The organism is Hymenobacter terrestris (genome assembly GCF_013377905.1).
Lineage (GTDB): Bacteria > Bacteroidota > Bacteroidia > Cytophagales > Hymenobacteraceae > Hymenobacter > Hymenobacter terrestris.
Window position 1 is genome coordinate 1 of sequence record NZ_JABKAV010000008.1, and the last position, 57082, is coordinate 57082.

At 60.0% G+C, this 57082-nt stretch carries 50 protein-coding genes and 1 tRNA gene (1 of these 51 cut by a window edge); 35 read left to right on the forward strand and 16 right to left on the reverse strand.

All coding sequences use genetic code 11. The features are described 5' to 3' along the window. Positions 1–67 precede the first annotated feature (67 nt). The 5 genes from HW556_RS04430 to HW556_RS04450 all read left to right on the forward strand — a co-directional run bounded on the left by HW556_RS04430 (position 68) and on the right by HW556_RS04450 (position 5950). Entirely contained in the window at positions 68–463 is a 396-nt protein-coding gene (locus HW556_RS04430) for a hypothetical protein (RefSeq protein ID WP_176898349.1), read from the forward strand. A 69-nt stretch (positions 464–532) separates the two neighbouring features. Further along, complete coding sequence (locus HW556_RS04435) at positions 533–1489, forward strand: pseudouridine synthase (protein WP_176898351.1); 957 nt, start codon at positions 533–535, stop codon at positions 1487–1489. Beyond that, positions 1489–2433, forward strand: a complete 945-nt coding sequence (locus HW556_RS04440) for an alpha/beta hydrolase (protein WP_176898354.1) — start codon at positions 1489–1491, stop codon at positions 2431–2433. The genes HW556_RS04435 and HW556_RS04440 overlap by 1 nt, the downstream gene beginning before the upstream one ends. A gap of 228 nt (positions 2434–2661) precedes the next feature. After that, positions 2662–4614, forward strand: a complete 1953-nt coding sequence (gene dnaK / locus HW556_RS04445) for a molecular chaperone DnaK (RefSeq protein WP_176898356.1) — start codon at positions 2662–2664, stop codon at positions 4612–4614. Positions 4615–4777: 163 nt separating this feature from the next. Next, positions 4778–5950 (forward strand): FAD-dependent monooxygenase, encoded by a 1173-nt coding sequence (locus HW556_RS04450; RefSeq protein WP_176898358.1) that lies wholly within the window; start codon positions 4778–4780, stop codon positions 5948–5950. Between the two features lie 93 nt (positions 5951–6043). Here the strand turns inward: HW556_RS04450 and HW556_RS04455 are convergent, their stop codons facing one another. Continuing rightward, complete coding sequence (locus tag HW556_RS04455) at positions 6044–6841, reverse strand: hypothetical protein (protein WP_176898360.1); 798 nt, start codon at positions 6839–6841, stop codon at positions 6044–6046. A gap of 293 nt (positions 6842–7134) precedes the next feature. After that, entirely contained in the window at positions 7135–7797 is a 663-nt protein-coding gene (locus HW556_RS04460; protein ID WP_176898362.1) for an ABC transporter ATP-binding protein, read from the reverse strand. Between the two features lie 114 nt (positions 7798–7911). Between HW556_RS04460 and HW556_RS04465 the strand changes: the two genes are divergently transcribed. The 3 genes from HW556_RS04465 (at position 7912) to HW556_RS04475 (ending at position 11555) form a co-directional block, all read left to right on the forward strand. After that, on the forward strand, positions 7912–9048 hold the full coding sequence (locus HW556_RS04465) for a glycoside hydrolase family 113 (protein WP_176898364.1): 1137 nt from the start codon (positions 7912–7914) through the stop codon (positions 9046–9048). Between the two features lie 284 nt (positions 9049–9332). Continuing rightward, the gene (sucC, locus tag HW556_RS04470) at positions 9333–10526 is read left to right on the forward strand and encodes an ADP-forming succinate--CoA ligase subunit beta (RefSeq protein ID WP_176898366.1); all 1194 of its coding nucleotides are present in this window, start codon (positions 9333–9335) and stop codon (positions 10524–10526) included. A gap of 324 nt (positions 10527–10850) precedes the next feature. Further along, on the forward strand, positions 10851–11555 hold the full coding sequence (locus HW556_RS04475; protein ID WP_176898368.1) for a transglutaminase-like domain-containing protein: 705 nt from the start codon (positions 10851–10853) through the stop codon (positions 11553–11555). A gap of 97 nt (positions 11556–11652) precedes the next feature. Here the strand turns inward: HW556_RS04475 and HW556_RS04480 are convergent, their stop codons facing one another. Next, entirely contained in the window at positions 11653–12135 is a 483-nt protein-coding gene (locus HW556_RS04480) for an Ohr family peroxiredoxin (protein ID WP_176898370.1), read from the reverse strand. Between the two features lie 151 nt (positions 12136–12286). On the opposite strand from HW556_RS04480, the gene HW556_RS04485 reads away from it, so the two are divergent. The 3 genes from HW556_RS04485 (at position 12287) to HW556_RS04495 (ending at position 15739) form a co-directional block, all read left to right on the forward strand. After that, positions 12287–12358: transfer RNA gene (locus HW556_RS04485), tRNA-Arg, on the forward strand. A 377-nt stretch (positions 12359–12735) separates the two neighbouring features. Beyond that, positions 12736–13227 carry a fasciclin domain-containing protein gene (locus tag HW556_RS04490; protein WP_246289523.1) on the forward strand — a complete coding sequence of 164 codons (492 nt, stop codon included), beginning with the start codon at positions 12736–12738 and terminating at the stop codon, positions 13225–13227. A 181-nt stretch (positions 13228–13408) separates the two neighbouring features. Beyond that, the gene (locus tag HW556_RS04495) at positions 13409–15739 is read left to right on the forward strand and encodes an endonuclease (RefSeq protein ID WP_176898372.1); all 2331 of its coding nucleotides are present in this window, start codon (positions 13409–13411) and stop codon (positions 15737–15739) included. A 93-nt stretch (positions 15740–15832) separates the two neighbouring features. Here the strand turns inward: HW556_RS04495 and HW556_RS04500 are convergent, their stop codons facing one another. Next, positions 15833–16117 carry a GNAT family N-acetyltransferase gene (locus tag HW556_RS04500; protein WP_176898374.1) on the reverse strand — a complete coding sequence of 95 codons (285 nt, stop codon included), beginning with the start codon at positions 16115–16117 and terminating at the stop codon, positions 15833–15835. A gap of 151 nt (positions 16118–16268) precedes the next feature. Between HW556_RS04500 and HW556_RS04505 the strand changes: the two genes are divergently transcribed. The 3 genes from HW556_RS04505 (at position 16269) to HW556_RS04515 (ending at position 18180) form a co-directional block, all read left to right on the forward strand. Then, entirely contained in the window at positions 16269–16730 is a 462-nt protein-coding gene (locus HW556_RS04505) for a hypothetical protein (protein ID WP_176898376.1), read from the forward strand. A gap of 40 nt (positions 16731–16770) precedes the next feature. Further along, positions 16771–17064: a hypothetical protein gene (locus tag HW556_RS04510; protein ID WP_176898378.1), complete on the forward strand. Its 294-nt coding sequence runs from the start codon at positions 16771–16773 to the stop codon at positions 17062–17064. Between the two features lie 300 nt (positions 17065–17364). After that, on the forward strand, positions 17365–18180 hold the full coding sequence (locus HW556_RS04515) for a universal stress protein (protein ID WP_176898380.1): 816 nt from the start codon (positions 17365–17367) through the stop codon (positions 18178–18180). Positions 18181–18458: 278 nt separating this feature from the next. On the opposite strand, the gene HW556_RS04520 is transcribed toward HW556_RS04515, so the two are convergent. Together HW556_RS04520 and HW556_RS04525 are read right to left on the reverse strand one after the other, a co-directional pair. After that, positions 18459–19151 (reverse strand): carboxypeptidase-like regulatory domain-containing protein, encoded by a 693-nt coding sequence (locus HW556_RS04520; protein WP_176898382.1) that lies wholly within the window; start codon positions 19149–19151, stop codon positions 18459–18461. Between the two features lie 251 nt (positions 19152–19402). Further along, positions 19403–21535 carry a TonB-dependent receptor family protein gene (locus HW556_RS04525; RefSeq protein ID WP_176898384.1) on the reverse strand — a complete coding sequence of 711 codons (2133 nt, stop codon included), beginning with the start codon at positions 21533–21535 and terminating at the stop codon, positions 19403–19405. Positions 21536–21666: 131 nt separating this feature from the next. On the opposite strand from HW556_RS04525, the gene HW556_RS04530 reads away from it, so the two are divergent. The 8 genes from HW556_RS04530 (at position 21667) to HW556_RS04565 (ending at position 27480) form a co-directional block, all read left to right on the forward strand. Beyond that, a complete protein-coding gene (locus HW556_RS04530; RefSeq protein WP_176898386.1) occupies positions 21667–22371 on the forward strand; it encodes a hypothetical protein in 705 nt (234 codons plus the stop codon). 48 nt (positions 22372–22419) lie between these two features. Next, positions 22420–22971, forward strand: coding sequence for a hypothetical protein (locus tag HW556_RS04535; protein ID WP_176898388.1), 552 nt, complete (start codon positions 22420–22422; stop codon positions 22969–22971). A gap of 87 nt (positions 22972–23058) precedes the next feature. Further along, positions 23059–23388, forward strand: a complete 330-nt coding sequence (locus HW556_RS04540) for a hypothetical protein (protein ID WP_176898390.1) — start codon at positions 23059–23061, stop codon at positions 23386–23388. A 135-nt stretch (positions 23389–23523) separates the two neighbouring features. Next, a complete protein-coding gene (locus tag HW556_RS04545) occupies positions 23524–24465 on the forward strand; it encodes an alpha/beta fold hydrolase (RefSeq protein WP_176898392.1) in 942 nt (313 codons plus the stop codon). A 49-nt stretch (positions 24466–24514) separates the two neighbouring features. Continuing rightward, positions 24515–25117, forward strand: coding sequence for a DUF7010 family protein (locus tag HW556_RS04550; protein WP_176898394.1), 603 nt, complete (start codon positions 24515–24517; stop codon positions 25115–25117). Positions 25118–25128: 11 nt separating this feature from the next. Next, positions 25129–26196, forward strand: coding sequence for a sensor histidine kinase (locus tag HW556_RS04555; protein WP_176898396.1), 1068 nt, complete (start codon positions 25129–25131; stop codon positions 26194–26196). 131 nt (positions 26197–26327) lie between these two features. Next, the gene (locus tag HW556_RS04560; RefSeq protein ID WP_176898398.1) at positions 26328–27077 is read left to right on the forward strand and encodes a LytR/AlgR family response regulator transcription factor; all 750 of its coding nucleotides are present in this window, start codon (positions 26328–26330) and stop codon (positions 27075–27077) included. Positions 27078–27225: 148 nt separating this feature from the next. Next, on the forward strand, positions 27226–27480 hold the full coding sequence (locus HW556_RS04565; protein WP_176898400.1) for a hypothetical protein: 255 nt from the start codon (positions 27226–27228) through the stop codon (positions 27478–27480). A gap of 112 nt (positions 27481–27592) precedes the next feature. Here HW556_RS04565 and paaN read toward each other — a convergent pair whose 3' ends face one another. Beyond that, positions 27593–29269 carry a phenylacetic acid degradation protein PaaN gene (paaN, locus tag HW556_RS04570; RefSeq protein WP_176898402.1) on the reverse strand — a complete coding sequence of 559 codons (1677 nt, stop codon included), beginning with the start codon at positions 29267–29269 and terminating at the stop codon, positions 27593–27595. Between the two features lie 292 nt (positions 29270–29561). On the opposite strand from paaN, the gene HW556_RS04575 reads away from it, so the two are divergent. Then, positions 29562–32408, forward strand: a complete 2847-nt coding sequence (locus HW556_RS04575) for a S8 family peptidase (protein WP_176898404.1) — start codon at positions 29562–29564, stop codon at positions 32406–32408. 304 nt (positions 32409–32712) lie between these two features. Further along, on the forward strand, positions 32713–32961 hold the full coding sequence (locus HW556_RS04580) for a hypothetical protein (protein ID WP_176898406.1): 249 nt from the start codon (positions 32713–32715) through the stop codon (positions 32959–32961). Between the two features lie 285 nt (positions 32962–33246). Here the strand turns inward: HW556_RS04580 and HW556_RS04585 are convergent, their stop codons facing one another. From HW556_RS04585 to HW556_RS04600, 4 genes are all read right to left on the reverse strand, one after another. Continuing rightward, a complete protein-coding gene (locus HW556_RS04585) occupies positions 33247–33942 on the reverse strand; it encodes a TIGR02117 family protein (protein WP_176898408.1) in 696 nt (231 codons plus the stop codon). 53 nt (positions 33943–33995) lie between these two features. Continuing rightward, positions 33996–36881, reverse strand: a complete 2886-nt coding sequence (locus HW556_RS04590) for an MSEP-CTERM sorting domain-containing protein (RefSeq protein ID WP_176898410.1) — start codon at positions 36879–36881, stop codon at positions 33996–33998. An 84-nt stretch (positions 36882–36965) separates the two neighbouring features. Continuing rightward, positions 36966–37475: an exosortase K gene (gene xrtK, locus HW556_RS04595; RefSeq protein ID WP_176898412.1), complete on the reverse strand. Its 510-nt coding sequence runs from the start codon at positions 37473–37475 to the stop codon at positions 36966–36968. A 347-nt stretch (positions 37476–37822) separates the two neighbouring features. After that, positions 37823–40120 (reverse strand): aconitate hydratase, encoded by a 2298-nt coding sequence (locus tag HW556_RS04600; RefSeq protein WP_176898414.1) that lies wholly within the window; start codon positions 40118–40120, stop codon positions 37823–37825. 233 nt (positions 40121–40353) lie between these two features. Between HW556_RS04600 and HW556_RS04605 the strand changes: the two genes are divergently transcribed. The 3 genes from HW556_RS04605 to HW556_RS04615 all read left to right on the forward strand — a co-directional run bounded on the left by HW556_RS04605 (position 40354) and on the right by HW556_RS04615 (position 43116). Then, positions 40354–41652, forward strand: a complete 1299-nt coding sequence (locus tag HW556_RS04605) for a peroxiredoxin family protein (RefSeq protein ID WP_176898416.1) — start codon at positions 40354–40356, stop codon at positions 41650–41652. Positions 41653–41764: 112 nt separating this feature from the next. Further along, complete coding sequence (locus HW556_RS04610; RefSeq protein ID WP_176898418.1) at positions 41765–42631, forward strand: universal stress protein; 867 nt, start codon at positions 41765–41767, stop codon at positions 42629–42631. A 188-nt stretch (positions 42632–42819) separates the two neighbouring features. Further along, complete coding sequence (locus HW556_RS04615) at positions 42820–43116, forward strand: hypothetical protein (RefSeq protein WP_176898420.1); 297 nt, start codon at positions 42820–42822, stop codon at positions 43114–43116. 66 nt (positions 43117–43182) lie between these two features. On the opposite strand, the gene HW556_RS04620 is transcribed toward HW556_RS04615, so the two are convergent. After that, the gene (locus tag HW556_RS04620) at positions 43183–44622 is read right to left on the reverse strand and encodes a hypothetical protein (RefSeq protein WP_176898422.1); all 1440 of its coding nucleotides are present in this window, start codon (positions 44620–44622) and stop codon (positions 43183–43185) included. Positions 44623–44653: 31 nt separating this feature from the next. Next, positions 44654–45634, reverse strand: coding sequence for a polyprenyl synthetase family protein (locus HW556_RS04625; protein ID WP_176898424.1), 981 nt, complete (start codon positions 45632–45634; stop codon positions 44654–44656). Between the two features lie 167 nt (positions 45635–45801). On the opposite strand from HW556_RS04625, the gene HW556_RS04630 reads away from it, so the two are divergent. The 3 genes from HW556_RS04630 to folK are packed head-to-tail and all read left to right on the forward strand — an operon-like array spanning position 45802 to position 47778. Beyond that, on the forward strand, positions 45802–46674 hold the full coding sequence (locus tag HW556_RS04630; protein ID WP_176898425.1) for an alpha/beta hydrolase family protein: 873 nt from the start codon (positions 45802–45804) through the stop codon (positions 46672–46674). An 11-nt stretch (positions 46675–46685) separates the two neighbouring features. Beyond that, positions 46686–47279: a hypothetical protein gene (locus HW556_RS04635; protein WP_176898427.1), complete on the forward strand. Its 594-nt coding sequence runs from the start codon at positions 46686–46688 to the stop codon at positions 47277–47279. 4 nt (positions 47280–47283) lie between these two features. After that, on the forward strand, positions 47284–47778 hold the full coding sequence (folK, locus tag HW556_RS04640) for a 2-amino-4-hydroxy-6-hydroxymethyldihydropteridine diphosphokinase (protein ID WP_176898429.1): 495 nt from the start codon (positions 47284–47286) through the stop codon (positions 47776–47778). Positions 47779–47864: 86 nt separating this feature from the next. Here folK and fabD read toward each other — a convergent pair whose 3' ends face one another. Both fabD and HW556_RS04650 read right to left on the reverse strand, forming a co-directional pair. After that, positions 47865–48752: an ACP S-malonyltransferase gene (gene fabD / locus HW556_RS04645; protein ID WP_176898431.1), complete on the reverse strand. Its 888-nt coding sequence runs from the start codon at positions 48750–48752 to the stop codon at positions 47865–47867. A gap of 198 nt (positions 48753–48950) precedes the next feature. After that, positions 48951–51797 carry a T9SS type B sorting domain-containing protein gene (locus HW556_RS04650; RefSeq protein ID WP_176898433.1) on the reverse strand — a complete coding sequence of 949 codons (2847 nt, stop codon included), beginning with the start codon at positions 51795–51797 and terminating at the stop codon, positions 48951–48953. Between the two features lie 236 nt (positions 51798–52033). Between HW556_RS04650 and HW556_RS04655 the strand changes: the two genes are divergently transcribed. The 5 genes from HW556_RS04655 (at position 52034) to HW556_RS04675 (ending at position 56596) form a co-directional block, all read left to right on the forward strand. Further along, positions 52034–52804 (forward strand): succinate dehydrogenase cytochrome b subunit, encoded by a 771-nt coding sequence (locus HW556_RS04655; RefSeq protein WP_176898435.1) that lies wholly within the window; start codon positions 52034–52036, stop codon positions 52802–52804. Positions 52805–52830: 26 nt separating this feature from the next. Continuing rightward, positions 52831–54765 carry a fumarate reductase/succinate dehydrogenase flavoprotein subunit gene (locus HW556_RS04660; protein ID WP_176898437.1) on the forward strand — a complete coding sequence of 645 codons (1935 nt, stop codon included), beginning with the start codon at positions 52831–52833 and terminating at the stop codon, positions 54763–54765. 132 nt (positions 54766–54897) lie between these two features. Next, positions 54898–55653: a succinate dehydrogenase/fumarate reductase iron-sulfur subunit gene (locus HW556_RS04665; RefSeq protein ID WP_176898524.1), complete on the forward strand. Its 756-nt coding sequence runs from the start codon at positions 54898–54900 to the stop codon at positions 55651–55653. 119 nt (positions 55654–55772) lie between these two features. Beyond that, positions 55773–56300, forward strand: coding sequence for an NADPH-dependent FMN reductase (locus HW556_RS04670; protein WP_176898438.1), 528 nt, complete (start codon positions 55773–55775; stop codon positions 56298–56300). 131 nt (positions 56301–56431) lie between these two features. Then, positions 56432–56596, forward strand: coding sequence for a hypothetical protein (locus HW556_RS04675; protein ID WP_176898439.1), 165 nt, complete (start codon positions 56432–56434; stop codon positions 56594–56596). An 82-nt stretch (positions 56597–56678) separates the two neighbouring features. Here HW556_RS04675 and ftsZ read toward each other — a convergent pair whose 3' ends face one another. Further along, positions 56679–57082: the final stretch of a cell division protein FtsZ gene (ftsZ, locus tag HW556_RS04680; protein WP_176898440.1), read on the reverse strand. It continues 1081 nt past the right edge of the window; only the last 404 of its 1485 coding nucleotides appear in the window; its start codon lies off the right edge, out of view; its stop codon occupies positions 56679–56681.

The window sequence follows — 57082 nt, forward strand, 5'->3', positions numbered from 1 at the left end:
GTGTAAAAGAGAAAGACAATGACGCCCTAATGGCGGGCGGGGGCAAGCCCCGCCCCTACCTCTGCTTATGAAATACCTGCACCTGTTCGCCACCGTTCTGCTGTTCACCGGCTGCGCGAAATCAACCGATAAAAAAGCCGAGCTGGCCGTGCAGGATTTCCTGCGCAACCGGGTTTCCACGGCCCGCAACTACGCGCCGGGCAAGTTTCGGCTGGAGCCCTACACCCGCCGCGACTCGCTGCTGTACCTAGCCCAGATGGCCCAGATTAACAATCTGCCCGCGCCGCCCGCGCCTACGCCCGCCGACACGGCCCGCATCGGCATTCTGGTTTATCACGACTACCGCGACCAGACGCCCGACGGCATCCTCATCCGCGACAGTGGCGAGTATGTGGTGCGCCTTAACGGTGAAGTACGCCTGCTGATTGCCGAGAGCGTCCGTAAGCGGCGGCTGGCACAGTAGCCCTACCTTTGCACAAGGTCATCCTTCGCAAGCGCAGGATGACAGAAAAGCTCCTAATTAACCTCCCCCATGCGCTACATCCTGCTCAACAAGCCTTACGAAGTTCTGACCCAGTTTACCGACGAAACCGGCCGGCAGACGCTTAAGGATTTTGTGGAGATACCCGAAATCTACCCCGTTGGGCGGCTCGATTATGACTCGGAGGGACTCGTGCTGCTCACCGACGACAAGCAGCTGCAGCACCGGCTGTCAGAGCCGCGCTTCAAGGTGCCCAAAACATATTGGGTGCAGGTAGAAGGTGAGCCCACGCCCGAGGCCCTGGAGAACCTGCGCCGGGGCGTAGACCTGAAAACCGGCTATACCTCGGCCGCCGAAGTGGAGCTTCTGCCCCAGGCCCCCGAGCTCTGGGAGCGGAGCAAGCCGGTCCGCTTCCGGGCCGCCATTCCCACCAGCTGGCTTCAAATCCGCATTTCGCAGGGTATGAACCGGCAGGTGCGCAAAATGACGGCCGCCGTGGGCTACCCCACCCTACGCCTGGTGCGCGCCGCCATTGCCGACATGGACCTGGGCGACCTACAGCCCGGCCAGTGGCGCGAGCTGACCAACACGGAAGTGCGCATCCTCACCGAAGAAATGGCCGCCCAGACGGCCGCGGCCGGCACCTTCAAAACGCCCAAGCCTTCCGAGTACTGGCCCGGGGGCATTCCGCCTGGCGGCAAAAAAACCGGCGGTAAGCGCGGTGGCTTCACGGCTCCCGGTGGCTCCAAAACCACCAGCAGCAAGCCCAATCGGCCCGCCGGCGGGCCTAAATCAATCAGCCCAAAACCAGCCGGCAGCCGCGCCGACGCACCTGCCCGGCCCGCGGGCAGCAAATCCACCGGGGGAAAATCGACTGGTAGCCGGCCGGCCGGCGCCAGACCTGGCGGCGGGGGCGGCAATGGAAAAACCTTCGGCACGAAACCAACCGGTGGCAAACCCGGCAGCAAGCCCGGCACGGCGGGCGGCGGGCCCAAGCGGCGCGGCTAATGCCCCGGCGGCGCCTAGTGCGGCGTGGGCTATTGGTAGTAGCGCTGGGCTTCGTGCTGCTGAACGCGGTGGCCTTTTTCCACGCCTGGCGCTTCACTCATTTTACGACTGATACTGGCCGTACCACTGGCAGCCCCGAGCAACTGACGCTGGCCGACAAGCTGTGGGTGCTGGCCACCGGCGTACGCACGCCCAAGCCGCGCAACCACACCTTACCCACTTTCCCGTACGCCACCGTGCGCTTGGCTGGCCCCAACGGGCGGCTGGAAAGCTGGTATGGCGCGGTGCCGCGGGCGCGGGGTACGGTGGCCCTGTTTCATGGCTACACCAGCTCCAAAAGCCAGCTGCTGCACGAGGCCAGCTACTTCCGCCAACTCGGCTACAACGTACTGCTCACCGATTTTGCGGGCAGCGGTGGCTCGGCAGGTTCCCGTTGCACCGTGGGCTACCAGGAAGCTGCTGATGTGGCGGCCGTGGTGCGCTGGCTGCAAAAGCGGCCGGGACCGGTTTTCATCTACGCCAACTCCATGGGCGCGGTAGCTACGTTGCGGGCCGAAGCGGAACTGGGCGTCCGGCCCACCGCCAACCTACTCGAATGCCCCTACGGCTCGATGCTGGCCACCGCTCAGAGCCGCTTCCGCTCGATGGGGGTACCCGCATTTCCGATGGCCAACCTACTGGTGTTCTGGGGTGGCGCGGCCAACGATTTCAATACCTTCGACCTCGACGCCACCACCTATGCGGCCCGCACCCCCACACCCACCCTACTTATGTGGGGTGCCACCGACCCACGCGTGACCCGCGCCGAAACCGACGCCATCTTCGCTGCCCTGGCCGGCCCCAAGCAACGCCAGGATTTCCCCGGCTCGGGTCACGAGCCCTATTGGTGGAAGCACGAGGCGCTGTGGCAGCGCACAGTGACGGGGTTTATGACCGGGCAGTAGCGCGAAGCTTCCGCTTCGCGCTACTGCCCGGCTGGCAGAAGTTCTGCCCCGCTTGATTACACGGAAAGCCAGACCGTCGCGAAAAGCCGCTGCACAACCTCTAAAAATGACAATCTGTCATTAGAAACGGGCATTTTCGGGGCTGGTACGCCTCTTGTAATTACCGGTGCACAAGGGTTTCGGCCCTTTTCAACTGACAACCTACTTTCTACTCATACAACTAGCATCATGGGCAAAATAATCGGTATTGACCTCGGCACCACCAACTCGTGCGTGTCCGTAATGGAAGGCAACGAGCCGGTGGTAATTCCAAACAGCGAAGGCCGCCGGACCACGCCGTCGATTGTCGCGTTTCTCGATAACGGGAAGGGCGAACGGAAGGTGGGCGACCCGGCCAAGCGCCAGGCCATTACCAACCCTAATAATACTATCCAGAGCATCAAGCGCTTCATGGGCCGTAACTTCTCGGAAGTAACCGAGGAGACCAAAAACGTGCCCTACGAAGTGGTGGGTGGCACTAATGGCACGGTGGCCGTGAAAATAGGCGACCGTAACTATACGCCCCAGGAAATTTCGGCCATGGTGCTTCAGAAGATGAAGCAGACCGCCGAGGAGTACTTAGGCACCACGGTGACCGAGGCCGTTATTACTGTTCCGGCTTACTTCAACGATGCCCAGCGCCAGGCTACCAAAGAAGCCGGCGCTATTGCCGGCCTCGAAGTGAAACGCATCATTAACGAGCCCACCGCTGCCGCTTTGGCTTACGGCCTCGACAAGGACCACTCCAACCACAAGGTGGCTGTTTACGACCTCGGTGGTGGTACGTTCGACATCTCGATTCTGGAGCTCGACAACGGTGTGTTTGAGGTGCTGAGCACCAACGGCGACACCCACCTCGGCGGCGACGATTTCGACCAGGTCATCATTAACTTCTTAGCCGACCAGTTCGCCACGGAGAACGAAGGCCTCGACCTGCGCAAGGACGCCATGGCTCTGCAGCGCCTCAAGGAAGCTGCTGAAAAAGCCAAGGTAGAGCTGTCGTCGTCGTCGGAAACCGAAATCAACCTGCCCTACATCACTGCTACGGCCTCGGGCCCCAAGCACTTGGTGGTAAAGCTGAGCCGCGCCAAGTTCGAGCAACTGGCCGACTCGTTGTTCAAGCGCAGCATGGAGCCCGTGAAAAAGGCCCTCCAGGACGCCGGCCTGAGCACTTCGGACATTGACGACGTGATTCTGGTAGGCGGCTCGACCCGCATGCCCCGCATCCAGGAAGACGTAGAGAAGTTCTTCGGCAAGAAGCCCAGCAAGGGCGTTAACCCCGACGAAGTAGTGGCCATCGGCGCCGCTATCCAGGGCGGCGTGCTCACTGGCGAGGTGAAGGACGTTCTCCTGCTCGACGTAACCCCGCTGAGCCTCGGCATCGAGACCATGGGCGGCGTGATGACTAAACTCATCGAGTCAAACACTACGATTCCTACCAAGAAATCGGAAACGTTCTCGACGGCTTCCGACAACCAGCCGAGCGTGGAAATCCACGTACTGCAGGGTGAGCGGCCGCTGGCTTCGCAGAACCGCACCATCGGCAAGTTCCACCTCGATTCCATTCCGCCCGCACCCCGCGGCGTACCGCAGGTCGAAGTCATCTTCGACATTGATGCCAACGGCATCCTGCACGTAACGGCCAAGGACAAAGGCACGGGCAAAGAGCAGAAGATCCGCATCGAAGCCTCGTCGGGCCTTTCCGACGCCGACATCGAGCGGATGCGTCAGGAAGCCCAGTCGAACGCCGAAGCCGACAAGGCCGAGCGTGAGAAAATCGAGAAGGTCAACCAGGCCGACTCCATGATTTTCCAGACGGAGAAGCAGATGACCGAGTACGGCGACAAGCTGAGCGCCGGCAACAAAACGGCCGTCGAAGATGCGTTGGCCGACCTCAAGAAGGCCCACGAAAGCAAGGACCTCGGTGCCATTGATACGGCCATGGCGGCCATAAACACGGCCTGGCAGGCTGCCTCGCAGGAGATGTACGCCCAGGGCGGTGCCGAAGGCGGCCAGCCCGGTGCCGACGGTGGCAACCCCTTCGGCGGCTCCGACAGCGGCCAGCCTGGCGGCAACGGCCAGCAGGGTGCCAATGCTGACGTAACCGATGTGGATTACGAGGAAGTAGATGGTAAGAAGTAAGTGTTGATTCGCGCTTTCTGAATTGACCGCGCTGATTTCTGATAAGTTTAAAAGGCCCGAAGCACCATGCTTCGGGCCTTTTTTTGCGTGGCTTGCGGGCTGAACGGCCACGGCTGGCAGTGGCGCGGAGTTGGCTTATACTGTCCTATCTTGGCCCCGATTTATGGCGGAGTGCATCGTTATCGGAGCGGGAATTGGGGGACTGGCGACGGCGCACGTGCTGCTGCAGCGGGGCCACGCGGTGCGGGTGTACGAGGCCGCGCCCGCACTGCACGCCACCGGCGCGGGGCTGGTGCTGGGGGCCAACACGTTGCAGGCGCTCGGCACCATTGGGCTGGCCGGGGCCGTGGCAGCGCTGGGCGAACCAGTAGCGGGCCTGACGCTGCTTGATGAACGGGGCCGGGTGCTACTCGATGTGGATGCCAGCCGGTTGGCGGCCCGGCGGTTCGGGCCGCACCGCAGCGTGGCGCTCAGCCACGCCGATTTGCAGCTGCTACTGCTCCGGCAGCTGCCGCCGGGCGTGGTGCGGCCGGGCCGGGCCTTAACCCACTTCACTACCACCACCACCGGCCCCGACTGCCGGGTAACGGCCCATTTCCAGACTGGCGAACCTGACACGGCCGCGGTGCTGGTGGGGGCCGACGGGCTTCATTCGCGGGTACGGCGGCAGCTGTTTCCGCATCTGAGCGCGCCGCGCTACGCGGGCTACACCTGCTGGCGGGCGGTGGTCGAGGCCAGTGACCTACGGCTGCCCGCTGCTACGGGTCGGTTCCGGGAAACCTGGGGCCGGGCCGGGCGCTTCGGCTACGTACCGCTGGGCGACGGGCGCGTGTACTGGTTTGCCACCCGCAACGCCCCGCCCGCCGATGCTCGCCTGGCCCGCTACACCCCACCCGACCTGCTGGCGCTGTTCGGCCACTACCACGCGCCCGTACCCGACCTGTTGCGCCGCACCCGTCCCGACCAGCTTATCTGGCACGACACGGTCGATTTGCCGCCCCTGCCCCGCTTCGCCCAGGGCCTGGTGCTACTGCTCGGTGACGCGGCCCACGCCACCACGCCCAACCTGGGCCAGGGCGCGGGCCAAGCCATCGAGGACGCCGTAGTGCTGGGTCAGTGCCTGGGTCCCGAAACCCGGCCGGAGGCAGCTTTCCGAGAATTCGAGCGGCGGCGCGGTTCCCGCACCCGGCGCATTGTGCGGGCCTCGCGGTGGGTGGGCGCCGTGGCCCAGTGGCAACACCCGCTGCTAGCCGCCACCCGCGACGTGGCCCTGCGCCACCTGCCCGCTTTCGTCACCAACTGGCAAACCCACTTTATATACCAAACGCGCTACTAAAGGCGACGGGTGGTATCAAAACTGGCCGCCAATCGGACCCAAAAAAGCCCGGCTCCTTTGCAGGAACCGGGCTTTTTAACTTCAAACTGAAACTTAAGCGGCGGCGGCCGTCTGGCCGTTCTCGCGGTCATCAATGGCCTTCTTCAGCTTGGCAATGGCCTGAGTGGCGCGCTCCTCATCGAGGCGGTTGATGTTGAGCAACATCTTGGTCTTTTCGGCGCGGGTAACTACCGGATGGTTGAGCAGGCGGATAATTTCCTCCTTCTGCGAGGCCGAAGCATAGGCCGGAGCCGCTGACTCAGCGGCGACAACCGGCTCGGCGGGCACGGCCTTCATGGCAACGGGCGCAGTTGAGGCAGCCTGCGGGGCCGTAACCGGCGCGGGCGTTTCAGCCACGGTGGGCACGTTGCCAGCATAGTCCATCTCCTCGGCCGGGGTGGGCTCGTAACCAGCGGCACGAATTATCCAGGCCAAAATATTGCGGTAAGCCTTGCCAATAGCGCGGGTCTGGGCCATGCTCATGATGGCAAATTCCTGATAGAATTTCTTACCCTGCTCCTTGCTGGAGCACACGGCAAAGCCGGCACCCACGGTCTGGCCACTCTTCAAATCGAAGAGAATCACCTTGGCCTGATACTTAATCTCTTGCTCGTTGCTGACGTTAATGACGTGCTCGACCACGGGCACGATGCCCAGGCGCGAGCCGGCGTACTGCCAGCCTTCCACGTTCACAAACTCCTTGCCCTGCACGTTGGTCGTGAGTTTGTTTTCCTTGATGAACTTGGCCAGATCCGTAGCCAGATGCAGCGTTTCGTCGGAGTGCGACAGGTCGTAGCTCTCAACTTTAGGCTTGCGAACGGGCTCTTTTGGGGCTTTGACTGCTTGGCTCATGGTGCTTTTCCGTTAGGTTCCTGTAATGACATAAATGCGTTCGGGTATATAACCCCAGCCCAGCCTTAATGGTGCAAAAATCCACGCCTTTTTATGCAATTTTTTACGTTGATTAACAGCAACTTACATTATCAATTGCCAAATTTACTAGTCCTTCACATCGAGCTAACCTATTTAGCCTATCCAACATTGCAAACCCTCTACGGTAGCAGAAGGCTACCAGCATTTACCCCATAAAAAAACGCCGGCGAATTGCCGGCGCTGGATACTACTGAGCTTATTGGCGGGGCTCTTTAGTTGGGGCCCTCCCAGATGTAGCCGTCCTTCATGGTGATGGTACGGTCGGCCATTTCGGCCAGTTGGTCGTTGTGGGTCACAATGACGAAAGTCTGGCCCAATTCTTTGCGGAGCAGAAAGAAAATCTGGTGCAGCTCCTGGGCGTTCTGCGAGTCGAGATTGCCCGATGGTTCGTCGGCGAAGATGATTTCGGGCGAGTTAATGAGGGCGCGGGCTACGGCCGTGCGCTGCTGCTCGCCGCCGCTCATTTCGGAGGGCTTGTGGTCGGCGCGGCGCTCCAGGTTCAGCATGCCGAGCAATTCGCGGGCCCGCACCCGGGTTTCCTTTTCCGAGCGGCCGGCCAGATACGCCGGCAGGCACACGTTTTCCAGGGCCGTAAATTCGGGCAGCAGGTTGTGAAACTGGAAGATGAAGCCAATGTGGCGGTTGCGAAACCGCGCCAGATCGGAGCGGCCCAGCGAGCTAACCGACTCGCCATCAAACAGCACCTCGCCCGAATCGGGGTTGTCGAGCGTGCCCAGAATGTGCAGCAGCGTGCTTTTACCGGCTCCCGATGAGCCTACGATAGACACGATTTCCGATTTCTCGATGGTCAGGTCAATGCCCTTGAGCACTTCCAGCGTATTATAGCTTTTGCGGACGTTGATGGCTTGCAGCAAAACGGGGCGGGGAACGGGGACAAAGAGAAGTACGGAAACAAATCTACGCAATGTCGGGCGTTGCGGTGGCATTGGGGGCGGAGCGGGCGTATCTTCCCGGTTCCTATGCTGCTTATGCCCCTCCCCGCTTTCCGTTTTCCGCGCTGGCTGGGCGCGCTGTCACTGGTGGCCGCCGGATTGCTGGTGCTGGCGTCCGGCTGGTGGAGCTGGCCCCGCACTGTGCCAGCCCCGCTCGTGCCCGCGGCCTCGGCAACTGCCAGTCCCGCCGGCCCACCGCCGCCCGATGGCCGGATGCGGGGCGTGAGTTGGGTGGGCACTGATTCGGTTTCCATGCTCGACCTGGAGCCGCTGAACAAGGCCGGCGTGACCTGGATTGCCCAGATGCCTTTTGGCTGGATGGCGGGCGCGACCGAGCCCTCCGTGCAGTTGCGTACCGGCGTGGCCAGCCGCCGCTACTGGGGCGAAAGCGACGCGGGCATCCTGCTTATGGCCCAGCGGGCCCGGCAGCGCGGCATCCGTACGCTGCTCAAGCCCCACTTGTGGCTGCGCGGCCCCGGCGGCAGCTGGGTGGGCGACATTAACATGACTTCCGAAGCTGACTGGCAGGCCTGGTTCAACAGCTACTCGGCTTTTATCCTGCACTACGCCCGGCTGGCCGAAGCCGGCCAGCTCGACGCGCTGTGCATTGGCACCGAGCTAGAGCGCACTGTGAGCCACGAGGCCGAGTGGCGGGTGCTCATCGGGCAAATCCGGCAGGTGTACCGCGGCCCACTTACCTACGCCGCCAATTGGAGCGGCGAGTTCGAGCAGGTGAAGTTCTGGGACGCGCTGGACTTTATCGGTGTGCAGGCGTACTTCCCTCTCAGCACCGAACCCAGCCCCAAAAAAACCCGCTTACTGGCCGGCTGGCGGGAGCCGCTACGCCGCATAGCCGCCGTACAGAAGCAGTACAACAAGCCCGTTGTGTTCACTGAAGCCGGCTACAAAACCACCGCCGATGCAGCCGCAAAGCCCTGGGAATGGCCCCAGAAGCTGGATGTGCTTATGCCCACCGACGAGGCCACTCAGGCGGCCTGCTACGCTGCCCTGTTCGAAACGTTCTGGCACAAGCCCTGGTTTAAGGGCATTTTTATCTGGAAGTGGTACCCCGGCCTGCAACCCGACGGCCCCGCCCGCCGCCACGCCGATTTTACGCCCCAGCACAAGCCCGCTGAGCGCGTAATGAGTCAGTGGTTTTTAAAGGGCGGGTGACGTAGTTCGAGGACGTAGAAACTGGGGTAAAAAGAACGTCATTCAGAGCGCAGCGAAGAATCTCGTTCGCAACGTAGTTGAACGACACATATAGTACATCAACATGCGAGATTCTTCGCTGCGCTCTGAATGACGTTCTTTTTGCCTCGTTACTTCATCACTTCTTAACCCTGTAACCTGCTCACGCCAGCAATTTATTACCTAACAATTCCTTATCCCCCACCAACTCCCAACTCAATTCTGCATACTTTCGCGGTTAGAAACCACCCCCATAACTGACCTCTATGAACATTCACGAGTATCAGGGCAAAGACATTTTGAAGCGCTACGGCGTGCGCATACAGGAAGGCATCGTGGCCAATACGGCTGAGGAGGCCGTTGCCGCTGCCGAAAAGCTCACCGCCGACACCGGCACCAGCTGGTACGTTATCAAGGCCCAGATTCATGCCGGCGGCCGCGGCAAAGGCGGTGGGGTGAAACTCGCCAAAAACCTGGAGCAGGTAAAAGAAATTGCCGGCCAGATCATCGGCATGCAGCTCGTTACCAAGCAAACCGGTGCTGAAGGCCGCAAGGTGCATAAGGTACTCGTGGCCCAGGACGTGTACTACCCCGGCGAGTCGGAAACCAAGGAGTACTACATGAGCGTGCTGCTCGACCGGGCTACCGGCCAGAACGTTATCATCTACACCACCGAAGGCGGCGTCGACATCGAGGAAGTGGCTGAGGCGCATCCCGAGAAAATCCACCGCGAGCATATCGACCCGCGCGTAGGTCTGCAGGGCTTCCAGGCCCGCAAAATTGCCTTCAACCTCGGCCTGTCGGGCGAGGCGTTCAAGGAGATGGTGAAGTTCGTGACGGCCCTGTACAAGGCCTACGACGAAACCGACTCGGCCATGTTCGAAATCAACCCCGTGTTGAAAACATCGGACAACAAAATCCTGGCAGTTGACGCCAAGGTTGACCTCGACGAAAACGCCCTCTACCGCCACAAGGAGTTCGCCGCCCTGCGCGACACCAACGAGGAGGATCCGCTGGAAGTAGAAGCTTCGGCCTCGAACCTGAACTATGTGAAGCTCGACGGCAACGTGGGCTGCATGGTGAACGGTGCTGGTCTGGCCATGGCTACTATGGACATCATCAAGCTGAGCGGCGGCGAGCCGGCCAACTTCCTCGACGTAGGGGGTGGGGCCTCGGCCGAAACCGTAGAAGCCGGCTTCCGCATCATCCTGAAGGACCCGAACGTGCAGGCCATCCTGATCAACATCTTCGGTGGTATTGTACGTTGCGACCGGGTAGCCAACGGTGTGGTGGAAGCCTACAAAAACATCGGCGACATTCGCGTGCCTATCATCGTGCGTCTGCAGGGTACCAACGCCGAAGAAGGCGCCCGCATCATCGACGAAAGCGGCCTGAAGGTGTACTCGGCTGTATTGTTGAAAGATGCCGCCGAGCGCGTGAAGGAAGTACTGGCCAAGTAGAACTGCCTGACTTTCATCTTTTTTGCCTACTAAAGAGCCCACCTGGTTTTATCGGGTGGGCTCTTTGTTTGCGCTCGGGTCAACCTTGCTGCTCGTTTCGCGTTAAGGCCACTTCCCTCTTATTGGCTTTAGCGTATGAAAAGTAAGATTTTACTCATTTCATTGTTTGCCACCAGTCTGGCTCTGCCAACTGTCGGTCAATTCCGGTTAGCAAGCCATTCCTTAGACCAGCCGATAATTGCCTACCAGACTGCCCCCGACTCGGTAGCCTATCCCCCGCTTTTTAGCTCGCCCGACTCAGCTTACTTAACCCGGTTTCGGGAAATGTTTGGCTTGGCCAATGTGGTTGCTTCAGAAAACACCGATTTGGGTAGGGCCCGGGCAATGTGCCGATGGGTGTACTTCCGGCTGGAGCACGACGGTCGCCAGACATTCAAATCGACCGATGCCTTTGACATTCTGCACGCAGCTCAGGCCGGAGAGTCGGTGCAATGCGTGGAATACGGGCTGGTGCTGGCCACGGCTTTGAATGCAGTGGGCATTCGAGCCCGGCCGCTGTACCTGAAGGCGGCCAACGTGCAGACCAAAGCCTCGGCCGCCGGCCACGCCCTGGCCGAAGCCTGGCTGCCCGACCAAGGCAAATGGGTAATGGTAGACGCCCAAGCCGATATCATTCCAATGCTCGGCCCCACTCCGCTCAATGCCTTGGAGCTACAACAGGCCCTGCAGGCCGGCCGCCCCGAACTGACAGTGCTCAGCTCTACCCGGGCTGGGGCCCGCTCCTACTTTCGGTGGGTAAAGCAGTATCTGTACTACTTCGACACTGTGCTCGACAACCGTTACGGCATCAGTAAATCATCGACCGGGCTGATGCTTGTGCCATCCGGGGCGCATAAGCCTACCATATTTCAGCGCACTACCCGTATCCGCAATATGCGATACACCAGTTCGGCAGCTACTTTCTACGCTTCGCCGGTTGCCAACGAGCGAATAGCACAGTCGGGCTTCGGGGAGTCGCAGGTTCATTAGTCTCCAGTTCGCAGTTTTATTACCTGACGCGTTTAACGCCGAACGGCCCGGAATCCAGTGAGGATTCCGGGCCGTTCGGCGTTAAACGCAGCCAGAGCTACTTCTGGCTAGCTACGCCGGCATTGTCTTCGGCTTTGAGAGAAATAGCTTTGCCATTTACGCGCAGTTCCACCTCCATATTGCCACGGGTACCTACCGAGTAAGGGCAGATGGTGTGGGCCTGACGCACCATGTCGATGCTCTTCTGCTCATCAAAGGCTTTCAGGTCTACATCGAGAATGGCTGACAGACCGTAGGCTTCGCCCTCCTGGAAAAGCGAAACGGAGCATTTTACCTCGGTGCTAGGGTCGAGCTTATCGCCGGCGCGCTGGGCAATAACAAGTAGCGCCTGCTGGAAACACGAAGAGTAGCCGGCAGCGAACAGTTCTTCGGGATTGGTGGCGTTCTTTTTGCCGCCCAGGCCCTCGGGAACCGACATTTCGAGGTCGATGATGCCGGTGGCGGAGCGGACATGGCCGCTACGGCCGCCTACGGCGGTGGCATCGGCAGTATAGAGTGTCTTTTTTTCGGTGCTTGCCATAAGAAGGAATAGCTGGTGAGAAAGAGGTTTGGCTAATTAACTGCCTAGCCCGCCGGAAGGTTACTTGACGGGGGTACAGGATTTCGCATAAAAAGCGGAAACGGGTTTGGCAAACGCGCTTTTTCTCTATAGTTTTGCGGCTCCCAAACCGGGTTGCGTAGTACAACGGATAGTATGGGAGCCTCCGAAGCTCTAGATCTAGGTTCGATTCCTAGCGCGACCACATAAAGCCCTCTGCCTGAACGCAGAGGGCTTTTTTTGTACTCATCCGAAGTGTAGCACATCCTTTACGCAAGATGCGCCGTACAAGGCGGGCGTTTACCTCAACAGTACGCCTAACTTCATCCTCTACTAAATTACCTACCCATGAACAAATACATGCTTTCCGCACTGGCCCTCTCCTTTACCCTCAGCGCCGGCTCGGCCTTGGCCCAGGGTAAGATGACCAAGAAATCGGACGACGAGAAAACCAAGGTCACGACCGAAGACGGGATGATGACCAAAACCAAAGTAGCCGACGACGGCAAGACCAAGGTTAAGGGCAAATCGGCCAATGGAGCCAAAATGAAGGCCACCACTAAACCCCGCGAGGGCGCCGATATGGCCAATATGAGCATGACTAACTCGGCCGGAGTGATGGTGGGTGGAGCTATGATGACGCCTGACAAGGACATCGTGGATAACGCCGTTAACTCTTCCGACCATACCACGCTGGTAGCGGCCGTGAAGGCCGCTGATTTGGTAAACACGTTGAAGAGCAACGGGCCGTTTACCGTATTTGCTCCTACCAACGCCGCTTTCGAAAAGCTGCCGGCCGGCACTGTAAATACGCTGGTGATGCCCGAAAACAAGGCCAAGCTCACGACCATTCTTACCTACCATGTAGTGCCCGGTCGCCTGCTGGCCGCCGACCTGAAGGATGGCCAGACGCTGACCACGGTAGAAGGCGAAACCCTGACGGTGCACCGCAGCGGCAACTCGGTGATGCTGCATGATGCCAAGGGTGGTATGGCCACGGTAACGGTAGCCAATGCCGTATCGAAAAACGGCGTTACCCACGTCATCGATACCGTGCTGATGCCGACCAAGTAAGGTTTCGGAAGCCCTGAAAGATGCAAAAGTGCCCGACCCTGCAGAGGGTCGGGCACTTTTTTTGGTTCATCCGAAAAGCACGATACTGCTTTCTAAAAGCATCAGTAACTGGCCGTTTGCGGGCGGCGAATCTTTGCCGATCTTTACAGAAAGTTTAGCGTTCCACCCTTTGTACTGCTTGATGAAACACTTTTTCGCCCGGATGTTGACCGCCGTGCTGTGCGTGGGCCTGGGAACGGCCTCGGCCCAGACCCTGCCCGCGGCCCCACCGACCAGCCTGCAAGGCCAGAGCCTAAAGGATTGGCTGCGCCAGAACTGGTATGATGGCAAGCGTGTGGAGCTGGACTATAGCACCGCCCGCGGCAAAATGTACAACTACGTAGACAACCAGAACGGGCAGCTCGTGTGCGTGTACTCGGGCTACACCGAAACCGTCCGGCTCGACTCAACCGCTACCAGCCCCAGCGTGGTTAGCCGCATCAATACCGAGCACACGGTGCCGCAGTCGTGGTTCGATGAACGTGTACGCATGCGCACCGACATTCACCACCTATTCCCGACGTTCATCACCTGGAATTCGAACCGTGGCTCTGACCCGTTTGCGGAAATTCCGGATAGCCAGACGCAGCTTTGGATGCGCGGCGCCAGCAGCCAGACGACAGTTCCGACTACCAACATCGACGAGTTCAGCGAGGACACCAACTCGCAGTTTGAGCCCCGCGAAGACCACAAAGGCAACCTGGCCCGGGCTATCTTCTACTTCTATACCATGCACCAGGGCCAGCCGTTCGACCCGGGGAAAGACGTAATTACGGCCGCGGCCGATCTGAATACGCTTTACCAATGGCACCAGGCCGACCCAGTGGATGCCCGCGAGCGGGAGCGTAACCGCCGCGCCGCCAAAAGCCAGGGCAACTTCAACCCCTACATTGCCTACCCCGACTTGGTAGCGCGCGCCTGGGGCTTCCAGGTACTGCCAACTTTCGCGTTTGCTACCGCTACCGGCAGCATTGCCGAGGGCAGCAGCGGCACCAGCACCTACACCACCAGCGTTACTATCACCCCCGCTCCTACTGCTCCGCTTACGGTGCAGCTGAGCCTAGTTGCTACGACCTCCACGGCCACCAGTGGCCAGGATTTCGTGTTAACTTCGCCCCAGACGCTAACCTTTACCGCTGGCCAGACCACCCAGCCGGTGACAGTGACCATCAACGGCGACCTGACGCCTGAGGCCGATGAAACCGTCGTTCTAGCCCTAAGCAACCCCTCTGCCGGCGCGGCCGTGGGCGGCCCGGCCCAGCATGAGTTAACTATCACCAACGACGACGGCGCGGCTCCAACCATAGCGTTTGCTACCGCCAAGGCCAGCACACCCGAAGGCAACACTGGCCTCAGCACCTATACCGTGAGCGTTACCCTGACCGGCGCGGCACCCACGGCCGCCGTTACGATTCCGGTAACGGTGCAGGCTGCCGGCACCACCGCTACTACGCCCGCCGACTACACCCTGACGACGACCAGCCTCACCTTCGCGGCCGGCCAGGTAAACCAGACCCAGACCGTAAGCCTCACCGTAGTGGGCGACCTGCTGGCAGAATCCAACGAAACGGTACTGCTGGCCCTGGGTACGCCCACCACGGGCGGCGCGGTGCTTGGGGCCATCCGCACCCACGAGCTCACCATCCTCAACGATGACGTAGCTCCGCCCACTGCTCCTTGCAGTACCTTGTTCTTCTCGGAGTACATCGAGGGAAATGCCAGCAACAGCAAAGCCGTTGAAATCTACAACCCTTCGAATGCGCTCATCGACATGGAGGGCATTACGGTGCGCCTGTTTGCCAATGGCTCTACAAACGCCACGGCCACGGTTACGCTCACCGGCACCATCGCGCCCGGCGACGTGTACGTGATTGCCAACACCGGCGTAGTCTCGCCCATCGTAAAAGCCCAGACCGATCTGGAGTCGAATCTGGGATTCTTCAATGGCGATGATGCACTGTTGCTGATGGACGGCACCGACACGCTCGACGTTATCGGCGTTATCGGGCAGCAGCCTTCCGGTGGCTGGCAGCTACCCAGCGGTGGTTCCACCACCAACGCCACACTTGTGCGCAACGCTACCGTAAACCGGGGCCAGAAGCGCTGGGCCGATGCCCGGGCCGAATGGACGTTCGTGGGCACCGACGTGTACGATAACATCGGGCGCCACACCAGTAACTGCGTGACCATTACAAGCACCACCAACGCAGCCCGTTTGGGCGAGGGAATGGATGTATTTCCGAACCCGGCCGCCGGCCGCCTACAGGTACGCCTGCCGCAGTTGAAAGGCCGGCAGGCGGCGGCTATCAGCGTCTACAACATGCTGGGCCAGCAGGTGCTCAGCCACAGCCAACTGCTATCGGCTGCTGAGGTGGCCACGCTCGATGTGCAACCGCTGGCCGAGGGACTTTACCTGCTGCGCGTAACGGCCAACGGCGTAACCTACACCAGCCGCGTGGAAGTACGCCGGTAAAAGTGCCTGCACATCCGGCCAGCAAAAAGCCCCTGACATCGGTACCGATATCAGGGGCTTTTTGCTGGCCGGATGTGCTGAAGAGGCCCGTTTTTAACATGCCTCCACCAAATCCTGGTAGTCGGGATGCTGGGCAACGTAGCTGGCCATGAAGGAGCAGGTGGTGCGCACTTTCAGTTTTTTTTCGCGGGCGTAGGCCAGGCCGGCCTTGGCCAGCTCGTCGCCGATACCCTGGCCGCGCAGGCCTTCTTCAACGAAAGTGTGCGTGAAATCTATAACGCCTTCGGTGGGGAGGCTGTAGGACAGTTCGGCCGAGTAGCCATCCTGAGATACGGTAAACTCTTGATTTTCGGGGGTGTGCTTAATTGGAAGAGACATAGAGCGAACGAAAGGAGGAAAGAATAAGGGGCGGTACGGGCGCAAGCACAACCGGACACCGCCATTTCCTGAAAGTTTACGTATGAACAGCAACGGCGGCCATCTGCGCGCCCAATTGTTGCTTATTCTCCCTTACTACTTTTCGCTTCTTATGTCGACCACTCCACTCAATCCCACCGACCCTTCCCGCGACCCTGCAAAAGCTGATCATGATACGCCTAAATACGGCGAATTCGGTCACCCCGATACCCCCGATGGCGAAAGCGTAACCAATGGCGGCGAGTCGGCCCCTTCGGTGGCCTTTGCCGAGCAGCGCGGCAGTGCCCCGCAGAATCTCGACTCTTCGGCCGTGCGCAAGGCGGAAGATGCTGAGTATGACGAGCAGCGCGAGGGATGGGCCAAAGACGACCCGCGCTATGGTGGCGGCACCCGCAACTGGCCCACTGCCGAGCCCGCCAACCGCACCAATGCCCCGGCCTCTGATGCCAAAGAGGAAAGCAACACCAATGTGGGCACCAACGATAACCCCGACGAGTTCAGCGCCCTGCGCGCCGACAACGGCCGTGGTATTCCCGGCTCGGGCAAGGAAAACGAAATGCCCAACAACGACTAGGCACGCCGCGCCCTTTTCTTCACTTCTGACCGACCTTCTGATGAGCACTGAAAAAAAGAACGAATCTACTGATAAGCAGCAAAACCAGGACCCCGCCGCTGCCCTCGACGCGAAAAACCCCAGCCTGACCGAGGAGCAGCTCAAGCACCGCGAGGAGCTCTACAGCTACAAGCGCGATGAGGAAGGCACACTCGATACGAGCAGCCAGCTTGAAGACGCCATGTCGGGCACGCCCAGCGGCGCCACCACCGGCCCCGATCCTGACATCGAATCGACCATGGATGAGCTTCGCATTAATGGCTTCAACAACCCCATAAACGACAATAACCGCTAAGCCTGCAAAGCGGTGCTTGTTCCGGCCCCTTTGCCTGCGTGGCGAAGGGGCCTTTTTGGTGAGTTGAGCCACCTGCATGTGCTGCTGGATCTATCTGCAACACAAGGGTTTCATGCTCGTTGAGTTGAATTTATTTGCTACCTTCTAGCAGAAGCATAGCAAACCTGCCTGTAGCGGTATAGCGTATAGCTACACTGAATTTTAGGTATATAGAGGCGGGGCTGTTGGTGACTGGCTCAGTGCAGTTCTACCACCCGCTTATGGCAGGTGGCTTTTTTCATTCCCTTTCCCCTTAGCACTATGACTGCTCCGCTACTTGTTCTGACCGATTTCAGCCCGGACTCAGACCTGGCCCTGCGCCATGCAGCCGCTCTGGCCGCTCTCCTGAAAGCACCGTTACTGCTGCTATATGTGCGCCGCGAGAGTCTGCTCGATCCGGAAGCTTTCACTGGCAGTATCCACCACCTAAGCGAGAAACAGATTGCCGATGCCTTCGCCAAGCGCACGGCCGGTCTGTCGGTGCCCGTCGTCACCGAATCGGTGAATGACCGTCTGCCAGAGGCCTTGGCGGCAGCCGTACAGAAGTATGCGCCAGCCCTGGTAGTGCTGGGCAAGCCCGACACCCAGCAAACGCCCGACCAGCTGGTGAGCACCACGGCCCTTAATCTGCTACGCTCTACCCATACCCCGTTACTGGTGATACCTCGGCCAGCCAACGACCCGGTTCTGCCCCAGCACTTGCTGCTGGCTATAGATGGGGAGCCGTTTAGTTTCGCCACGCCCCTAACCGGAGTACAGGAGCTATTACGCGAGTTGCAGCCCCGCCTCACGCTTTGCCATGTGGCCTCCACAGCAGAAGCCGAATCTGTAGCCGCACACGACATTTTGGCCGGAAGCCGGCTGCTGGCAGGCCTCGAACTACCGATTGAAACGCACCCTGTGGTTGACTCCGAAGTGCCCGAAGCCATTCTGCGGGCCGCCGCCGACGTGCAGGCCGACTGGTTGGTGCTACCGGCACGCCGGCGTAGTTTCTGGGGGCAATTGTTCAACCAAAGCGTAACGGCGCAGGCAGTATTGCACAGCTCCCTGCCCGTACTATTACTTCCGACTTCTTGATTCTTTGAGGTATCAGCTGTTCAGGAGGTTCTTGCTACTGTGAAAACGTCATGGTTATTGGCGACAAAGACAGCCACCGTAAGACCCGGCTCAAGGAAGGAAACCAGTTTGCCACCGAGCTCGACCACATGACCGAGTGCGTACTCGAAAACAAAACGCCCCACCCCCGGCGAAGAGGGCCTGCGCGAAATCCGCCTCGTACACGCCATCTACGAGGCCGCCCCGACAAAACGGTACAAGTGTAGTTATAGCGGAGCAGCACAAGCCTACACTGCTGATTAGTAGGTTACGGTGTAGTTAGCAGTGGTACCAGCGGGGATGAACAACGAGTCGATAGTGCGTTCGGTGATGCCGTTTTTGTCTTTAAAACTCCTCACTATTATGGGCAGGTCGCCAGCTATTGGCAGAGGGTTTTCGAGCGGCAGCCCAGCCCAGGATATTAAGGAACCGCCACCTAGAGACTGCGGGTTGAACGCAATGGAAGTACCGTAGCTGTTGTTGAAGCTAGATGCAAAGTAATTGGTGGAAACGGCCGCCGGGTTGGTAATGGAGAGCCGAACAAACGCCTTGCGAGGAATTAAATAGTCAGAAAGCCTATAAGTAGTATCCCTTTTGATTTTGTGAATAGCCTGGCTGGGTTCACCAATTACATAGAAATCCTGTTTATTGGCCAGGTAATTTATCACGAAGAAGCCCTCCGCCAGCTCTTCGTCCTTGACGAAAAAGGTCAGTCTATAATTACCATTGGCATCGGAGGTAGTACGAGCTTTGGTTTTTCCTTGGGGAAAGGGAGCACCATAATGCCACTCTGCTTCTACAGTAGTATTCGGCAGAGCTTGTTGCCCATCCGAGGTAACCAAACGTCCCGTTACCGTGGTGCAGGAGCCCAGGCAGTCCTCAATCTCGTCCTTTCGGGCGCAACCAGTAACTAGTAAGGTAAGCGCTGCTAATGTCAAGTAAGTCGCTTTCATAGCGTTTCCGGAATGTTAGAGAGAAGCAGATAGAAATAACGCGCTACGTTAACCGAGTTATCTAGTAAGACAAGAATAGCATCCACATAAGATAATGCAAAACGACAACAGCAGCGAAACTGACTTTACATTATACCTATTCACTTACCAAAACTGCTCGAAACTATGTCCTGAACCGTTCGAAAAGGGCTTTCTACAGCTAAGAGAATAGACTTCTCAACCTTTGTTCCTCTCTGAATCAGTCATCTAATTTACCACTTCACTGCTAGTCCTGCGTACCAGTTGCGGGCGGCGGCGGGCTGAAAGTAGCGGTTGCCGAAGCCATTCAGGTCGTTGCCCAGTGAGTAGCGGCGGTTGCTTAGGTTCTCACCGCCCCCGAATACATCGAGGCGCACCGGGCCAAGGCTACCGCGCCAGCCTCCCCGCGCCCCAAAAGTCCAGTAGCCGGCGGCGTAGGCGGTGTTGGCATCGTTGAGCGGCAGCCGGGCCTGATGATTGGCGGTAGGACTGAGGTAGAAGCCGTGGCGCTGGCTGAAATCGAGGCCAGCCGTGAGCGTGTGGGGCGCGGTACCCGTTAGGCGGTTGCCGCTGAAATCCTGGTCGCCGCGCTGGTAGCTGCCGAAACGGTAGTGGTTGTAGGCATAACTCACAAAGGCCCGCAGGCCGGTCGGCAGCGCAGCTTCCTTATCATCCGCACTTCCCGAAAGGTTTGCAGCTTGCGACCTGGAGCCTGAAGGTCCGAATTGCCACAGCCAGCCACTAACCGCCGCCTCGGCCCCGCGCTGGCGGGTGGTGCCGGCATTCAGGAACAGTTGGGTGCCCAGGTCGGTGGTGCGGGTGGTGATGGTCTGGCGCTGACGCTGGTCGTAAAGGGCCACATCGTAGCGCAGCCGCTGGTTCCAGAGCTGGCCCCGTGCGCCCAGCTCGAAGCTGGTGGCCCGCTCAGCCTGCAAGTCCCGGTTAATGGAGCCGTCGGAAGGCCGGATTTCCTCTTCGGTGGGCGGCGAGAAGCCAGTACTTACGCTGCCGTACACCGACAGGCCGGGCCCAAACTCGCGCAGCAGCGCCACACGCGGTGACACCTGCGGCCGGAAGTCGCGGCTTAGCGCGTAGCCGGTGGGGTTGGTAGCGGCCTCGGAAAGGCGGCTGATGCGGTAGCGCAGGCGGTTGTAGCTGGCTCCTACCGTCAGCAGCAGCTCGGCGGGCAGCTCGTAATCTGCCTGGGCAAACACGAAACCAGTGAGCGTACGGATTTCGTCGTCGTAGCGCAGCGGGCCGGGCTGGCCAGCGCGGTTCTGGTAGTTACGGGCGCTCTTGAAACCCGTTTGAGCCTCGGTGCCAGCCTGCAGGCGCAGGGTGCGGCCAGCCAGGGCAGTGCGGTAGCTGAGCACCGTACGTGCGCCTCCGCCCAGTAGCGTGTTGCGCTCGAAATCAATCAGAAAAGGCGTATTGATGCGGCTGCCGCTTAGGTACAGCGTCGAGCGCAATTGCAGTCGCTCGGTAAACCGCACCTCATGGTTGGCTCCCAGCAGACCAGTTTGCGAGGCGTAGGAGGCACGCTGGGCCACGGTGCCGGGCGCGGTGGCTGTACTGGGCCGGGCCTGGCGCGGGTCGGCCTCGAACTGGGCCCGCGTGAGGCCGCCGGGTAGCTGGTAGTCGATGTCGGTGTAGAGCGCGTGTAGGCTCAGGGTCTGGCGGTCGGTGGGCTGCCACTCGCCGTCCAGGCTGAGTACGTCGCGGCGCAGGGCGCTTTGCTGGCGGTAGCCGTCGAGGGTCTGGCGGGCATAGGCGGCCCGCAGGTAGCCGGTGGCCGTAGCCGTTTCGACGGCCGCCGTGGTGCGCCGCAGCCCGTAGCTGCCCGCCGTGAAGCCCGCTGAAACATGGGTACCGGACGTGGCGGGCCGACGCCCGGTCAGGAGGATAGCTCCGCCGGTGCCGGCCCCATACACGCTGGCGGCCGGGCCCTTGATTACTTCCAGCCCGCCTACCAAACCAGGATCGAGTAGGTTGAGGGGGGTGCTGCCGCTAGCCTCCGTAAAGGGCAGCCCTTGGTAGTACACCTTGGTATTGCGCACCCCGGAGGGCGAGCGGAGCGTGCTGCCGCGCACGCTGAGGCGGTAGCTGGCGGTAGCCCTCTCCTCCAGCCGCACGCCCGGCAGCGTGTTCACGGCCTGGGTCAGGGCGTTGTCGGGAAACCGCTCAAAGTCGGTGCGGTCGAGCACCCCCACGGCGGCGGCGGTGCGGCGTAGTGGCAGCCGCTGACCGTAGCCGGCCACCGTAGCTTCGGGCAGCGTCACGGCGCGGGCAGTATCGGGCAGGGTAGCGGTTTGGGCGAAAGCAGTAGCGGGCAGCAGCCACAGCGGCGCGGCGAAGCGATAGAACATGAGTGCGGAGGAATAAACGACGATTGCCCCTGCTAACCGTAAAACCAGCTACCGGGTTGAGTTCAGGCGAAATCTATAGTGCCGACTGTTTATCTTCCGCTCGTTATTCCCGCATTTTATCCGCGCGTTTTATGCTTCCTCTCACCCTGCCCCGCCGCCACCGCCGCCGCCTGCTGCTGCCCCCGGGCCTGCTGGCGCTGGCGTGGCTGCTGTGGCTGGGCTGCGTGGCTCTGCCGCAGGTGCGGGGGGTGGTACCGCAACATGTAATGGAAGTTGGTTTTCCGCCACTTCATAAAAATCTTTGGGGCTATCCCGTCGATGCTTCCTTACAGGAAATTGCAGCCTTCCGTCCTTGGCAAACATTGGCGGTAACAGGCAACCTGTTTGAAGACTACTTTTCCTTGCGTAACGCCCAAGCCTTTTTTCGTCACTTGGAAGCCGACCCCAATCACAACCGGGGCCTACAAGTACGAATTGGTCAGGAAGCTAGCTATTCCAGTCTGATTCAGTTATTGGACTGGTGCAATGTGTATGACATGAAAAGGTACTGGGTTGACATTCGACATGAGCCGACGACTCTATACACTTTCACTAGCAAGCCCGACCCGAATTACAAGGGAATACCCGATTGGGTTTGTGGGGTATCTGGCGGTTATCTACCTCCTGTGCTTCACAAACCATTTTGGGTGCAGTTCGACGATTTCGTCACGGCCTTCTGGGAGTTCGGTTGGTTCGCTTCACTCCTCTCCCCCGACTGGCGCAACTCCACGCTGCTGTTGCTGCTACTCGGTGCCGTGTCCGCCTACCGGCTCAGCCGGGGCTGGTGGGTTCGTTGAGTTTGCCGACGTACTATCGAGAACAAAAAGCTAACAGCTCAAACCAACATGCTTTCCCCCGACCTGCGCAAAGCGCTGCTAGCTCTGCCGACCAAAGAAAAAGACCAGTTGCTCACGAAGCTGGTGGCCAAAGATGCGGTGCTGCTGGAACAGTTGGCGTTTCGGCTGCTGGAGGGCGAGGAGGCGCTGGAAAACCGCCGCGAGGCACTGCAACGGCAGGTAGGTGACCCGGTGCGTGGCTTCCACCAGACGCCTAACGACTTGCTGCATATCGTGCGGCAGCTCCAGCAGCGGCTGGCCTACCACGCCAAAATAACGGGCGATACGCACGGTGAAATTGAGCTGACGCTGCGGCTGCTGACCAACGTGTTGCGCGAGCAGCCTGAAGCCACGTCCCGCCTGCACGGCCCTACTCAGCCGCTGCTCCAGCACTTAGTACGCCGCACTCACGAGGTGCTCAAATCTATCGGCAAGCTCCACGAGGACTACCGCATCGAGTACGCGCCGGCCGTAAACGAACTGCTGACGCTACTTTACACGTCGGCCGCCGCTCCGCTGGCCCGCGAACTGGGGGTGCCGCTGGTGTGGGGTGATGGATGAAAGTAACTCCGGCGAAAAAACGTCGTTTCTTTAGTAATGGCCGGCCCTTCTGGGCGCGGTCCGCTTTCACCTCCTTTTTCCCTGGCCATGGCTACCGTTCCCGACCCCGATCATATCCGCGTGCCGGCCCATCTGAGCGCCGCCGACCTGCAGCGGGCCCTCGATGAGCTCGACACAAAAATCCAGACCCTGCACCGGCGTGCTCACGCCACCGTGGCCGGCTCTACTGCCACCTATCAGCAGCACGCCGAGGCCCTGGAGGCCAAGCGCGCCCGCCTGCTCGAAAAGCTCGATCAGGCTACGGCTGCCTCGCCCACCGATGCGGCGGCGGCTCCGGCTGGTTCCGAAACGGGCGTGTGGGAGGAAATCCGGCGCGGCGTGGAGAACCTGCGGCAGGATTTGCGCGAGTTGCTGTAGAAGCGCCGTTGCCATTCGGGCGGCCCGGCTGGCCGTTCGGCCGGCCGGATTACCGTTCGCGGAAAAGTAGTTTCATAGGCACCGGGAGTGCGGTAGGTTTGAATCATCTACTCCAACCTCCTACCCCTTCGCCTTATGAAACTGACCATCTTCCTCCGCCCCTTCGCTGCCGCCGCCCTATTGCTGGCCGCCACCTTCCTACCTGCCGCCGCCGCTCCGGCTTCCAGCCCCACTACTACCACTGTAGCCGATAACCCGGCTGCGCATCCTAACTTTTCGGTGCGGGTGGTGGGCATGGGCGCTCCTATGCTACTGATTCCGGGCCTGACCTGCCCCGGCGCGGTCTGGGACGAAACGGTGGCCCGCTATCAGAAGCAGTACCAGTGCCACATCGTCAGCCTGGCCGGTTTCGGGGGCGCGGCGGCCCCGGCCAGCACCGATTCGCTGCTGCGCAACGTGCGCGACCAGCTGCTGACTTACATCCAGGCGCAAAAGCTGAACAAGCCCGTGGTGGTGGGCCACAGCCTGGGTGGTTTTATGGCCCTGTGGCTGAGTACTACCCGACCCGAGGCCCTGGGGCCGTTGGTGATTGTGGATTCGCTGCCGTTTCTGGCCGCCATGCAGAACCCCGACATGACCGTGGCCATGGCCCGGCCGATGGCCACCAGCATGCGCCAGCAGATGACCGGCAAAATGCCCGTCGCCATGGCCCGCCAGATGTCGGCCACGATGATGACTGATACTGCCCGCATCAGCCAGGCCACCCGCTGGAGTACGGCCTCCGACCCTGCTACCGTGGGCCAGGCTATGTACGACCTCTACACCACCGATTTACGCGCCGAGCTGGGCCGCATCAAGCAGCCAGTGCTGGTGCTCGGAGCCTGGGCCGCCTACAAAGACTACGGCTCGACGAAGGAAAGCACCAAGGCCATTTTCGAGCGCCAGTACGCCGCCTTACCCCAGCACCGGGTGGAGATGTCGGAGGCCGGCCGCCACTTTTTGATGTGGGACGATACGGCCTGGTTTCTTCAGCAGACCGACGCCTTCCTGAAACAGTCGGCCACGGCCCGGCGGTAGTTGGTATCTTGCCCTGGCACTTTCCACTCCTCCCTATAAAACGCTGCTGATGGTTACTGCACAGGACTTTTCGGCCTTGAAGCTGGAGCTTTCGGTCCGGGCGAAAAACGGGCTCGACTTCATCGGGGCCGCCTGTATCGTCTGGGCCGGTATTGCCTTCGTCTGGACACTGCCTTACGCGCCGGCCCGGCTGGGTTTCATCACGTTTTTTGTGGGGGCGCTGGTGCTGCCGCTGGCCGGACTGCTGTCGAAGGTGTTAGGCACCACTTGGGTGCTGCCGCACAACCCGCTGCAGCCGCTGGGGCTGTGGCTGAACTTCGCGCAGCTGTTTTACTTACCCATTCTGCTGTTCGTGTTCAGCCGCTATCCGCAGCACTTTATCATGGTGTACGGCGTCATCACCGGGGCCCATTTCTTTCCCTACGCCTGGTTCTACGACACCAAAGCCTATGCTTTTATGGCCGGGGTAATTGCGGTGGGCTGCACCGCACTGGGTCTCTGGATAAAGAACCCGGCCGAGCTGTACCTGATTCCGCTGTTTCTGACGGGCGCGCTGCTGCTGCTGGCTGGCCTGCTCTTCATTTCGTACCGCCGCCACCGGCAGGTATACGCGGCCACGGCCGGTCCCAACGCCGTTCCGGCCCTCGCCTGATGCTCCGATCTGTGCTGTCTGCCTACGCCGCCGTGCCGGCCCCCACCCGCGCCTACTGGTACTGCCAGGCGGTGGGCTGGACGCTTTACGCGCTGTTCAATGTGGTGGTCTTCTCCATATTGAGCCGGTTTTCGGCCGATATACTCCTGATCAGCCTGACTATTACGCTGACACTGCTGGGCCTGACCCATGCGCTGCGCTACCACATCAGGGCCCAGAACTGGACGCAGCTAGCCCCGCTGCCGCTGCTGAGGCGGCTGCTGGTGGGCAATCTGCTGCTGTCGGTACTGAGCCAAGTTATCATCTGGGCCCTGATTTATTGGGTAGTACGCCCGGCTCCTAACGGGCAGCCCTATGGCTGGGGACAGTTTATTGGCTACGCGCTCAATGTCAATATCCTGCTTTGGCTCTGGGAAGGATTTTATTTCGGTTGGCACTATCTGAGCCGCTCGCGGCAGGCCGAGGTAGACAAGTGGCGGCTGACGGCGGCCGTGCGCGAGGCGGAAATGCGGACCCTCAAGGCCCAGATAAACCCCCACTTCATGTTCAACGGCCTCAACAACATCCGGGCCCTGGTGATGGAGGACCCGGCCCGTGCCCGCGCCATGATTACGCACCTCTCCGACTTGCTGCGCTACTCCATCCAGCTCAACAGCACCGAGCAGGTTCCACTGGCCCGCGAGCTGGAAATCGTGGAGCACTATCTGCAGCTCGAAGCCATTCAGCTCGAAGAACGCCTGAGCTACTCGCTCGACGTAGACCCGGCCGCACTAGCAGTCCTCATCCCGCCCATGACGGTGCAGCTGCTAATCGAAAACGCTATCAAGCACGGCCTCGCGCCCCGCCCCGAAGGTGGCACCATTCAACTCACGGCCCAACTCAACGACTCCAACACGCTGCACCTGCGCGTGCGCAACACCGGCCGCTTCGCCCCCACCCCCGGCCACGAGGGCGTAGGCCTGCGCAACGCCCGCGAGCGGCTGGCGCTGCTCTTCGGCCCCGCTGCCCACCTGCACCTCGCCAACGACCCGCACTGCCCCAACACCGTAGTGGCCCATCTGCAGCTGCCGGTCGGTTAGTGGTCAGAGAAGAACGTCATTCAGAGCGGAGCGAAGAATCTCGCCTAAAAACCTAAACGCTAATGCAGAACGTCAGCGAGCGAAATTCTTCGTTCCACTCTGAATGACGGTTACTGTCAACCAATGAAAATATGACAACTCTTATCGTCGATGATTCGCGGCTGGCCCGCACCGAGCTGCGGCATTTGCTGGGCGCTTTCCCCGATATAGCGGTGGTGGGCGAGGCGCGCCACGCCGCCGAGGCCCGCGAACTGCTGGCCACCTTTCGGCCCGATTTGCTGTTGCTCGACATTCATATGCCCGGCGAAACCGGCTTCGAGCTGCTGGCCTCGCTGGAGGCTGCGCCCCAGGTTATCTTCACCACGGCCTACGACGAGTACGCGCTGCAGGCATTCGAGGTAAACGCACTCGACTACCTGCTCAAGCCCGTGCAAACTGAGCGGCTGGCTGCAGCCCTGGCCAAGGCGCGGGCCCGCGCCGCCGCGCTGCCCGAGCCGACCGCTACTTCGGCCCCCGAAGCCCCGGCCGAGGCAGCTACTACCCCGCTCACCGAAAACGACCAGGTATTTGTGCGCGACGGCGAGCAGTGCTGGTTTGTGCGCCTGAGCGAGGTGCGGCTGTTCGAAATCAGCGGCGGCTACACCCAAATTTACTTTGATACGCACCGGCCGCTTATTCCGCGCACGTTGCAGCATCTGGAGCAGCGGCTGGATGCGCGCACGTTTTTCCGGGCTAACCGCCAGCAGATTATCAACCTAAAATGGGTGGAAAGCATCGAACCCTGGTTCAGCAACACACTCAAAATCAGGCTGCGGGGCGGGCCCGAAGTGGAGGTATCGCGCCAGCAGTCGGCGCGGTTCCGAGAATTGTTGAGCCTTTAATCCTTATAAAAGAACTTCTGGCATTATTCGGCGACAACTGTATCCTTTTGAGGCGGGTTAAGGTACAAAGACTAAATAAGTAACTGAGCAACTGCAACAAACTGTTGTCGATGCACCGGTTACCATTTGTCAATTTGCCCCACACATCATGAAACTTCTACTACTAAACTCCGCCTTGGGCTTGCTGCTGGTAGGTTCCGCCTCCTGTTCCAGCGGAGATAAAGCCATGGAGCGTCCGACCCGTTTCAGCAACACCTCCGTCAAACGCTCCAACGACAAGTCGCGCTCCTACAAAAACCGCGGCCCTATCGGCCTGGGCGTCGACTTAAACGCCAACGACCCTCAAAAATTCCGGATGGTGGACGCGCCCAAGAAGTACAAGTACAAAAAGCCCCGGCAGTAGCTTTGTTAGCTGTTAGCCGAAAAACGAACAAGGCCCCGCACTCAAATGAGTACGGGGCCTTGTTTTGTGCAAGGGGTTCAGTTTTGTTGAATGGAAGCCCGCAGCTAAAAGCTTAGGCAATCGGCTCGCGGAAACCTACCCAGGTGAAGCGCTTAATAACGAATTCGGGATTGGTGAATGAGGCGTTGCCGGCCGGATTGCCGCCGGTTACGTGGAAGTCGGAGAAGCCCGCGTTCTGATTCACGTAGATGCCGCCGGTCAGGTTGAAGCTGACGGGCGTGCCGGCCAAGCTCATCTCGTCCATAATTTGCTCCTTAACGGCCGAATCGGTGGTGTAGGCACCGCACGAAATGGCACCATGCTCGCGGGCCAGGTCGGCCGCCAGCCGGATGCTTTCCTGGGTGTCGCGGGTTTTGATGACGAGCATAATCGGGCCGAACAACTCTTGGCTGAACTGCTCGACGCGGCTGGCATCGACCTCCTGAATGCTCGTGGAGCAAGTCCGGGCGTTCTGGAACACGGGGTTCTCAATGGTGCCGTGGGCCAGTACCGAGCGGCTGCCTTCGAGGGCCAGGTCGCGCACCCTCTCTTGGGTGGCGGCGCTCTGGATGGCGCCCAGCACGTGCGGGCCGGCCTTGGGGTTCTGGGCCAGGCTGGTTACGGCGGCGGCCAGCTTCTGCACCACGTCTTCATAAGGCACCAGCTCGCCAGCCACTTTCACGCCGCTTTCGGGAATGAAGAAGTTCTGGGGCGCAGTACACATCTGACCCGAATACAGGCTTACCGAGAAGGCCAGGTTCTGGGCCACCTTATCGAGGTCGTCGCACGAGTCGAGGATGATGGAGTTGACCCCGGTTTTCTCGGTGAATACCGTTTTGCCCTTCAGTCCCTCAATGTACTCGCCGAAGGCCGAGCCGCCGGTGTAGTCGATGAGCTTCACGGCCGGATTTTCGGCCAGCTCCTTGGCAATCAGGTGGTCGTTGGCATCCACGGCCAACTGGCAGATGCGCGGGTCGAGGCCGTGGGCCACCAGCACTTTCTGCACTTCGGCCACCACAATGGCGATGGGCAGTACGGCTTTGGGGTGAGGCTTGATGATGACCGGGTTGCCAGTGACCAGCGAGGCGTACATGCCGGGCACCGTGTTCCAGGTCGGGAACGTGGAGCAGCCAATTACCAGGGCCACACCTTTGGGCACGGCGCGCCAGGTTTTATGCAGCGTGATACTGTACTTGCCCATGGGCTTCTCCCAGCGGGTTTCCTCCGGGAAGCGGGTCTGCTCCTCGTAGCCGGCGGCAATGGCCTCCAGGGCGCGGTCGGCGGCGTGGGGGCCGCTGGCCTGAAACGACATCATGTAGGCCTGGCCGGTGGTGTGCATGGTGGCGTAGGCAATTTCGAAGAACCGCTCCTTCATGCCCTCCAGCGTTTCAGTGAGCAGCGCGGCGCGGTCGGCCGTCTTCAGCTTGCGCCACTGCCCGAACACTTCTTGAGCGTTGGCTACCAGCGTTTCGGGATTGTAGTACGGGTACTCGATGCCCAGCGAAGCCTGCTCGTAGGGCGACTCCTCCTGGCCGGCCCAGCCAGCGGGTTCGCCCTGCTGCAGCTCAGTAAAGCGCTGGTCGCGGTGGGCTTTGAAGCTGGCGCGGCCTTCTTTGTCGGCATCGGCACCGTAGATTTCGGGCGAGGGGTTTTCGGGGAAGGCGGCAAAGAACGTACGGCCGTGCAGAGCCTCCACGGCCGCGTCGAGGGTGGCTTGGTGCTTCTGGGTAGTGTCGGTGGTGGTGTTCATGAAGAAAAATAAGGGTGGGAAAGTAGAATACTGCGCCGCGCTGGTAGCCATAACGTAAACCGCAGGCCGCGGTAGATGGCTTTCTGCCAGCGGCGGGACCCCGCTGGACCGCCAAGCCCCGCCACTGGCCGGCTGGGGCCAGTACTTCGGCTAAAAGTAGGGTCCGGCTGCTTCGGGGTGGCTAAATTTACGAAATAGGCCCCGAACCCGCCCGAACCAATCCGTTGGGGCTGTAGTTTCGTTAGCCTGACTACCGGGCCACCGCGCGCTTCTACCCTATTCATCTGGTACCATGCTACTACCTCTACGTTGGTTTTGCTGCGCCGCGCTGCTGCTGGTCAGTACTGTTGCGGCTGTGGCCCAATCGGCAGCATCTAGCCGCACGGTGCGGCCGGGCGTGCTGGTTTTCCGGCTGAAAGCTGCCCCCACCGACGCCACCCAGTCGCGCCGGCCGGGCCCGGCGGTGCTACCGGCGGCCCTCACAACTACTTTCCAGGCCCTTGGCGCCACGGCCCGGCCCAAATTCCCCCGGGCCGCCATGCCTACTGCGGCCCGCGCCCAGGCCGGAGCCGTGGATTTGGGCCTGCTTTATGAGCTGACGCTGCCCACCGGTACCTCGCCGGCGCAGATGCAGCAGCGGCTGCTTAAAACCGGCCTAGTGGAGTACGCCGAGCCACTCTACGACTACCAGCCCCTGCATCAACCCAACGACCCGCAAGCCGACTCGGTGGGCCCCGGGGGCCAGTATTACCTCCGAAATATCCGCGCCCATCAGGCCTGGAACCTCACGCAGGGCGATACGAGCATCGTCATCGGCATTGCGGATGGCGGCACCCGCTTCACCCACGAAGACCTGGCGGGTAAGAATCAGCTCAACCGCCTCGACCCCATCGATGGCATTGATAACGATGGCGACGGCTACATCGACAACTATTACGGCTGGGATTTCGCTGACCACGACAACGACCCTGAACGCGCCCGCAACCCCACCGACATGGCCCACGGCGTGATGGTAACCGGCGTAGCCGCTGGGGCTACCAACAACGGCCGCGGTATTGCCAGCGTGGGCTACAAGTCGCGGTTCATGCCCCTGAAAATCTATCCTTCCACCCTTGAAGGCTCATTTGGCGGCTACGAGGCCATTGTATATGCCGCCGACCACGGCTGCCAGGTCATCAACCTGTCGTGGGGGGGCGCGGGGGCGCCCTCGCGCTTCGAGCAGGATGTTATCAGCTACGCTGCCCTCAACCACGATGTGGTAGTGGTGGCCGCCGCCGGCAACACGCCCCAGGACCTTGATTTCTACCCCGCCAGCTACCAGCACGTGGTGTCGGTGGCCTTGACTACCATCACCGACGAGCGAAGCCTGATTAGCACTTTCAGCTACCGGATTGATTTATCGGCCCCCGGCGAAGGCATTATCACAACGCTTGGCTTTACTGATACCGACTATGTCAAAACGGGCGGCTCGTCGTTTGCTTCGCCCCAGGTGGCGGGGGCAGCCGCGCTGGTACGCAGCCGGTTCCCACAACTCAACGCCGCTCAGGTAGCCGCCCAAATTCGGCGCACCACCGATTTCATCGACGACCTGCCCGGCAATATACCTTACGCCGGCCGGCTGGGTTCGGGCCGGCTGAACGTGTTTCGGGCCGTGTCGGAGCAGCCTTATTCGGCCCGGGTGGTGGCCCGCACGGCCGCTCCTGCCCGCACGTTCTACCAGCCCGCCGACACGTTGCGCCTTACAGTGCGGGTGCAGAACTTGCTACGGGAACTGCCGGGCCTTACCGTAACGCTCACCTCGCTTTCCCCTTACCTAATAGTGCGCCAGGGCGAATTCAGCACCGGCCCTTTGGCTAGCTTGGCAGAGGCCAACAACGCCGCCACGCCTTTCCGGCTGGCCGTGGCGGACGCAGGTGTGCCGCTTAATACCAAGGCCGTATTGCGCTACCGCCTCCACCACGAAGCCAGCGGCTACACCGAGTACCAGTATGAAACCCTGCTATTGAACGCAGACTATGTGGTGCTCGGTGCCAACAACCTCCGCTTCACGCTCACCAGCCGGGGCAACCTGGGCTACGACGGCACCAACCCTAGCCTCGGCGAGGGCATCAGCTACCGCCAGGGCCCACCACTGCTGGCCGAAGGCGGGCTGCTATTGGCTACTTCGGCTACGCGCTTAGCCAGCAACGTGCGCAACGATAAGCGCGGCAACGACGCCGATTTTATAGCCGTTGCCCAGGTATACCGCCTACCCGCCGCCAGCGGGTCCATCAACCAACGGGCCGAAGGCCAGCTACGTGAGGTACAGCTACCGGCCACCAACCCACAGGCCGTAGGTGTAACCCTGCGCCAGCGGGCCACTGCCCGGGCCGCAGTTCCACACCAGAATTACGTGCTGCTCGAATACCAGCTCACCAACATTACCACCGATACGCTCCGGCCATTGCATCTGGGCCTGTTTATGGATTGGGACCTGCCCGACAACCCCGCTCGCAACGTCGCCAGCTGGGACGCTGCCCGCCACCTGGGCTATGTGTACGATACGCCCGGCCAGACCATCTATGCCGGCGTGCAACACCTGGCCGGCGGCCAGCCCAGCATATTTAGCCTCAATAACAGTTCAAACATTCCCGCCGGGCCGGTGCGTCTGAATGACGGCTTCAGCCGGGCTGAGAAGTGGCTGACGCTGAGCAGCGGTACTGACAACCCCACTACCGGCTTGCCCGCCGGCGTCGATGCGGCCCAGGTAGTGGGCGCGGCTCTGCCCTACCTGGCCCCTTCCGACTCTATAACGGTATCCTTTGCGGTGCTTGCGGCAAATTCGCTGGCCGAGCTACAGGCCGCAGCCGATGCAGCCACAGCCAGTTACCAGCAGATTCCTACCACCTCGAGTCCACGTATGCTGGCCGGCGTGCGGCTCTACCCCAACCCTACCTCGGGCACTGTGCGCCTGGAACTACCCGCTGGCGACCCGGCCACAGTACGGGTACTGTCGGTGCTGGGACAGCAGCTGGCAGTTTACAGTTTTCGGGAGGGCACCGCTGCTCTCGACCTTTCGGCCTACCCGGCCGGCGTGTACCTGCTGCGGATAGAAACGGCGGCCGGAGTGGGCACCTACCGGGTGCTCAAGCGTCCGTAGCAAACCACAATTGCTGTGTAGGAGTGCCGGTACGCTGTAATGGCGAGACTTCAGCCACTCGGCCCAACTTGGGTGAAATGACAGCGCGCACGGAATCTATCTGGCAGGCCAAGCTACCCCAAATCAGTTAGCAGCTTGCTTATAATATATATATTAATAAATATTTAGAACAAATATCCAACCCACCTAATTAATATCATTTTATCAATACAGAATACATTTTTGGCAATAATAATAGTTGGAAATATGTGAAATTTCTGGCTAATATATTTAGTTTTGCCAACCAATATACTTATATTTGCATATGTCAAAAACGAAGCTTCCCGTCCCCCTTCCGGTGCAGCAATATGCGCGGTGCGTGAACGCCCAGAACCGTCCGGTCGACTACATAGGCGACTGGCCTGCGTGCGGGCAGGTGTACCCTGTGCAACTACGGCGCAACGCCCACAGTAGCGAATGGCAGGTGCAGGTGCTGGGCTTCTATGCCGAGCGCCCCTACGGCACTTTTGCCCGCCACCGCTTCGAGTTCGTGGCCCAGGTCTGGCTTAATTAAGCCGCTGGCTTTGGGGCTTGCATATGGTGTTGCTGTCAGCCCATTTATCTCCTAACCTCCAACCCGGCGGTTTCCGGTTCGCTACCCGGAAACCGCCGGTTTTTCATGCGTCAACGGCTGGTTACCAGACGTTTTTTTGCTATAAATTTTTCAGCTAGCACTTTATGACTTCCGCACCCGGGCTTCCAGTGCGCCTCAATAGACCACCATAAATATGCTACTCCGCCGGGGCTCACTCCTAACCTGAGTGCGGAAAGTTTAGCTACTACCTATCAGCCAATAACCTTAATAGTGCCAGAACATGCCGAAGTCAAACGGCGTCCAGAGGGCGGCGCGCTGGCCGGCGGCTTTCAGGCCCCGGTTGGTCCAGCTGTTGCAGGTATCGAAGAGGTTGTAAGTGCCATTTGCGACGTAGAAAGCATCGTTCTGGCCGTAACTGTGGCCTTTAATCTGCTGGGGGCGGCCGCTGGCATCCAAATCGAACTTGGTTTCGATGAAGCGGACGAGCCGGGCGTATTCGGCCGGCGTGAGCGTGAGTAGCACACACTTGGGGCCCACTTCGGGTTGGTGGTGGAACGTGGTGTGCATGGCCGTGGTACCGAGCCAGAACATAGCCTTCAGGCCGGTGCTGAGCTCAAGTTCGGCCCAGGTGGGCGTATCGAGGTAGAAGCCCCGGTCGCCCCAGCCGAATCCCACAAAATACTGGCTGGTGTCGTTGGCGGGCGTATCGGCGTAGGAAATGAACCGCGTCCAGTCCTGCTGGGCATTGCGCACGGGTAGCACTAGGTCGGTGTGCACGCCGTTGGAGAGCAGGTATACCTCCACGGCTTCGCTGGGAGCGGGCGTAGCCTTTTCGCCGGCCACCGGAACGGCCGACAGCACCACCGAAGCTGCTACATACAAAGCCACCAGCCCGATAATGCCGGCCCCGGTGTAGGCAACGGCGGCGGCTACTGGGTAAAGTGGGTTGGATTTTCTCATAGAAAAGGGAAAAAGGGAGTCTGCCTATACGCGGCCGGCGGCAAAAAGTCAGCTTAGGCCGCCGCTGGTCCCAGTCGGCGGTGGCGCCACCAGCCCCGCCCGGCCAGCGCCGCCCCCAACAGGGCCAGCAACAGCCAGTTGCTGGGCTCCGACATTCGCTGGTCCTCCGCGGCTTCCAAAGCCGCGTGGCCGTTCAGCAACTCGGCTTGTTTGCGTCGCAGAGCAGCTTTTTGGGCATCGTTTTCGAGGGCCAGGTAGGCCGTGAGAGGGGTAAGCAGCCCGGTGCGGAAACTGGCTTCGACCAGTTGGTGACCGGCCGCTGCGCCCGTTTCGGGGTGGTGCAGCTGGTGGCGCCACTGGGCTTGCAACGCTACTCCCGAGCGCCAGTTGCGAGTAGCCAGAGTTGTTGGTTGCTTGGTGGAAACCGGCATATTACTCAGCACTAAATCGGGCTGGCCGTTGGCGGGTAGGTAGGTGGTGGCGTTTTTGGCGTAGGGCCAGGCTACTACGGGGCTGGCCGCAGCCGGGGCCGCCAAGGTGTCGAGCGGGGCAGCAGGGTCGCGCAGCAGCGAGTGGGCTACAAACCGGCCGTCGGGCCGCAGCTCGTAGAAAAGTGCCGATTCGGGGAAGGCATGGCGCAGGTCGGCGAAGTCAGTGGGGAGAATGGCCCGTTCAAAATCAGCCGACACCACTACCAGCACCGGGTAGCGCGGCACAGGCGTTTCGGCGGCCCGCACCAGCGTTTGCCGGATGGCCCGGTCGAGGTAGAAGCCGCCCTCGACGGGCATCCTGGTTTCACCGGGACTTACTTCTGGCCACCTAAGGGAGGTAGTGCGGCTGCCTACCAGGCTATACTTGGTGGTTTTTTCATCCAGCCCTGGTGACCGGACAGCCGTAGCCATCATGTCCCGATAGGTGCTCCAGGCCCCCTGCTGGCCGACCGAGTTATCTACCAGAAAATGATAGTATGGCTGCCGGCGCACCACTGGCAGCGCGGCTTTTTGAGCGGCACTCAGGTAAGTTGCGCCTGCGCTGAGCAAATTCACTTCGGCGGGCAGTGTGGCTCCGCGCCGGGCTTCTCCCAGCTGCACCAGCTGGCCATCGAGCTGTAGTGTGAGTGGCTCGGGATGCAGAAGCTCCAGGCCGGTACGGCGCACTTCGCCGGCTGCAAACGGAAACACGCGCAGCTCCAGTTCGTTGCCATACTTATAAGTCAGCAGGCCCGGGTCGCGGTTTTCGTTGCGAATCTGCCGATATATCCAGGTAGCGGCCCGCTTCTCGGCCAAGATGCCGAACTCACGGCGGCCTTCCATATCGAGGTAGTAATTGCTCACAAAGCAGCCGGCCGGCAGCGTCAGTTGGGTGGTGTATTCGGCTATATCGGCGGAGTCGGGGTTGAGAATAGTAAGGTCGACCCAGCTGACCCAGGCCTGCTGCCGGGCGTCGTAGCGGCTGCGGGCCGCCAGCTTTGTGAGGCGCGGCAGGGACGGGGCGGTGGGCCCTGGCTGGCCATCTGCCTGCGTCAGATCGGCGGGAATCTCCGTTTCCGGCCGGGGTTGGTTGGCCGGTGTTGCCGCGAGAAACACCTCTTCCAGCAGTTCCAGCTTGCTTTCCGGCAGCGTCAGGTTGTCGAGCACCAGCCAGTTGTAGAACGACGACAGGTAGGGCAGCCGGGCCCCAGTGATAGAAGTTCCCCGGTTGGTTTTGTGGTGGCGCACAGTGCCCAGCACGACACTTAGCGCGGCCGTATCAACAGTCGCCATTGGCTGAAAATACTCGGGCAGGTACACGTAATCGAGGGCCCGGTGCAGCGTGGCGCGGTGCCAGACGTACTGCCCGGCTACGGCCAGCGGCAGCACGGCCCCGGCCGCCAGCAGCCCCATCAACAAACTGCGCCGCCCAAAGCGGGGCCGCAACCTAGCGTAGTCCTGGCTCAGCACCCGCACATGCACGATGAACAGCACCAACGGCGCCAACAGCAAAAAGCCAGCTCCCAGCGCCGCCACGGCCACCACCGACAGCGGTAGAAAGGGCAAAAATACCAGGAAGAAATACAGCGTGTAACCAAACAACGCCGCTCGCCCCAGAAAAAGCACCAGCCGCGCATGGGAGCCCGCCGGATTGGGGCAAAGCAGCAGGGCGGCATTGAGCACCGCCAACCCGTACCACCAAGGGCCGGAGAAGTCGCCGAATATGCCGCTTTCACTCCAGCCAGAGCCTCCCATACGCAAGTCGCCGTTGTTGATGGCCAGCCCCAGCAGCGGCAGCACTCCGGCTACCAGCAGCAGCCCAACCCAGCGGAAGGTCTTGGTAGCCGTCCGCTGCCGGGCCAGAATGTACACGCCCCGGCTCAGCGCCAGCAGAAACAGCAGCGTACCGGTAATCAGTAGCACCACCAGCACGTGCTGGGCCACCGGCCCCGAGCCGTAGTGCCACATGGGCATCACCAGTTGGGCAAACAGGTACCAGACCGCCGGCACGGCCAGCGCGGCCCCGAAGTTGGGCAGGACTTTGAATTCGCGGTTTTCGGGTGTCAGGCACAACACCAGCACGGCCGCAGCGTGCGCCAGCGTGGGCATTAGGAAAGTGCCGGCGTAGAGTGGCAGGTCGGCGGGCACCATCCAGCGGGGCACGGCGGAAGGAAAAAGCTGCTGGAGTTGCGTTCCGTACACGTAGAGCCCCACGATGTAAATGCCCAACGCCCCTAGCGCGTAGCCGGTTGACAACTGCCGCCGCCGCGCCGCCAGCCACCTCGCATAGGCCGCATGGACTACGGACAGCCCCAATAGCACTGCGCCCAGCCAATGCCAAGCCAGCCGGCTCGCCGGCTCCAGCAGGCTCTGGATTACGTTGTACTCGGCCCAAAAAAAGAGTAGCAGCAGCGCCACCGGCAGCGTGTTGAGCAGCCAGAGCCACCGCGGATTTAACAAGGTGCGCATAGAAGTAAGGTTTGGGTACTTAGGATTTCGGGGACTTGGATGAGTTCGTGCAGCACGCTAAACCAACGCCGTGCTGGTTGGGCGCTAATAGCTAGCCTTTTTGAGCAGGAGGTGCCGCAGTGCGGCGTAGGCTGCTACCAGGAAAAACAGGTATACCAGTGCCCCCTGCGCCTCGTGCAGCCAGGCGGGGGCCAATGCTGGGGGCAGCAGCTGGCCCAGCCGCACGGCCCCGGCAATACGGGCCGCATTCACGAACAGCGTTAGGGGGTAGCTCAGCAGCAACAGGACCAACAGCGCCAGGCCCGGGCGCGGGCCACGCTGCCATAGGTATGTGGTCGTCAGCACCAGCCCGGTCAACAGTCCGAAGTTGCCGCCCGCGCACGATTTGTCGATGACGATGCTCAGGCCCGAATGCACGTAGCCCCGCCCCGCCACGAACTCAGAGGTCGAGCTAAGTAGCAGATTTACCAGCGCGTTGGTGGGGGCCAGCAGCCAGCGCACATCAGCGGTATCGGCCGCCGCGTAGCACAGCTTGGCAACCACGTAGGCTACCAGTAGCAGCAGATAAGGCAGAAAGCAGATGATGCGGCGCATAGCGAGTGGATGAGTTCAGGCTACGCAAACATAAAACAAAGAACTTTGTAATTCAAAGTTTATTAACAAAAGAGTCTGTTTATAGTGCATCAGTCCCACTGCTGTATGCTCTCCAGCGCTTAGGAGCGCATTCTTTCATTGCTATCATCTTCACTCCTGATTGTCGTCAATACACTCATTGTTGCTATGTCTGCTGTCGTTGGCGTTCTGGCTCTTGGGCCCTTTACTGTGCCTTGACATTAAGCTTATTACACTAAATGTGCGCACTATAGCACCAGACCTTGCAAACGCAAAACGGCCGCCTCCCCTATGCGGGAAGGCGGCCGTTTTCACTTTGCTGTAACAAGCTAGATGCGCTCCGAAAGCTGCGCGTCGCCGCTCTGCATCTGCCGGATAAGGTTCAGGGCCGAGCCGGCCTTAAACCAGGCAATCTGGCCCTCGTTGTAGGTGTGGTTCACCGTGATGAGGTCCGTGTCGCCGTCGGCGTGGTGCAGGCGCACCTGCAGGGGCTTGCCGGGAGCAAACTCGGTCAGGCCGAGGATGTCGATGGTATCGTCCTCCTCAATCAGGTCGTAGTCGGCCTTGTTGTCGAAGGTAAGGCCCAACATGCCCTGCTTTTTGAGGTTGGTTTCGTGAATCCGGGCGAAGGATTTCACCAGCACGGCGCGCACGCCGAGGTGGCGGGGCTCCATGGCGGCGTGCTCACGCGAGCTGCCTTCACCGTAATTCTCATCGCCAATAACCACCGAGCCGATGCCCTGGGCTTTGTAGTTACGGGCTACCGTAGGCACGGGCGAGTAGGGAGTACCCTGCGTGAGGGCATCCTTTACCGAGTTGGTTTGCTCATTGAAGGCGTTGGTAGCCCCGATGAGCATGTTGTTGGAGATGTTATCGAGGTGGCCGCGGTACTTCAACCACGGACCGGCCATCGAAATATGGTCGGTAGTGCACTTGCCTTTGGCCTTGATGAGCAGGCGCAGACCCAGCAGGTCGGTGCCATTCCAGGGCTTAAAGGGCTCCAACAGCTGCAGGCGGTCCGATTCAGACGACACCATTACGTTCACGCCCGAGCCATCGGCGGCGGGCTGCTGATAGCCGGCATCCTCCACGGCGAAGCCACGGGGCGGCATCTCGATACCTACAGGCTCGTCAAACTTCACCTGCTCGCCGGCGCTGGTAGTCAGCGTATCGGTGAGCGGGTTGAAGGTCAGGTCGCCGGCAATGGCAAAGGCCGTCACGATTTCGGGCGAGGCCACAAACGCGTGGGTGTTGGGATTGCCGTCGTTGCGCTTGGCGAAGTTGCGGTTGAAGCTTGTGATAATCGAGTTACGGCGCTTGGGGTCGTCGGTGTGGCGGGCCCACTGGCCGATGCACGGACCGCAGGCGTTGGCCAGCACCACGCCGCCCATTTGGGCAAACGTATCGAGCAGACCGTCGCGCTCCACGGTGTAGCGCACCAGCTCCGAACCAGGCGTTACCGTGTACTCGGCCTGCACGGTCAGGCCCTTATCAGCAGCCTGCTTGGCAATGGAGGCGGCGCGTGTAATGTCTTCGTAGCTCGAGTTGGTGCACGAACCAATCAGGCCTACTTCCAGCTTTGCGGGCCAGCCATGCTCGCGTACGGCCGAGGCAAACTCCGAAATCGGCCACGCGGCGTCCGGCGTAAACGGACCGTTCACGTAGGGCTCCAGCGTATTCAGGTCGATTTCGATGAGCTGGTCGTAGAAATTCTCTGGATTGGCGTACACCTCGTCGTCGGCGCGCAGGTGCGCGGCCACGCCGGCGGCCAGCTCGGCCACTTCGGCCCGGCCGGTGCCGCGCAGGTAAACGGCCATCTTCTCATCGAAGCTGAATACCGAGGTAGTAGCCCCAATTTCGGCGCCCATATTGCAAATGGTGCCTTTACCGGTTGCCGACAGGTTCTCGGCGCCTTCGCCGAAGTACTCTACAATAGCACCAGTGCCGCCTTTCACGGTCAGGATGCCGGCTACTTTCAGAATCACGTCTTTGGCCGACGTCCAGCCCGAGAGCTTACCGGTCAGCTTCACGCCGATTACTTTGGGGAACTTCAGCTCCCAGGCCATGCCAGCCATTACGTCCACGGCATCGGCGCCGCCTACGCCAATGGCAATCATGCCCAGGCCACCCGCGTTGGGGGTGTGCGAGTCGGTGCCGATCATCATGCCGCCGGGGAAGGCGTAGTTTTCGAGCACTACCTGGTGAATAATGCCAGCGCCGGGCTTCCAGAAGCCAAGGCCGTACTTGTTCGAAACTGAAGCTAGGAAGTCGTACACCTCCTTGTTCTCGGAGTTGGCAGTGGCCAAATCGGCATCAGCGCCTACTTTAGCCTGAATCAGGTGGTCGCAATGCACAGTGCTGGGCACGGCGGCCGTAGCCTTGCCGGCCTGCATGAACTGCAACAGCGCCATCTGGGCGGTGGCATCCTGCATGGCTACGCGGTCGGGCGCAAAATCGACGTAGGAAACGCCCCGCTCATACGCCTGCGAAACGGTACCGCCGTGTAGGTGGGCGTACAGAATTTTTTCCGTCAGGGTGAGCGGACGGCCGACCGCTGACCGGGCCGCCTCGATGCGGGTGCCCATGCCAGCGTACACGGCCTTAATCATCTCTAAATCGAATGCCATAATCAGGTTGAAAAAGTGGAGAGAACGAGCCTGCCGGGGCAGACATGCAAATATAGTTAAGCGCCGGGGTCCGGCAAGTCAAATAAGTGCCACCGGGTTTGGCTAAGGGCCTATTTAGAAGCTCTCAAAAGAACCCGGCTAACGGCTCTGGCCATCCGCCAGCGTGGGCCCGCCCAAACTATGCGGGCAGTACCGTAGTTTAGCCCCTGTTTCACTTTTACTCTTTTTCAACCATGCCCGTTGCCTTCTCTTTGCGCAAGGCCATAGCTGGGGCCACCCTCGCGCTGGCCGCTACTGCCTGCCAGTCTGATTCTAAAACTACCGAAACCACCGCGGCCGACGGAGCTGTTTCGCCGCTTACAGCTGGCACCTGGCGGGGCGTACTATCGGCCCAGGGCCAGGAAATACCGTTTCTGTTCGATGTAGCCACTACCGGCGGCCAGCCTACCGTAACGCTGCGCAACGGCGAGGAACGCCTCAAGCTCGACGAAATAACGACGGCCGGCGACTCGACTACCATCAGGCTGGGCGTGTTTGATGCCGCGCTGGTGGTGCGGGCTGCCGGCGAAGGCAAGCTGACGGGTGCCTGGGTGAAGTACGACGCCAACAAGCCCTACCGCGTACCATTTACGGCCGAGATGGGCGCGCAGCCGCTGTTTCCGGTAATGGCCGATCAGAAGGTAACCTCCTTCGATGGCACCTGGAAAGTCAGTTTCAAGGATGATACCGGCAAGACTTACCCGGCCGTAGGCGTATTTACGCAAACACCGGCGGGCGTTACGGGCACGTTTCTTACCAGCACCGGCGACTACCGCTACCTTTCGGGGCAGGCAGATGGCAATACGCTTATGCTAAGCACTTTCGACGGCAGCCACGGCTTCCTGTTCACCGGCAAGCAGCCCGGAAGCACCACCCCCGATAGCGCCACGCGCATTGAGGGCGACTTTTACTCGGGCCTGACGGGCCACGAAACCTGGACCGCAGTGAAGGACCCAACCGCCAAGCTGCCCGACGCCAACGCTCTAACTGGCATGAAGCCCGGCCAGAAAAAGCTGGAGTTCACGTTCCCTAGCATCTACGAAGGGGGCAGCATCTCGCCCTCCGACCCCAAATACCGTGGCAAGGTGCTGGTAGTGCAGCTGCTGGGTTCGTGGTGCCCCAACTGCATGGACGAAACCAACTTCCTGGCCCCTTGGTACGAGAAGAACAAGCAGCGCGGCGTCGAAATTATTGGCCTGGGCTACGAGCGTACGCCTGACCAGGAGGTGGCCGCCCGCAAACTGCTTAAGATGAAGGAGCGCATGAATGTGGGCTATGACCTGGCCGTGGCCGGCGTGGCCGACAAAGATTTGGCCAGCAAGTCGCTGCCCCAAATTCAGAAAGTGCTGGCCTTCCCGACCACCATTTTCATTGATAAAAAGGGCGAAGTCCGGAAGATTCATACCGGCTTTTCGGGCCCCGGCACTGGCCAGTACTACGCGCAGCAGAACGCCGAATTCAACAAAACGATTGACCAGCTGCTAGCCGAATAGCTGCGCTTTTATGGTTGGGCTACGTATAGCATAACGTCGCCCGGGTGATGCCCTGCTCCGGCTTGGCATTGCCCGGGCGACGTTTTTGTTCCACCTTTTTTACTTCCGGCTCATGAAAAACATTCTGGTTCCCACCGATTTTTCGGCCGAGGCGCACCACGCTTTACGGGCCGCAATGCAGCTGGCCCAGCGCGTGGGCGGCAACGTAACGCTGCTGCACGTGCTGCCCATTCCCGACGCCCAGGGGTCGGCCAATTTCAGCGCCTTTGGCGGGCCCACCAACGGAGCCGAGCTGCCCAACGCCTACGGCATCGACCGGATTTTCGTCGTCAGGCTGATGGAGGTAACCCGCCAGCGGATGCAGCTGCTGCTGGCCGAAGCAGCCCAAATGGCTCCCGATGTTCCCGTACACGAGGTACTGGACCAAGTCGAAGTCGATGAGGCTATTCTGAAGGTGATTGAGCAGCGCCACATTGACCTAGTAGTGCTTGGCACCCAGCAGCACGAACCACTGGAGCGCTTCTTCGCCTCTTCGAATACCGAGCAGCTGGTGCGCCTGGCGCCCTGTCCGGTGCTGGCCATTAAGCACGCCACCAACCTCGATGCCGTGCGCGACATCGTATTTGCCTCCGATTTTTCGACCGAAGCCGACCAAGCCGTGCCCGGGCTGCAGCAGGTACGCCAGCTGTTTCCGGATGCCCGCCTGCACCTGCTGCGCGTAACCGACGAGGCCGCAGGTCCGGCCCGCCAGGAGATAGACGACTTCATTAGCCGCCATCAGCTGGCACCCGCCGAAGCCGTGCTCATGGAGGCTGGCAGCATTGAGGGTGGTATTGAGGATGCAGCCCGGAAACTGGGTGCCGGCCTTATTGTAGTGCCCACCCACGCCCGCTCGGCGTTCAGCCGCTTTTTCCAAGGCAGTATTGCCGAAAAGGTTGCCTTCCAGTCAACTCAGCCGGTGCTTACATTTCATCTGTAACCGGGTGCTGCGTTAGCTGGTGATAAGAAGTATAGTGGGCCGGGCCGCAGGGCCGGATTTGCAACGCGGGGTTCGACTGGTACTGTACTGGCCCAACCCCGCATTGGCATTTCTGCGTACACCAAGCCAGGCCTGCGGGCCACATTGCCCTTTTCTAACCTCTATAACACCTAAACCAGCCCTTTCTTATGTGGATTCAGCAGAAAAATACCCCCGCCCCCGTCGATGAATTACAGGGCCATACTGTGGGCCTGAAGTTCGAATGCAACAAGTGCCATGAAGATGTTTTCACGGCTTCCATCGGGGTTCCCGCCGCCGAGCACTTCGCCACTATGCCTGATGATGGCCAGTATGAAACCGAGCAGCTAAAGTGCCCCACCTGCGAAATGACCCACGAAATCACCGTCACCAGTAACCCTAAGGGCGTACGCTTCGAAGTATCGGAAGTGAAGGCCGACCAAGTGTACTACCAGGTGCAGCACTAAACTGTAGATGTTGCTGATAACGCAGATGCGTTTTGTGTTATCAGCAACATCAACAGCACCTACGGTTTACTCTGTGGTCGGCTGCTTGAACTGGCGCTTGCCCGGGGTGATGTTCCAATAGTCGAGTAGCTGGGCTGAGATATCGGATTCAGCGTACGTCGAGGCAGGACTCCAGGTCATTATCGGGCAGCTCTGCGGCAGCTCTACGGTAAGTTTAGAGGAGCCATCCAGTGTTTCAAGGGCCTCGCGCTGGCAAGCATTGGTTGGGTAGTGCCAGCTATTATCGGAAACGGTATAGAAGATGCCTAGCGCAGCCGCCCAACCCAAATAGCTCAGGCGACGGCGCCCCGTGAGGTGGTGACCTAGGTAGTAAGTGGTGGCACCGTAGAGAGCCATCAGGCCCAGTAGCACGGGCATAATGGAGTCACGTCGGATGATGTGGGGGCGGTACTCGCGGTAGCCGCCGAGTGGCAATAGTAGCATATAGACCACGGAAAACACTGCCAGCCAGCCCAGCAACTGCCGTAGCCGCCGGCTTTCAGTAGTAGCAGGCAGCAGCCGGCCAATCATCAATGTGTTCAGCAGCACTACTCCGAGCAGAATGGCTAGCGCAGGCCGCCGAAAGAAGGTTTCGTTCAAGCCTGTGGGGAGCCGGCGGTAGCGCTCGGCCAGCGGGATGCTGATGTCACGGCTTTCCAGTTCGAATTGCCCGATGTAGAGCGAATACAGGCACAGCGCGCCCAGTAGCGCCAGCAAACTGAACGCCCGCCAAGGCACCCGTTGCACGATGGCGCCCCAGTTCCTGCCCGTAGCCCGCCACTGCCGCACCAGCCAAACCAGACAGATGCCGGTGCTGAGTACGGCTACCCCCCCCGGAATAATCGGACCGTTAAAGCTTAGTACCACGGCGAGGCCCGACAGCAGCCCAAACTGCCACCAGCGCGGCCGAAATGTTCGCCGGGTTTGTGCTGCCCGGTAAAAAGGCCAGTAAAACAGCCCCAGCAGCGCCAACGGAAAGGCGTAGAAGAAGGTGTAGGTAATGGCATTGTCGATTATACCCATCTGGTTGTGGTAGCCCGCCGACTGAAACAGCGGCACCAACACGGCCACAATCAACCAAAAACGGCGACCGGCGTGCGCACGGCCGCTGGCGTACAAGGCCAGCACATAGAGCAACAATGCCTGCACTGCGGCGCTGAACAGCCCACAAGCCACGTACACGCTTGCGATGGGCGGCATAAAACGTTGTAGCGCAAACGGCACCGTTTTAAAGTAAGCCACCATGGCCATATGCGCAAAGAAGCGGTTGGGTGCCGTGTACAGCTCACCTCGGGTAAGCGCAGCCCAGCCGAACGGGTCCGAGAGCACCGGCCGGCAGTCGGGAGAGGGCAGCACGATGTAGGCCAGGTCGCCATCGAGCGGCAGGCGGTAGTTCTGCCAGTAGGTGTAGCCCAAATCGAGGGCCACAAACAGCACCAGCAGCGGCAGCAGGTAACGGGTTCTCATGCGGGCGGGCAGGCTTCAGAACGCGAGGCGGCTACTTTTCGCGCTCGATGGTGTAGTTGATGAGCTGTTCGAGCGAGGTGCGTGAAGCCGACTCGGGGAAGGTACGCAACACAGCCAGCGCCTCGTCGCGGTAGCGCTCCATCACACCAATAGCATAGTCAAGCCCGCCCGACTGCTTCACGAACTCAATTACCTGCTGCACCCGGTCGCGGCGGCCGTCGTTGTTTTTCACGTTGAAAATGACGCGGCGCTTGGTGAGCCAGTCAGCTTTTTGCAGGGCGTAAATCAACGGTAGGGTCATCTTTTTCTCCTTGATATCGATGCCCAGCGGTTTGCCGATTTCGGCCGTGCCGTAGTCGAACAGGTCGTCCTTTATCTGGAAAGCCATACCCACCTTCTCGCCAAACAGCCGGGCGCGCTCCACCGTTTCGAGGTCGGCACCGGCCGAAGAGGCCCCCACGGCGCAGCAGGAGGCAATAAGCGAGGCCGTTTTCTGGCGGATGATGTCGAAGTACACGTCCTCGGTGATGTCGAGGCGGCGGGCTTTTTCAATCTGTAGCAGTTCGCCTTCACTAAGCTCCTTCACCGCGTTGCTCACAATCTTGAGCAGGGCGTAATCGTCGTTTTCCAGGCTCAGCAGCAGGCCTTTGCTCAGCAGGTAGTCGCCTACCAGCACGGCTATCTTGTTCTTCCAGAGCGCATTGATGGAAAAAAAGCCGCGGCGGTAGTTGCTCTCGTCCACCACATCGTCGTGCACGAGTGTGGCCGTATGCAGCAACTCAATCAGGGCCGCGCCGCGGAAAGTGGCTTCGGGCAGCGGGTCGCCGCCGCAGATTTTGGCCGTGAAAAACACGAACATCGGCCGAATCTGCTTGCCCTTGCGCTTCACTATGTAGCCCATGATTTTGTCGAGCAGCAGCTGTTTGGTCTGCATCGACTGGCGGAATTTCTTTTCGAATTCCACCATCTCCAAGGCAATCGGAGCCTGTATCTGGTCCAGCGAAATGGTCATGCGGCGTAATTGGGCAATGCAATGATACGGGAAAAGGCGCAGGGGCCACCTGTTATGCTGCCCAAGGGGAAATCTGATTTGAAATAGCGCATATAAACCCCGGAGTTCTGCCCCGGTTCTTGGTGTGCAGGCATAACAGTTTAGTCCTGTCTTATTACCTTCGTTTTATGCCCAATCAGCCTGTTTCCGTCAATTTTCTGCTGTCCGGCCCCGGCCACAACCGCCCGTTTGCGGCCGATGCCCGCTTCGTGCCCGACGGCCGGGCCAAGCCGGTAGTGGTATTTGTACATGGCTTCAAGGGGTTCAAAGACTGGGGTCACTTCAATGTGCTGGCCGACTGGTTTGCCCGCCGGGGCTTCGTGTTTGTGAAGCTTAACCTCTCGCACAACGGCGTGGTGGTGGGCGGCACCGGCGACCTGGAGGACTTGGAGGCCTTTGGCCGTAATAATTTCAGCATTGAGCTTGATGATTTGGGTGCCCTGCTCGATGCCCTGCACCAGCCGGGCGCCACGGAAATACCGGCCGCCGAAATGGACCTGGCGCACCTCGCTCTCATCGGCCACAGTCGCGGTGGCGGGCTGGTACTGCTGAAAGCGGCCGAAGACGCCCGCGTACGGGCCGTGGCTAGCTGGGCCGCCATCAGCAACGTAAACCCGGGCTGGACGGAGCAGCAGATGGCCGACTGGCAGCAGCAGGGCGTGGTATACGTGGAGAACTCGCGCACCAAGCAGCAGCTGCCGCTCGGCTACCAACTAGTCGAGAACTACTACCAACACCAAGCCCGCCTCGACATTGAGCAGAACCTGCGCCAGCGCCTCCACAACCGCCCCGTGCTTGTCCTGCACGGCGACCAGGACGAAACCGTGCCGCTGGCCCGCGCCCAACAGCTACACGCGTGGCAACCCACTACCGAGCTACTGGTGCTGCCCGGCACCACCCACAACTTCGGTGGCACCCACCCCTGGCCCTCGGCCGAGCTGCCCGAACAGGCCCGGCAGGCCGCCGAGGCTACGGCTGAGTTTTTTGAGCGCCGCTTTTAGGCTCGAACCGCATGAGAAAGCTCCTTACCAGCCTCTTTGTGCTGGCCGTTAATTTTTACTTTGGCGCGGCCGTTGGGGGCGTGGCCGCAACGCTCTACACCTTCTGGCAGGGCCCTGTTTCGGCCGAAATCGGGGTGGGGTTAGTGGTAGCCGTACTACTTGCGTGCACTGCCTATCAGGTTTTTCGGGCCCGCTTTGCCTGGCAGAGTCCCGGTGAAATGGCCGTGGGCAACACCAGCAAAACCGACCTGCTAATTCAGTCCAAACCCTTTTCCATCTCCCGCATTCCCCTGTTTCTGCTGCTGCTCCTGACGCTGGCGCTGCCCGGAAACTTCCTGGACGGCGTGGGCGATGGGCGCATATACGACCTCCCACAAATCTTCACCATCGCCCTGCTTTACCTGGGCTTCTACCGCGGGCTCGACTTTTTTGAGCAGCCGGGCTTTGCTGCCACGGCTATGTTCTTCGGCGGGCTTTTACTGTCGGCAACGGTAGCGCGCACATCGGAGGGCGCAGTTCCCATCCTGTTCCTCATTCTGGCAGGCCTCTGGCTGATAGCGTGGCTGGTATACCGGCGCTTCTACCTTCCTGCTGTTTACTCCTAAGCCTATGCCAACTGCTTACCTGCTGCTAGGCTCCAACCTCGGCGACCGAACCGCCACGTTGCAGGCCGCCGTGGCCGAGCTGGGCCGCACGGCCGGCCCGGTAAGGGCCACCTCGGGCGTCTACGAAACGGCCGCCTGGGGCCTGACTGAGCAGCCAGCCTTCCTCAACCAAGCGCTGGAAATACAGACCAACCTCTCTCCTGCCCAATTGCTGGCCGTCTGCCTGGCCGCCGAGCAGCATGCGGGCCGGCAGCGGCTGGTGCGCTGGGGTTCCCGCACCCTCGACGTGGATATATTGCTCTACGACGACCTGGTACTCGATACGCCCACGCTCCAGCTGCCCCACCCGCGCCTACCGGAGCGCCGCTTTGCCCTGCTGCCCCTGGCCGAAATTGCGGCTACCTTGGTGCATCCGGGCCTGGGTTGCACCGTAGCCGAGTTGTTGGCTGAGTGTTCAGACGAGCTTGCGGTTACGCGGGTTAATGGCGAGCCTCGTTGATTCTGGTGCGTGAGACGGAAAATTCAACTCACAAAAAAGGTCCTGCCGTGAATGGGCAGGACCTTTTTTGTGAGCACTAAAGCGAATTACAAAGCTGCTGAGCCGGCCGAAACCTCCGGCGCAATCTTCTTGACGAGGCCCTGCAGGACCTTGCCGGGGCCGCACTCCACGAACTCAATTGCACCGTCCTGCACCATGCGCTGCACGCTCTGGGTCCAGCGGACGGGGGCGGTGAGCTGGCGCACGAGGTTTTCGCGGATTTCGTCGGGGTCGGTGTGCGGGGCAGCGTCCACGTTCTGGTACACCGGGCAGATACCGGCCGCAAAGCTCGTTTTGGCAATGGCTTCGGCCAGCGCCGCTTCGGCCGACTGCATCAGTGGCGAGTGGAAGGCGCCACCCACCGGCAGCGGCAGGGCGCGCTTGGCCCCAGCAGCCTTCAGCTGCTCGCAGGCCAGCTCGATGCCGCGTTGCGAGCCTGACACTACCAGCTGGCCGGGACAGTTGTAGTTGGCAGCTACCACAATGTCACCGCCCGCTGTAATTTCCTGGCAGATGCGGGCCGTCGTGTCGTCGTCGAGGGCTAGGATGGCGGCCATGGTGCCGGGCTGCTCCTGGCAGGCGGCCTGCATGGCGCGGGCCCGTTGGGCTACCAATTGCAGGGCGTCTTCAAAACGCAGCACTTTGGCGGCTACCAGCGCCGAAAACTCGCCCAGCGAATGGCCGGCCACCATATCGGGCCGGAAGTCGGGCAGCACGGTGGCCAGCGCCACCGAGTGCAGGAAAATGGCCGGCTGGGTTACGTCGGTGCGGCGCAACTCCTCATCAGAGCCCGCAAACATGGCCTCTGTAAGCGAAAAGCCCAGGATTTCGTTGGCTTGGTCCATCAGGCGCTTGGCTTCGGGGTGCTGCTCGTACAGCTCGCGGCCCATGCCGCTGAACTGGCTGCCCTGGCCGGGGAAGATAACTGCTTTCATGTGGTCAGAATAAGCCCCACGACAGCTTCTGGCTGGAAGCGCCGCCGGGGCAGGCGGAAAAATTACGGTCGCAAGCTGCATAAAAATGTTGGACTGCCCGATGCAAATACCCTACAGGCAACCCAGACACCCGTTTTTTGCGCACAGAAAAGCCGGATTCTCAACAGAGAACCCGGCTTTTCTGGCTTTGATCAGTGGCTAGCGGTTGATTTGCACCCAGCCTTTGAAAGTACGGGTAGTGCGATTAGCATCCTTAAACGTTACCTCGGCCTGGTAGAAGTACATACCATCCGACACCTTGCCGTTGGAGTTGCCTTCGCCCGTGCCGCCCCCGTTCCAGTTGATGAGCGGGTCCTGGCTGCCTTCGTACACCTTAGTGCCCCAGCGGTTGTAAATCCGGATAGACGTGCGCTCAATCGGGCTAAACACCTTGGGCCGGAACGTGTCGTTTTTCGAGTCGCCGTTGGGTGTGAAGATGTTAGGCATCAGGAATAGCAGGCAGTTATCCTTGCACTCTTTGTTGCTCAGTGCACTCACAGCCCCATTCGCATCGACAGCCTGAATGGCGTAGCAGCCCTGCGCCGAAGCCAGGTTGGTGTGCTCATAGGTTGTTTGGGTACCGGGCACGCGGGACAGCTCAGTTAGCTCATCGGCCTCTGTAGGTGCAAAGTAGATGATGTACTGCACGATGTCGCGGCTGCAGTCCTGCGTGGGTAGGTTGCTCAGCGTCCAGCTCAGCGAGTTGGTAAAGCGCATGCCCGAGGTAGGCGTAGTCGGCAAATCGAACAGGCGGCTGGCCAGGCTGTCACAGTTGGTGGGCTTGAGCGTGAGGATGGGCGTACAGGGCACAGACTGCAACGGCGCGCACTGTTCCTGGCTCAGGTTGATGAGCGAATCGGCCAAGGTGATGTCGTAGGTGCCGTTGGTCTTCACGTAGTAGCAGTACGTGCGGTTTTTCACCAGCGGCAGCACCCTGCCATCATCCACGAAAGTGCCGCCGGTAGTGGTACTAGTGGCTTTACCCACGGGCCGGAACGTACCGCCTGGCTCGCGCCGGTACACAGTACTGGGCCGCTGACTGTTGTCCCAGGGCACATTGTACACCCAACTAACGCCTATTGTACTGGCCAGCGGGTTGGGCGTAGCCGTCAGCCGTACGCTCGACGCCGGCTGGGTGCGCTCCACCGAGTCGGCCGCCAAGGCCGAGTTGCTGAAGAAATCGAGCCGGTACGTGTAGGCGTTGGCTTCCGTGTTGAGGCCAGTATTGATAAAGGTGGTATCGCGCAGGTTGGTGGTAGTGTACACCTTGCGGAAATCGGCTGCGGCTGGGTTGAGGCCAGTGGCGCGGTAGAGGCGGTAGCCACGGGGCTCAGCGAAGTTGGCCAGCGGAGCCGGCTGGTTCCAGCGAACGGTAATCTGGCCCGTCGCTACGTCGGTGCGGTCTACGGTTACGTTGGTAAGGCGGGGCGAGCGACCCTCTACCTTCACGCAGGCCTCGTTGGAAGCCAGGCTTTCGCCCCCGCTAGGCTGGGCAAACCGCACATAAATGCGGTACGAATAGGTCTTACCCCGGGTCAGGCCGGCCCCACCATTGTCGTCGAGGAAGGTGCGTGAGCCCACGCCTACGCTGCCAATCTGCACGTAACCCGAGCCGGCAGGCAGCCCCGTCTGGCAGGTAGTAGGCGTGAAGGCAAAGCAGTTTTCGCGGCGGAAAATCAGAATCTGCGCCCCCGGATTCTGGCAGCTGTAGCTGTTCCAGTCGAGGCGCATGTTGTTGCCCTGCGGCGTGGCCTGCAGGTTTTGCGGCGCCGGTCCTACCACCGTAATATTCCAGATGCGCTGGTCAATTAAAGACGAAATGGTACCCCCAGGCTCGTCGGTGGCCTTAAACAGCACCTGGTAAGGCTGGCGGCGGATGAAGGAGCAGGCCGGTGTCCATTGGAACAGGGCACGGGCCACAGGCGGCCCTTTAGTGCTCTGCTGGAACGAGGCCGGCATAGGTAGCAGGCCGGTAAAAGCTTCGAGTAGCACCGGGTTGCCATCGGGGTCGGTGGCGGTTATAATGCCGCCGGGCACCGGTGTGTTGGCCACCACGCACACATCTGGCGGTACATTAATGAGGGGGCGCAGGTTATTGGGCGGCCGCACGATAATCTGCATGTCGCGGATTGTCTCGCTCAGCAGTGTGGGTTGGGTGGGTCGGCCGGGTGTGCGGCGGTATTCCTTCACCACAAAAGCCACATTATAGGTACCCACCTGGGCCGGCGCATTCCACACTACCTGGCCAGTAAAGGCGTCGATAATGAAGATGGCGCTGTTGTTGGGCACCCCGACAGGCGGCCCACTATAGGCTACCTGGCGGGCATCAACGCCCGGCAGGTTGTTGGGGAAAGTGAAGCTGGTGGTAGGTACGGGATTGAGCCGGTTGCCGGTAGCAAGCGCGACACGCGGGTCGCCGGCCCTTTGGCTCGGCCGCAACTCGTACGCCAGCGAGTCGCCCTCAGCATCGAAAGCGGCAGGGTTGTGCAGAAATACCTGGCCTACGCTACCCTTGTCGATGGCTGGTGCCAGCAGTTGGGGCGAAGTATTCTGAATGAATGCATTTATAAGAACGGTGGTCGAGATATAAAAGCTTTCATTGGCCGAATTAGCCATATTAAGCACCCCTACCGGCCTATTTACGCTGGCGTAGCCCACTGTATATGCCCCGGTAGAATTATAAGTATGCTCGAACCTATAAACGTTGAGCAAATACTCCGGTGCTACGCGGGTCTGCGATACGAATGGAATATCCTGCTGGGAGGTACCGTCGCCAAAAAAGATGATAACCGTAGGCTCTTCGGCTATATTGGGGCCCGGAACACCCACGTAAAGTGAAAGGGTAAAAAAGATGCGCCGGGGGTTGTTGGGGTCGGTGCGCGCCTGAATGTCGCCGGCAGCCAGGTGGGTAGCTTGGGCAGCTGGCGCGGCTGTCAGGAAGGCCAGCAGCAGAAACAGCGCCGCCAGCCAGCGCTGCAATGGGCGGATAGGTAGAACGATACGCATAGAATCAGGCAACTAAGCGGGCAGAGAAACCGCAGGAAGTAAGGTCCGGAAAAACCCGGCGGAAACCTAACAAAAGTCGGGCGAGGGAGGTTGTTAGACCGAGGCAAGATACTAACGGAGTTGGCTTTGGTTTGATTCCAGTCAGACCGCCTCGTCTATTCAGATTGTTTCCTACTAACCGGGCACCTAACTTTGACCGTCACAATCGACTTCCCCACCCTACTTAGTAGCTCTCTATGAGTTGGATTACAAACACCCTCACCAGCAGCATCGGCCGTAAAATTGTTATGGCTACCACGGGCCTGTTCCTGTGTTCGTTTCTGTTGGTTCACCTGCTGATTAACCTGCAATTGTTGCGCTACGACGGAGGGGCCAGCTTCAACTTCTGGGCCGAGTTTATGGGTACCAATCCCATCATCCGGTTCATGGAAATTGTGCTGATGTTGGGCTTTGCGGTGCATATTTACCAAGGATTGGCACTGGCTGTAAAGAATAAAAACGCTCGTGGTGCTCAAGGCTACGTGGTAAATCATTCGGAGCAGAACTCGCAGTGGTCGTCACGCAATATGGCCCTGCTGGGCACGCTGCTGCTGGTTTTCCTGATTGTACACTTGATGAACTTCTGGATTCGCTCCCGTTTCGACGCCTTTGGCGGCCTGGCCATGGTGAAAGTGCCCAACCTCGACCACCCGGTTGGCGACCTGTATTCGGTAGCCGCCGCTTCTTTCAAAATTCCGTGGTACGTAATTCTGTACGCGCTGGCGCAAATTGCGCTGGGTTACCACCTCTGGCACGGCTTCCGTAGCGGTTTCCAGACACTGGGCCTCAAGCACCCCAAATACACGCCCGCCGTTTACTACACGGGCTATGCTTTCTCGGTTGTGGTGTCGGTCCTGTTCGCCATCATCCCGATTATCATGTTCTTCGATGACCAGCATCAGCCCCGCCCAGCGACCAACCAGAAGGTTGAACAGTCGCTGACTGAGGAGCCGGACATCCTGCGCTAATTTCCCACTCTCTAACTCTACCCTTTATGGTACTTGATTCCAAACTTCCCGAAGGCCCGATAGCCGAGAAGTGGGAGAAGCATAAGTTCAACGTTAAGCTCGTCAACCCGTCTAATAAGCGGAAGTACGACATCATTGTGGTGGGCACCGGCCTGGCCGGCGCTTCGGCAGCTGCTTCGCTCGCTGAGCTGGGCTACAATGTGAAAGCTTTCACTTTCCACGACTCCCCGCGTCGGGCGCACTCCATTGCCGCTCAGGGTGGTATCAATGCCGCCAAAAACTACCAGAACGACGGTGACTCGGTATACCGCCTTTTCTACGACACCGTAAAGGGTGGTGACTACCGTTCCCGCGAGGCCAACGTGTACCGTCTGGCTCAGGTATCGGTCAACATCATCGACCAGTGCGTGGCCCAAGGCGTACCCTTCGCCCGCGAATACGGCGGCCTGCTGGCCAACCGCTCGTTCGGTGGCGCGCAGGTGAGCCGCACATTTTATGCTCGCGGCCAAACCGGCCAGCAGTTGCTGTTAGGCGCCTACTCAGCCCTCTCGCGGCAGGTGGCCTACGGTAAAGTAAAGCTCTACACCCGCTCCGAAATGCTGGATCTGGTGACGGTGGACGGCCAGGCTCGTGGTATTATCACCCGCAATTTGCTGACCGGTGAGATTGAGCAGCACGCGGCCCATGCCGTGGTACTGGCTACCGGCGGCTACGGTAACGTGTTCTTCTTGAGCACCAACGCCATGTACTGCAACGCTACCGCCGCTTGGCGGGCCCACAAAAAGGGTGCGTATTTCGCCAACCCCTGCTTCACCCAGATTCACCCTACCTGTATCCCCGTATCGGGCGATTACCAGTCGAAGCTGACGTTGATGTCGGAGTCGTTGCGTAACGATGGCCGTGTGTGGGTACCGGCCACCAAGGAAACAGCCGAGCGCCTGCGCAAGGGCGAAATCAACGTTAACGATATTGCCGAGGCAGACCGCGACTACTTCTTGGAGCGCAAGTACCCGGCTTTCGGTAACCTAGTGCCTCGCGACGTAGCTTCGCGCAACGCAAAGCTCATGTGCGATGAGGGCAAAGGTGTAGGCTCAACCGGTCTGGCTGTATACCTCGACTTCGCCGACGTTATCAAGCGTACCTCGGCTGAGGCAGTGAGCCAGAAGTATGGCAACCTGTTCGATATGTACGCCAAAATTACCGGCGAAAACCCCTACGAGCGGCCCATGCGTATTTACCCAGCGGTTCACTATACCATGGGTGGCCTCTGGGTTGACTACAATCTGCAAACCACGGTGAAGGGCCTTTACGCCACCGGCGAGTGCAACTTCTCTGACCACGGCGCCAATCGACTCGGCGCTTCGGCCCTCATGCAGGGCTTGGCCGACGGTTACTTCGTAATTCCTTACACCATTGGCGATTACCTGGCATCTACACCGCCTAAGCCTGTAACGACTGAAGACCCCGCCTTTGCCGAGGCCACGGCCGCCGTGCAGGCCCGCGTGCAACAGATGATGTCCATCAACGGTACCCGCACTCCCGACGATTTCCACAAGAAGCTCGGCAATCTGATGTGGGAGTACTGCGGCATGTCGCGCAACGCTGAAGGCCTGCGCTACGCCAAAAAGGAGATCCAACAGCTGAAGAAGGAATTCTGGAGCGACTTGAAACTGGCCGGTACCGAACTGGAAATGAACCAGGCGCTGGAGAAAGCCGGCCGTGTGGCTGACTTCATCGAGTTGGGCGAACTGATGGTAGACGACGCCTTGGACCGCAACGAAAGCTGCGGTGGTCACTTCCGCGAGGAGTACCAGACGCCCGAGGGTGAGGCCCTGCGCAACGATGACGACTACGCTTATGTGGCCGCCTGGGAATACGTGGGCGAAAACCAACCCGAAAAGCTGAACAAGGAAGAGCTCACGTTCGAGAACGTAAAGCTTACCCAGCGCAGCTACAAGTAATTTTTTCAGCTGTTAGCCTTTAGCTGCTAGCTGTTCGCTTCGTGCCAACAGCCCCAGCCCGACAAGCTAACAGCTATCAGCTAACAGCTAATAGCCAAAAACATGGCCGGAAGTAACCCCAACGCCAAACCAATGAACCTCACCCTGAAGGTGTGGCGGCAGAAAAACCGCATCAGTGAGGGAGGTATCGTCGATTATAAGGTCAAGGACATCTCGCCCGATATGTCGTTCTTGGAGATGCTCGACGTACTCAACGAGGACCTGTTGCGCCAGGGCCAAGAGCCGGTAGCCTTCGACCACGACTGCCGCGAAGGCATCTGCGGCTCGTGCAACCTGTTCATCAACGGCCGGGCCCACGGCCCAGAGCAGGGCACCACGACCTGCCAGTTGCACATGCGCAAGTTCTCCGATGGCGATACCATTACCATCGAACCTTGGCGCGCATCTGCTTTCCCGCTCAACAAAGACCTGAGCGTGGACCGTTCGGCCTTTGACCGCATCATCCAGGCGGGCGGCTACGTGAGCATTAACACCGGTGGTACCCCCGATGCTAATGAAATTCCGATTCCCAAGAACATTGCCGATCGGGCTTTTGAAGCGGCTACCTGCATTGGTTGTGGTGCCTGCGTAGCGGCCTGCAAAAACGCTTCGGCTATGCTGTTCGTATCGGCCAAAGTAAGTCAGCTGGCATTGCTGCCCCAAGGCCACGTGGAGCGCAAAACCCGCGTTGAGAACATGGTAGCCCAGATGGATAAGGAAGGTTTTGGTGCCTGCACCAATATTGGCTCCTGTGCCGCCGAGTGTCCGGTGGGCATCTCACTCGAAAATATTGCTACCCTTAACCAAGAATTTTTGTCGGCCAAAGCCACATCCAATAACCTGGCGTAAGCTTTGGTGGTTATCCTGTCAGGATTCCTTGAAAAGGCGAAACGGGCTTCCGTTTCGCCTTTTTTGCTACCTGCCTATAATAGGCACTTTTTCCCTTGACTCTCTTTCCAACTACCCGAATGCTCACAATTGTTGTTGGCACTAACCGCCCTAATTCCCGCGCCCGTCGCCTAGCCGATTTATACGCCCGCCTGCTGGCTGAACACGGAGTTGATTCTTCTGTTCTGGACTTGCTGGAGTTACCAGCCGATTTTACATTTTCAGCACTGTACGACAATGCCGGCAGACATGATGGCTTCAACCGCCTAGCTGAGCAGGCCAGTGCCGCCGACAAGCTGGTATTTATCGTTCCCGAGTATAATTGCTCGTTTCCAGGTGTACTGAAGGCTTTTATTGATGGCCTGCCCTACCCTTCGGCGCTAAGCAACAAAAAGGCGGCGCTGGTGGGGTTGAGTAGCGGCGGGCAGGGCGGCTTGCTGGCCCTTAATCATCTCACCGACATTCTTATGTATCTGGGCACCGCTGTGCTTCCCCAGCGCGTGCGTCTGCCCTTTATTGACAAGCACCTGAACGATGACGGTGAACTGACGGAACCCTTTTACCAGACGTTGCTCCGCGAGCAGATACCCCACTTGCTACGGTTTTAGGCAATCCTGCAGTAACTATTGGCGGCCAGAGGCAGGAATAATATAGCAGAAACATTTTCGTTAGCGGGCCAGCAGATGACCAAAAGCCGGCCATCTGCGTAAGGGCTGTTTCGCTTAACTGTTTTCTGCTAATGAAATATGTATTGCTGCTTTCTAGTTTAGCTTTCCTGAGTGCCTGCACGCTCACGCCCCGGCGGGGCAAGAGCAGCCAGCTTGCCCCCGAGCGCGAGATGATGCATCCGGATAAGTTTCCGACCGATTCGGTCAGCCCTACGCCGCCCGATTCCTTACGCTAAGAGCCAACCCATAAAGCAACAGGCCGCCCCGACGAATTCGGGGCGGCCTGTTGCTTTATAGGTTGGCGGATAAAACTGCCCGCTAATCCACGTTGTCGTGTAGGAAGCGGTTGTCGCCCAGCAACTCGTTGTCGTCGGAGAGATTAAAGCGGCTCACGTTCTGCTCCGAAGAGGGCACCACGTTTTCCAGCTTTACCTGACGACGCAGATAGGCGGGAGTTTCCAACTGATCTTTCAGCGCATCGTTGGTCAGGCCGTTGCTCAGCGCCTGCAAGCGCTGGCGTCGCTCCTCAGCCCGGGCCTCCAGTGAAGGTCGGGGCAGGCTATGCGGCAGGGTAGCCACGGGCGTTTGCGGCGGATACTGGTACTGCAACTGCGGCTCGGGGGCCGGCATAGAAGGGGCCGACACCGGCGCGGTGCTGTGTTGCGGAGGAGAAGTATCAAGGTCGCGGATTACAACCGGCGGCTCGACGGGCGCAGGGCTGC

What these genes read in the sequence shown, in the direction of transcription:
- HW556_RS04430 (WP_176898349.1), top strand. Translation starts at nt 68, where the DNA reads ATGAAATACCTGCACCTGTTCGCCACCGTTCTGCTGTTCACCGGCTGC.
- HW556_RS04435 (WP_176898351.1), top strand. Translation starts at nt 533, where the DNA reads ATGCGCTACATCCTGCTCAACAAGCCTTACGAAGTTCTGACCCAGTTT.
- HW556_RS04440 (WP_176898354.1), top strand. Translation starts at nt 1,489, where the DNA reads ATGCCCCGGCGGCGCCTAGTGCGGCGTGGGCTATTGGTAGTAGCGCTG.
- dnaK (WP_176898356.1), top strand. Translation starts at nt 2,662, where the DNA reads ATGGGCAAAATAATCGGTATTGACCTCGGCACCACCAACTCGTGCGTG.
- HW556_RS04450 (WP_176898358.1), top strand. Translation starts at nt 4,778, where the DNA reads ATGGCGGAGTGCATCGTTATCGGAGCGGGAATTGGGGGACTGGCGACG.
- HW556_RS04455 (WP_176898360.1), bottom strand. Translation starts at nt 6,841, where the DNA reads ATGAGCCAAGCAGTCAAAGCCCCAAAAGAGCCCGTTCGCAAGCCTAAA.
- HW556_RS04465 (WP_176898364.1), top strand. Translation starts at nt 7,912, where the DNA reads ATGCCCCTCCCCGCTTTCCGTTTTCCGCGCTGGCTGGGCGCGCTGTCA.
- sucC (WP_176898366.1), top strand. Translation starts at nt 9,333, where the DNA reads ATGAACATTCACGAGTATCAGGGCAAAGACATTTTGAAGCGCTACGGC.
- HW556_RS04475 (WP_176898368.1), top strand. Translation starts at nt 10,851, where the DNA reads ATGTTTGGCTTGGCCAATGTGGTTGCTTCAGAAAACACCGATTTGGGT.
- HW556_RS04480 (WP_176898370.1), bottom strand. Translation starts at nt 12,135, where the DNA reads ATGGCAAGCACCGAAAAAAAGACACTCTATACTGCCGATGCCACCGCC.
- HW556_RS04490 (WP_246289523.1), top strand. Translation starts at nt 12,736, where the DNA reads ATGGCCAATATGAGCATGACTAACTCGGCCGGAGTGATGGTGGGTGGA.
- HW556_RS04495 (WP_176898372.1), top strand. Translation starts at nt 13,409, where the DNA reads ATGAAACACTTTTTCGCCCGGATGTTGACCGCCGTGCTGTGCGTGGGC.
- HW556_RS04500 (WP_176898374.1), bottom strand. Translation starts at nt 16,117, where the DNA reads ATGTCTCTTCCAATTAAGCACACCCCCGAAAATCAAGAGTTTACCGTA.
- HW556_RS04505 (WP_176898376.1), top strand. Translation starts at nt 16,269, where the DNA reads ATGTCGACCACTCCACTCAATCCCACCGACCCTTCCCGCGACCCTGCA.
- HW556_RS04510 (WP_176898378.1), top strand. Translation starts at nt 16,771, where the DNA reads ATGAGCACTGAAAAAAAGAACGAATCTACTGATAAGCAGCAAAACCAG.
- HW556_RS04515 (WP_176898380.1), top strand. Translation starts at nt 17,365, where the DNA reads ATGACTGCTCCGCTACTTGTTCTGACCGATTTCAGCCCGGACTCAGAC.
- HW556_RS04520 (WP_176898382.1), bottom strand. Translation starts at nt 19,151, where the DNA reads ATGAAAGCGACTTACTTGACATTAGCAGCGCTTACCTTACTAGTTACT.
- HW556_RS04525 (WP_176898384.1), bottom strand. Translation starts at nt 21,535, where the DNA reads ATGTTCTATCGCTTCGCCGCGCCGCTGTGGCTGCTGCCCGCTACTGCT.
- HW556_RS04530 (WP_176898386.1), top strand. Translation starts at nt 21,667, where the DNA reads ATGCTTCCTCTCACCCTGCCCCGCCGCCACCGCCGCCGCCTGCTGCTG.
- HW556_RS04535 (WP_176898388.1), top strand. Translation starts at nt 22,420, where the DNA reads ATGCTTTCCCCCGACCTGCGCAAAGCGCTGCTAGCTCTGCCGACCAAA.
- HW556_RS04540 (WP_176898390.1), top strand. Translation starts at nt 23,059, where the DNA reads ATGGCTACCGTTCCCGACCCCGATCATATCCGCGTGCCGGCCCATCTG.
- HW556_RS04545 (WP_176898392.1), top strand. Translation starts at nt 23,524, where the DNA reads ATGAAACTGACCATCTTCCTCCGCCCCTTCGCTGCCGCCGCCCTATTG.
- HW556_RS04550 (WP_176898394.1), top strand. Translation starts at nt 24,515, where the DNA reads ATGGTTACTGCACAGGACTTTTCGGCCTTGAAGCTGGAGCTTTCGGTC.
- HW556_RS04560 (WP_176898398.1), top strand. Translation starts at nt 26,328, where the DNA reads ATGACAACTCTTATCGTCGATGATTCGCGGCTGGCCCGCACCGAGCTG.
- HW556_RS04565 (WP_176898400.1), top strand. Translation starts at nt 27,226, where the DNA reads ATGAAACTTCTACTACTAAACTCCGCCTTGGGCTTGCTGCTGGTAGGT.
- paaN (WP_176898402.1), bottom strand. Translation starts at nt 29,269, where the DNA reads ATGAACACCACCACCGACACTACCCAGAAGCACCAAGCCACCCTCGAC.
- HW556_RS04575 (WP_176898404.1), top strand. Translation starts at nt 29,562, where the DNA reads ATGCTACTACCTCTACGTTGGTTTTGCTGCGCCGCGCTGCTGCTGGTC.
- HW556_RS04580 (WP_176898406.1), top strand. Translation starts at nt 32,713, where the DNA reads ATGTCAAAAACGAAGCTTCCCGTCCCCCTTCCGGTGCAGCAATATGCG.
- HW556_RS04585 (WP_176898408.1), bottom strand. Translation starts at nt 33,942, where the DNA reads ATGAGAAAATCCAACCCACTTTACCCAGTAGCCGCCGCCGTTGCCTAC.
- HW556_RS04590 (WP_176898410.1), bottom strand. Translation starts at nt 36,881, where the DNA reads ATGCGCACCTTGTTAAATCCGCGGTGGCTCTGGCTGCTCAACACGCTG.
- xrtK (WP_176898412.1), bottom strand. Translation starts at nt 37,475, where the DNA reads ATGCGCCGCATCATCTGCTTTCTGCCTTATCTGCTGCTACTGGTAGCC.
- HW556_RS04600 (WP_176898414.1), bottom strand. Translation starts at nt 40,120, where the DNA reads ATGGCATTCGATTTAGAGATGATTAAGGCCGTGTACGCTGGCATGGGC.
- HW556_RS04605 (WP_176898416.1), top strand. Translation starts at nt 40,354, where the DNA reads ATGCCCGTTGCCTTCTCTTTGCGCAAGGCCATAGCTGGGGCCACCCTC.
- HW556_RS04610 (WP_176898418.1), top strand. Translation starts at nt 41,765, where the DNA reads ATGAAAAACATTCTGGTTCCCACCGATTTTTCGGCCGAGGCGCACCAC.
- HW556_RS04615 (WP_176898420.1), top strand. Translation starts at nt 42,820, where the DNA reads ATGTGGATTCAGCAGAAAAATACCCCCGCCCCCGTCGATGAATTACAG.
- HW556_RS04620 (WP_176898422.1), bottom strand. Translation starts at nt 44,622, where the DNA reads ATGAGAACCCGTTACCTGCTGCCGCTGCTGGTGCTGTTTGTGGCCCTC.
- HW556_RS04625 (WP_176898424.1), bottom strand. Translation starts at nt 45,634, where the DNA reads ATGACCATTTCGCTGGACCAGATACAGGCTCCGATTGCCTTGGAGATG.
- HW556_RS04630 (WP_176898425.1), top strand. Translation starts at nt 45,802, where the DNA reads ATGCCCAATCAGCCTGTTTCCGTCAATTTTCTGCTGTCCGGCCCCGGC.
- HW556_RS04635 (WP_176898427.1), top strand. Translation starts at nt 46,686, where the DNA reads ATGAGAAAGCTCCTTACCAGCCTCTTTGTGCTGGCCGTTAATTTTTAC.
- folK (WP_176898429.1), top strand. Translation starts at nt 47,284, where the DNA reads ATGCCAACTGCTTACCTGCTGCTAGGCTCCAACCTCGGCGACCGAACC.
- fabD (WP_176898431.1), bottom strand. Translation starts at nt 48,752, where the DNA reads ATGAAAGCAGTTATCTTCCCCGGCCAGGGCAGCCAGTTCAGCGGCATG.
- HW556_RS04650 (WP_176898433.1), bottom strand. Translation starts at nt 51,797, where the DNA reads ATGCGTATCGTTCTACCTATCCGCCCATTGCAGCGCTGGCTGGCGGCG.
- HW556_RS04655 (WP_176898435.1), top strand. Translation starts at nt 52,034, where the DNA reads ATGAGTTGGATTACAAACACCCTCACCAGCAGCATCGGCCGTAAAATT.
- HW556_RS04660 (WP_176898437.1), top strand. Translation starts at nt 52,831, where the DNA reads ATGGTACTTGATTCCAAACTTCCCGAAGGCCCGATAGCCGAGAAGTGG.
- HW556_RS04665 (WP_176898524.1), top strand. Translation starts at nt 54,898, where the DNA reads ATGAACCTCACCCTGAAGGTGTGGCGGCAGAAAAACCGCATCAGTGAG.
- HW556_RS04670 (WP_176898438.1), top strand. Translation starts at nt 55,773, where the DNA reads ATGCTCACAATTGTTGTTGGCACTAACCGCCCTAATTCCCGCGCCCGT.
- HW556_RS04675 (WP_176898439.1), top strand. Translation starts at nt 56,432, where the DNA reads ATGAAATATGTATTGCTGCTTTCTAGTTTAGCTTTCCTGAGTGCCTGC.